General features: G+C 66.6%; 56 protein-coding genes (2 of these 56 only partly in view). 29 read left to right on the top strand and 27 right to left on the bottom strand.

Annotation, left to right across the window (positions count from 1 at the left end; all coding sequences use genetic code 11):
• The 4 genes in view from BZF59_RS03765 to BZF59_RS03780 are tightly spaced (at most 53 nt apart) and all read right to left on the bottom strand, a layout consistent with a single transcriptional unit that may run on beyond the window.
• A protein-coding gene (locus BZF59_RS03765; RefSeq protein WP_086606915.1) for a (2Fe-2S) ferredoxin domain-containing protein crosses the window boundary here: on the bottom strand, window positions 1-191 show its 5' portion. The gene continues 109 nt to the left of window position 1, outside the view; the window shows 191 of its 300 coding nt (coding positions 1-191); it begins with the start codon at window positions 189-191; its stop codon lies beyond the left edge, outside the window.
• 12 nt (window positions 192-203) lie between these two features.
• On the bottom strand, window positions 204-845 hold the full coding sequence (locus tag BZF59_RS03770) for a YoaK family protein (protein ID WP_086606916.1): 642 nt from the start codon (window positions 843-845) through the stop codon (window positions 204-206).
• Window positions 846-1364 (bottom strand): DUF1993 domain-containing protein, encoded by a 519-nt coding sequence (locus BZF59_RS03775; protein WP_086606917.1) that lies wholly within the window; start codon window positions 1362-1364, stop codon window positions 846-848.
• Window positions 1365-1417: 53 nt separating this feature from the next.
• Window positions 1418-3016 carry a cisplatin damage response ATP-dependent DNA ligase gene (locus BZF59_RS03780; protein ID WP_086606918.1) on the bottom strand — a complete coding sequence of 533 codons (1599 nt, stop codon included), beginning with the start codon at window positions 3014-3016 and terminating at the stop codon, window positions 1418-1420.
• 98 nt (window positions 3017-3114) lie between these two features.
• Between BZF59_RS03780 and BZF59_RS03785 the strand changes: the two genes are divergently transcribed.
• Window positions 3115-3426, top strand: coding sequence for a hypothetical protein (locus tag BZF59_RS03785; protein ID WP_086607071.1), 312 nt, complete (start codon window positions 3115-3117; stop codon window positions 3424-3426).
• 25 nt (window positions 3427-3451) lie between these two features.
• Here the strand turns inward: BZF59_RS03785 and BZF59_RS03790 are convergent, their stop codons facing one another.
• The 4 genes from BZF59_RS03790 to BZF59_RS03805 all read right to left on the bottom strand — a co-directional run bounded on the left by BZF59_RS03790 (window position 3452) and on the right by BZF59_RS03805 (window position 7738).
• The gene (locus tag BZF59_RS03790; protein WP_086606919.1) at window positions 3452-4486 is read right to left on the bottom strand and encodes a ligase-associated DNA damage response exonuclease; all 1035 of its coding nucleotides are present in this window, start codon (window positions 4484-4486) and stop codon (window positions 3452-3454) included.
• A gap of 39 nt (window positions 4487-4525) precedes the next feature.
• Window positions 4526-5044, bottom strand: a complete 519-nt coding sequence (locus BZF59_RS03795) for a hypothetical protein (protein ID WP_143738080.1) — start codon at window positions 5042-5044, stop codon at window positions 4526-4528.
• Complete coding sequence (gene clpA, locus BZF59_RS03800) at window positions 5044-7404, bottom strand: ATP-dependent Clp protease ATP-binding subunit ClpA (RefSeq protein ID WP_086606921.1); 2361 nt, start codon at window positions 7402-7404, stop codon at window positions 5044-5046. The genes BZF59_RS03795 and clpA overlap by 1 nt, the downstream gene beginning before the upstream one ends.
• Window positions 7405-7534: 130 nt before the next feature.
• Window positions 7535-7738, bottom strand: a complete 204-nt coding sequence (locus BZF59_RS03805; protein WP_086606922.1) for a DUF1192 domain-containing protein — start codon at window positions 7736-7738, stop codon at window positions 7535-7537.
• A 370-nt stretch (window positions 7739-8108) separates the two neighbouring features.
• On the opposite strand from BZF59_RS03805, the gene BZF59_RS03810 reads away from it, so the two are divergent.
• The 6 genes from BZF59_RS03810 to BZF59_RS03835 all read left to right on the top strand — a co-directional run bounded on the left by BZF59_RS03810 (window position 8109) and on the right by BZF59_RS03835 (window position 14914).
• Window positions 8109-9131 (top strand): NAD(P)H-quinone oxidoreductase, encoded by a 1023-nt coding sequence (locus BZF59_RS03810; protein WP_245806007.1) that lies wholly within the window; start codon window positions 8109-8111, stop codon window positions 9129-9131.
• A gap of 287 nt (window positions 9132-9418) precedes the next feature.
• A complete protein-coding gene (locus BZF59_RS03815) occupies window positions 9419-10069 on the top strand; it encodes a glutathione S-transferase family protein (protein WP_425429555.1) in 651 nt (216 codons plus the stop codon).
• 113 nt (window positions 10070-10182) lie between these two features.
• A complete protein-coding gene (locus BZF59_RS03820) occupies window positions 10183-11085 on the top strand; it encodes a UDP-2,3-diacylglucosamine diphosphatase (protein WP_143738081.1) in 903 nt (300 codons plus the stop codon).
• A gap of 5 nt (window positions 11086-11090) precedes the next feature.
• Entirely contained in the window at window positions 11091-12185 is a 1095-nt protein-coding gene (locus BZF59_RS03825) for a glycosyltransferase family 4 protein (RefSeq protein ID WP_245806008.1), read from the top strand.
• A 98-nt stretch (window positions 12186-12283) separates the two neighbouring features.
• A complete protein-coding gene (locus tag BZF59_RS03830) occupies window positions 12284-13021 on the top strand; it encodes a DUF1013 domain-containing protein (RefSeq protein WP_086606924.1) in 738 nt (245 codons plus the stop codon).
• Window positions 13022-13246: 225 nt separating this feature from the next.
• Window positions 13247-14914, top strand: a complete 1668-nt coding sequence (locus BZF59_RS03835) for an AMP-binding protein (RefSeq protein ID WP_086606925.1) — start codon at window positions 13247-13249, stop codon at window positions 14912-14914.
• 118 nt (window positions 14915-15032) lie between these two features.
• Here the strand turns inward: BZF59_RS03835 and BZF59_RS03840 are convergent, their stop codons facing one another.
• Both BZF59_RS03840 and BZF59_RS03845 read right to left on the bottom strand, forming a co-directional pair.
• Window positions 15033-15407, bottom strand: coding sequence for a bactofilin family protein (locus BZF59_RS03840; RefSeq protein ID WP_086606926.1), 375 nt, complete (start codon window positions 15405-15407; stop codon window positions 15033-15035).
• A 13-nt stretch (window positions 15408-15420) separates the two neighbouring features.
• Window positions 15421-16524, bottom strand: a complete 1104-nt coding sequence (locus BZF59_RS03845; protein WP_086607075.1) for a M23 family metallopeptidase — start codon at window positions 16522-16524, stop codon at window positions 15421-15423.
• Between the two features lie 328 nt (window positions 16525-16852).
• Here BZF59_RS03845 and BZF59_RS03850 point away from each other — a divergent pair, with 328 nt between their 5' ends.
• From BZF59_RS03850 to BZF59_RS03885, 8 genes are all read left to right on the top strand, one after another.
• The gene (locus tag BZF59_RS03850) at window positions 16853-18142 is read left to right on the top strand and encodes a glutamate-5-semialdehyde dehydrogenase (protein ID WP_086606927.1); all 1290 of its coding nucleotides are present in this window, start codon (window positions 16853-16855) and stop codon (window positions 18140-18142) included.
• 12 nt (window positions 18143-18154) lie between these two features.
• The gene (locus tag BZF59_RS03855) at window positions 18155-18850 is read left to right on the top strand and encodes a nicotinate-nucleotide adenylyltransferase (RefSeq protein ID WP_086606928.1); all 696 of its coding nucleotides are present in this window, start codon (window positions 18155-18157) and stop codon (window positions 18848-18850) included.
• Window positions 18851-19027: 177 nt separating this feature from the next.
• Window positions 19028-19381 carry a ribosome silencing factor gene (rsfS, locus tag BZF59_RS03860; protein WP_086607076.1) on the top strand — a complete coding sequence of 118 codons (354 nt, stop codon included), beginning with the start codon at window positions 19028-19030 and terminating at the stop codon, window positions 19379-19381.
• Window positions 19382-19555: 174 nt separating this feature from the next.
• Window positions 19556-19978 carry a 23S rRNA (pseudouridine(1915)-N(3))-methyltransferase RlmH gene (locus BZF59_RS03865; protein WP_086606929.1) on the top strand — a complete coding sequence of 141 codons (423 nt, stop codon included), beginning with the start codon at window positions 19556-19558 and terminating at the stop codon, window positions 19976-19978.
• Between the two features lie 7 nt (window positions 19979-19985).
• Window positions 19986-21218, top strand: coding sequence for a murein hydrolase activator EnvC family protein (locus tag BZF59_RS03870; RefSeq protein ID WP_086606930.1), 1233 nt, complete (start codon window positions 19986-19988; stop codon window positions 21216-21218).
• A 110-nt stretch (window positions 21219-21328) separates the two neighbouring features.
• Entirely contained in the window at window positions 21329-22693 is a 1365-nt protein-coding gene (locus tag BZF59_RS03875) for a S41 family peptidase (RefSeq protein WP_086606931.1), read from the top strand.
• Window positions 22694-22701: 8 nt separating this feature from the next.
• On the top strand, window positions 22702-23157 hold the full coding sequence (locus BZF59_RS03880; RefSeq protein ID WP_086606932.1) for a disulfide bond formation protein B: 456 nt from the start codon (window positions 22702-22704) through the stop codon (window positions 23155-23157).
• Window positions 23158-23213: 56 nt separating this feature from the next.
• Window positions 23214-23735 carry a demethoxyubiquinone hydroxylase family protein gene (locus BZF59_RS03885; RefSeq protein WP_086607077.1) on the top strand — a complete coding sequence of 174 codons (522 nt, stop codon included), beginning with the start codon at window positions 23214-23216 and terminating at the stop codon, window positions 23733-23735.
• 141 nt (window positions 23736-23876) lie between these two features.
• On the opposite strand, the gene BZF59_RS03890 is transcribed toward BZF59_RS03885, so the two are convergent.
• Window positions 23877-25166 carry a nucleotide sugar dehydrogenase gene (locus BZF59_RS03890; protein ID WP_086606933.1) on the bottom strand — a complete coding sequence of 430 codons (1290 nt, stop codon included), beginning with the start codon at window positions 25164-25166 and terminating at the stop codon, window positions 23877-23879.
• 160 nt (window positions 25167-25326) lie between these two features.
• Here BZF59_RS03890 and BZF59_RS03895 point away from each other — a divergent pair, with 160 nt between their 5' ends.
• Window positions 25327-25881 (top strand): hypothetical protein, encoded by a 555-nt coding sequence (locus BZF59_RS03895; RefSeq protein WP_086606934.1) that lies wholly within the window; start codon window positions 25327-25329, stop codon window positions 25879-25881.
• Between the two features lie 3 nt (window positions 25882-25884).
• Here BZF59_RS03895 and BZF59_RS03900 read toward each other — a convergent pair whose 3' ends face one another.
• The 5 genes from BZF59_RS03900 to BZF59_RS03920 all read right to left on the bottom strand — a co-directional run bounded on the left by BZF59_RS03900 (window position 25885) and on the right by BZF59_RS03920 (window position 30028).
• Window positions 25885-26898: an NAD-dependent epimerase gene (locus BZF59_RS03900; RefSeq protein WP_086606935.1), complete on the bottom strand. Its 1014-nt coding sequence runs from the start codon at window positions 26896-26898 to the stop codon at window positions 25885-25887.
• A 25-nt stretch (window positions 26899-26923) separates the two neighbouring features.
• Window positions 26924-27730, bottom strand: coding sequence for an enoyl-ACP reductase FabI (fabI, locus tag BZF59_RS03905; RefSeq protein WP_086606936.1), 807 nt, complete (start codon window positions 27728-27730; stop codon window positions 26924-26926).
• A complete protein-coding gene (locus BZF59_RS03910; protein WP_086606937.1) occupies window positions 27731-28615 on the bottom strand; it encodes a YihY/virulence factor BrkB family protein in 885 nt (294 codons plus the stop codon).
• A gap of 21 nt (window positions 28616-28636) precedes the next feature.
• Window positions 28637-29632, bottom strand: a complete 996-nt coding sequence (locus BZF59_RS03915; protein WP_086606938.1) for a DnaJ C-terminal domain-containing protein — start codon at window positions 29630-29632, stop codon at window positions 28637-28639.
• A 72-nt stretch (window positions 29633-29704) separates the two neighbouring features.
• Window positions 29705-30028 (bottom strand): hypothetical protein, encoded by a 324-nt coding sequence (locus tag BZF59_RS03920; RefSeq protein WP_143738082.1) that lies wholly within the window; start codon window positions 30026-30028, stop codon window positions 29705-29707.
• Window positions 30029-30147: 119 nt separating this feature from the next.
• Here BZF59_RS03920 and pdxH point away from each other — a divergent pair, with 119 nt between their 5' ends.
• Window positions 30148-30816 carry a pyridoxamine 5'-phosphate oxidase gene (gene pdxH, locus BZF59_RS03925; RefSeq protein ID WP_086606940.1) on the top strand — a complete coding sequence of 223 codons (669 nt, stop codon included), beginning with the start codon at window positions 30148-30150 and terminating at the stop codon, window positions 30814-30816.
• A 2-nt stretch (window positions 30817-30818) separates the two neighbouring features.
• Window positions 30819-31637: a PhzF family phenazine biosynthesis protein gene (locus BZF59_RS03930; RefSeq protein WP_086606941.1), complete on the top strand. Its 819-nt coding sequence runs from the start codon at window positions 30819-30821 to the stop codon at window positions 31635-31637.
• Between the two features lie 78 nt (window positions 31638-31715).
• Here BZF59_RS03930 and BZF59_RS03935 read toward each other — a convergent pair whose 3' ends face one another.
• Window positions 31716-32855 carry a serine hydrolase domain-containing protein gene (locus BZF59_RS03935; protein WP_086606942.1) on the bottom strand — a complete coding sequence of 380 codons (1140 nt, stop codon included), beginning with the start codon at window positions 32853-32855 and terminating at the stop codon, window positions 31716-31718.
• A 35-nt stretch (window positions 32856-32890) separates the two neighbouring features.
• Here BZF59_RS03935 and BZF59_RS03940 point away from each other — a divergent pair, with 35 nt between their 5' ends.
• Window positions 32891-33241, top strand: coding sequence for a hypothetical protein (locus BZF59_RS03940; protein ID WP_211277343.1), 351 nt, complete (start codon window positions 32891-32893; stop codon window positions 33239-33241).
• Here the strand turns inward: BZF59_RS03940 and mnmA are convergent.
• Window positions 33238-34422, bottom strand: coding sequence for a tRNA 2-thiouridine(34) synthase MnmA (mnmA, locus tag BZF59_RS03945; RefSeq protein WP_245806009.1), 1185 nt, complete (start codon window positions 34420-34422; stop codon window positions 33238-33240). The two genes, BZF59_RS03940 and mnmA, sit on opposite strands and share 4 nt — an antisense overlap.
• Window positions 34423-34565: 143 nt before the next feature.
• On the opposite strand from mnmA, the gene BZF59_RS03950 reads away from it, so the two are divergent.
• The 8 genes from BZF59_RS03950 (at window position 34566) to BZF59_RS03985 (ending at window position 43615) form a co-directional block, all read left to right on the top strand.
• On the top strand, window positions 34566-34958 hold the full coding sequence (locus BZF59_RS03950) for a hypothetical protein (protein ID WP_143738083.1): 393 nt from the start codon (window positions 34566-34568) through the stop codon (window positions 34956-34958).
• Complete coding sequence (gene sciP / locus BZF59_RS03955; protein ID WP_086606944.1) at window positions 34955-35254, top strand: CtrA inhibitor SciP; 300 nt, start codon at window positions 34955-34957, stop codon at window positions 35252-35254. Before BZF59_RS03950 ends, sciP begins: the two co-directional genes overlap by 4 nt.
• A gap of 133 nt (window positions 35255-35387) precedes the next feature.
• The gene (locus BZF59_RS03960) at window positions 35388-35654 is read left to right on the top strand and encodes a GlsB/YeaQ/YmgE family stress response membrane protein (protein WP_086606945.1); all 267 of its coding nucleotides are present in this window, start codon (window positions 35388-35390) and stop codon (window positions 35652-35654) included.
• A 191-nt stretch (window positions 35655-35845) separates the two neighbouring features.
• The gene (locus tag BZF59_RS03965) at window positions 35846-37036 is read left to right on the top strand and encodes an efflux RND transporter periplasmic adaptor subunit (RefSeq protein ID WP_086606946.1); all 1191 of its coding nucleotides are present in this window, start codon (window positions 35846-35848) and stop codon (window positions 37034-37036) included.
• 80 nt (window positions 37037-37116) lie between these two features.
• Entirely contained in the window at window positions 37117-40683 is a 3567-nt protein-coding gene (locus tag BZF59_RS03970; protein ID WP_086606947.1) for an efflux RND transporter permease subunit, read from the top strand.
• A 47-nt stretch (window positions 40684-40730) separates the two neighbouring features.
• Window positions 40731-42023 carry a DUF445 domain-containing protein gene (locus tag BZF59_RS03975; RefSeq protein WP_086606948.1) on the top strand — a complete coding sequence of 431 codons (1293 nt, stop codon included), beginning with the start codon at window positions 40731-40733 and terminating at the stop codon, window positions 42021-42023.
• Between the two features lie 101 nt (window positions 42024-42124).
• A complete protein-coding gene (locus tag BZF59_RS03980) occupies window positions 42125-43141 on the top strand; it encodes a hypothetical protein (RefSeq protein ID WP_086606949.1) in 1017 nt (338 codons plus the stop codon).
• A 9-nt stretch (window positions 43142-43150) separates the two neighbouring features.
• On the top strand, window positions 43151-43615 hold the full coding sequence (locus BZF59_RS03985; protein ID WP_086606950.1) for a hypothetical protein: 465 nt from the start codon (window positions 43151-43153) through the stop codon (window positions 43613-43615).
• Between the two features lie 9 nt (window positions 43616-43624).
• Here the strand turns inward: BZF59_RS03985 and BZF59_RS03990 are convergent, their stop codons facing one another.
• From BZF59_RS03990 to sucC, 5 genes are all read right to left on the bottom strand, one after another.
• Window positions 43625-44518 carry an energy transducer TonB gene (locus tag BZF59_RS03990; protein WP_143738084.1) on the bottom strand — a complete coding sequence of 298 codons (894 nt, stop codon included), beginning with the start codon at window positions 44516-44518 and terminating at the stop codon, window positions 43625-43627.
• Window positions 44519-44587: 69 nt separating this feature from the next.
• Complete coding sequence (locus BZF59_RS03995; RefSeq protein WP_086606952.1) at window positions 44588-45514, bottom strand: energy transducer TonB; 927 nt, start codon at window positions 45512-45514, stop codon at window positions 44588-44590.
• 72 nt (window positions 45515-45586) lie between these two features.
• A complete protein-coding gene (locus BZF59_RS04000) occupies window positions 45587-46516 on the bottom strand; it encodes an electron transfer flavoprotein subunit alpha/FixB family protein (RefSeq protein ID WP_086606953.1) in 930 nt (309 codons plus the stop codon).
• A 30-nt stretch (window positions 46517-46546) separates the two neighbouring features.
• Window positions 46547-47293 carry an electron transfer flavoprotein subunit beta/FixA family protein gene (locus tag BZF59_RS04005; protein ID WP_086606954.1) on the bottom strand — a complete coding sequence of 249 codons (747 nt, stop codon included), beginning with the start codon at window positions 47291-47293 and terminating at the stop codon, window positions 46547-46549.
• A 157-nt stretch (window positions 47294-47450) separates the two neighbouring features.
• A complete protein-coding gene (gene sucC / locus BZF59_RS04010; protein ID WP_086606955.1) occupies window positions 47451-48650 on the bottom strand; it encodes an ADP-forming succinate--CoA ligase subunit beta in 1200 nt (399 codons plus the stop codon).
• A 114-nt stretch (window positions 48651-48764) separates the two neighbouring features.
• Here sucC and BZF59_RS04015 point away from each other — a divergent pair, with 114 nt between their 5' ends.
• Window positions 48765-49541 carry a 3'(2'),5'-bisphosphate nucleotidase CysQ gene (locus tag BZF59_RS04015; protein ID WP_086606956.1) on the top strand — a complete coding sequence of 259 codons (777 nt, stop codon included), beginning with the start codon at window positions 48765-48767 and terminating at the stop codon, window positions 49539-49541.
• Between the two features lie 54 nt (window positions 49542-49595).
• Here the strand turns inward: BZF59_RS04015 and BZF59_RS04020 are convergent, their stop codons facing one another.
• On the bottom strand, window positions 49596-50294 hold the full coding sequence (locus BZF59_RS04020; RefSeq protein ID WP_086606957.1) for a YiaD family glycine zipper/OmpA-like lipoprotein: 699 nt from the start codon (window positions 50292-50294) through the stop codon (window positions 49596-49598).
• Between the two features lie 192 nt (window positions 50295-50486).
• Here BZF59_RS04020 and BZF59_RS04025 point away from each other — a divergent pair, with 192 nt between their 5' ends.
• Window positions 50487-51797 (top strand): hemolysin family protein, encoded by a 1311-nt coding sequence (locus BZF59_RS04025; protein ID WP_086607080.1) that lies wholly within the window; start codon window positions 50487-50489, stop codon window positions 51795-51797.
• Between the two features lie 260 nt (window positions 51798-52057).
• Here BZF59_RS04025 and BZF59_RS04030 read toward each other — a convergent pair whose 3' ends face one another.
• The 3 genes in view from BZF59_RS04030 to ileS are tightly spaced (each overlapping or abutting the next) and all read right to left on the bottom strand, a layout consistent with a single transcriptional unit that may run on beyond the window.
• Window positions 52058-52471 (bottom strand): DUF3035 domain-containing protein, encoded by a 414-nt coding sequence (locus tag BZF59_RS04030; RefSeq protein ID WP_086606958.1) that lies wholly within the window; start codon window positions 52469-52471, stop codon window positions 52058-52060.
• Window positions 52464-53003, bottom strand: a complete 540-nt coding sequence (gene lspA / locus BZF59_RS04035) for a signal peptidase II (RefSeq protein ID WP_086606959.1) — start codon at window positions 53001-53003, stop codon at window positions 52464-52466. Before lspA ends, BZF59_RS04030 begins: the two co-directional genes overlap by 8 nt.
• Window positions 53000-55333, bottom strand: the 3' portion of a protein-coding gene (gene ileS / locus BZF59_RS04040) for an isoleucine--tRNA ligase (protein WP_086606960.1). The gene runs 609 nt beyond the window's last position; only the last 2334 of its 2943 coding nucleotides appear in the window; its start codon lies off the right edge, out of view; its stop codon occupies window positions 53000-53002. The genes lspA and ileS overlap by 4 nt, the downstream gene beginning before the upstream one ends.

Below are 55333 nucleotides of genomic sequence, written 5' to 3' on the forward strand. Positions count from 1 at the left end.
TCGAGGCAGGGCACCTCGATCACGCCCACCTTGGCCTTGCGGGTCTTGCCCGCGCCAAGCTCAGCGCGCAGCGCCTTGGCGAGCGGCTTGTCATCAGGGCCGAAGCCGAGGTCTTTCTTGGTGAGCTTCTTCGAGCATTTCTTGCACACCAGCACGGCGTGCGACCAGTTGGCGCGGATTTTGGTCTTCATGCGAGGGACAAGTCACTCGGGCGCGGTTTTGATCCATGCGGCGGCAATCCAGAGCAGCCCCGCAAGCCCGGCCGCTGCCGCCGCGCCCGCCACAGGCCGATGCAGCGCCAGCGCGCCGCCCGCCGCTGCGCCCGCTGCGAGCGCGCTCCACAGCCAGCCATAGCCGCGGGTCGATTCAAGCGGCTGCCCGGCGAGGCGCGCCGCGATCCCCTGGCCGAAGCGCACCAGCGCGCCGGTCATGTAGGTCACGCCGACCGTCACTTCGCCCGCTTTGGTGAAGACGTTGTTGGCAAGACCCATCGCCAGCGCCGAGAGGGCGAGAAAGGGCAGCGGCCAGCCTGCCGCCAGCAGCGCAGTGCCGCTCGCCAGCAACAGCGCGACCCCGCCGAGCAGCACCGGCTTGCGCCGCGCCTCGACCCTCCGCCCGATCAGCGCGCCCGCGATCACCCCCGCCAGAAAGCAGGCGATCAGCCCCAGCGGGGCGAGCGCCAGCGCGGGGCGCTCGGCCAGCTCCACTCCCATGCGCGTGGTGTTGCCCGACATGAAGGAGGTGAAATAGCCACCCGCCACCACGAACCCGGTTGCATCCACCAACCCCGCCAGCGCGGCCAGCCCGAGGGCGAGGCGTTGGCGCGCGGGGTCGTAGCGGTGCATCTAGGCGGCTGGCGTGGGCTGTTTCATGTAGCGCATCATGTAGCCGACATAATCGATCTTGCCGATAGCCAGCCCCTCGGCGCGCAGGATCGCGTAGGCGGCCATCAGGTGGAAATAGAACTGCGGCGTCGCCCAGTCGCGGCAGTATTCGTGGGCCTGCATGGCAAAGGTCATGCCGTTGGGGAGGGCGAACTCGACCGTCTCGCCGCTTGCGGGCCAGCTGGCGGGATCGGTGTTCGCGACCATGTCCTGCGCGGCCTTGATCCGCGTGTGCGCCTCGGCGAAGGTGGTAATGTCGCTGTCGTCGGCGGCGATCTCGAGATTTCCGAGCCGCTTCAGCGCGGTCATCACCTGATCGAGCGTGAAGCGGATCTGGGTGGCGAGCGGGAACATGTCCTCGGCCAGCCGTGCGCCGAGCAGCGCCTCGCCCTTTTCGTGGCCCTCGGCCTTTGTGACGAGGTGGTCGAGCGTGCCGAGCATATTGGCATATGTGGCAAGCGCGGCGGTGGCGTAGGACATGGTCTCTCTCCCGTTGCTATTTGCAACCTACTTGCGCCACGCGAGAGCCTTCGTCAATCCTTCACCAGCGCCCGCAAACTCTCCACCCGATCAGCCTCATGCGCGGGCTTGTCCCAGCGGATGCGGTGGATGCGGGGGAAGCGCATGGCGAGGCCGCTCTTGTGGCGTTTGCTGGCGTGGACCGAATCGAAGGCGACCTCGAACACCAGTTCGCGCTTCACCTCGCGCACCGGGCCGAAGCGGTTGAGGGTGTTCTGCCGCACGAATTTGTCGAGCTTCTTCAACTCCGCATCGGTAAAGCCCGAATAGGCCTTGCCCACCGGCAGCAATTCCGCGCCGGCATCGGGGTCGCCGTCCCAGCAGCCGAAGGTGTAATCCGAATAGAAGCTAGACCGCTTGCCGCTGCCGCGCTGGGCATACATCACCACGCAGTCGATCAGCAGTGGATCGCGTTTCCACTTGAACCAGTGGCCGACCCGGCGACCGGCGACATAGGGACTGTCGCGGTGCTTGAGCATCAGCCCCTCGATCGCCTCGTCGCGGGCGGTGTCGCGGATTGCGGAGAGCGCGGCGAAATCAGGGGCCTCGACCAGCTGGGAGAGATCGAAATGGCTCTCCGGCAGGCGCGGCATCAGCCCTTCCAAAGTTGCGCGGCGCGACTTCCAGGGGCGCTCGCGCCAGTCGGTGCCGTCGAGCAGCAGCACGTCGTAGAGCCGCACGAAGGCGGGATAATCGCGCAGCATCGGTTTGGAGACGGTCTTGCGCCCGAGCCGCTGCTGGAGCGCATTGAAACTCGCCGCGCCGCCCGCTTCACCGCCTTGCGTGACCCCGCGCACCAGCAATTCGCCATCGAGCACCGCGTCGATCGGAAGAAGGTCCAGCAATTCGGGGAAGGTCGCCGAAATATCGTCGCCCGAGCGCGAATAGACCCGTGTCTCGCCCCCGGCCCTGACCAGCTGCACCCGGATACCGTCCCATTTCCACTCGGCGGCATAGTCGGCGAGGTCGACCACGCCGTCTTCGAGCGGGTGGGCGAGCATGAAGGGGCGGAAGCGCGGCACGCCCGCCAGATTGGGCGGGTCGCCGCCCTCCGCCGCCCATTGGAACAGCTCGGGATAGGGGGCGGCGAGCGCGTGCCAATATTCCTCGACCTCCTCGACCGGCACCTCGAAGGCTATCGCGAAAGCCGTCTTGGCGAGCCGCGCCGATACGCCCACTCGCATCCCGCCGGTGGCGAGCTTGATCAGCGCATAACGGCCCTTGGCGTCCATCCGGCTGAGCAGCGCGGGCAGTTCTTTCGGCGCAGTGGCGCGGGTGAGCGCTGCGAGACGATCCACCACTTCGGCCAGCGACAGCGCAGGCTGGGGAGCGGCATCCTCGGGTTCCGGCCAGAGCAGGCTCGCGGTCTCGGCCGTGTCACCGACGAAATCGCGGCTGAGCGCCCACAGCACCGGATCGACCCGCTCCATCATCAGAATGCGGATGGTCGAGGATTTCACCGCCGGAAAGTCCAGCCCGCCCGTCAGCGCGGCCATCGCCCAGCCGCGATCGGGATCGGGGCTGCTGCGCAGATAGGCCGCGATCAGCGCCAGCTTGCGGTTGCGGCTGGTGGTGTAGACCAGCGCATCGAGCAGGGAGGCGAATTCCTCCATCAGCGCGCGCTCAACCGTTCATTGCACCGACATGCGAATCGTCTAGAGGACGCCCTTGCCGCGTGGCCTGCGCGCGCCATCACAAGGACATCCGTTCGATGAAGTTTGCTCCGCTTGCCGCTTTCGGTCTGGCTCTTGCCGCTGTGACCGCTCCCGCTGTCGTGACCGCGCAGGATGCGCCCGCGCCGGCACCCGCTACGACGTTCTCGGTCGACACCCCGGTCGAAGTGCTGGTGGCCGACGCCCGCGCCAAGGCGGTGCTCGACAAGTATCTGCCCGGCATCGACCAGCACCCCGCCTATGATCAGTTCAGCGCGCTGAGCCTGCGCACCCTCGCGCCGTTCTCGCAGGGGATGATCACCGAAGAGCTGCTGACCAAGATCGACGCCGATCTGACCGCGATCAAGTAAGGTCCGGGTGGCGAGGGCGGGGGTGCTAGTCATCCTCGTCCTCGTATCCCACCAGCGCCAGCGCGCGGGCGCGGCGCTGGCTGAGTGCGCACCAGCGCAGCAGCGCTTCCTCGCGCCCGTGGGTGATCCAGGTTTCGGCCGGGTTCACTTCCTTGATGGTGCGGGTGAGTTCGTTCCAGTCGGCATGGTCGGAGATGACCAGCGGCAGCTCCACCCCGCGCTGGCGTGCGCGGGCGCGCACCCGCATCCAGCCGCTCGCCATCGCAGTGATCGGATCGGGCAGGCGGCGGCTCCAGCGGTCGTTCAGCGCCGAGGGCGGCGCGACCACGATGGCGCCGCACATCGCCTCTTTCGAGGGTGCATCGGTCACCAGCCGCAGATCGCCCAGCGCGACGCCGTGTTCTTCGTAGAGCCGGCACATCGCTTCCATCGCCCCGTGGAGCCAGATCGTGTCGCTGTGCCCCGCCGCGCGCAGCTCCGCGATCACCCGCTGCGCCTTGCCCAGCGCATAGGCGCCTACCAGCACACAGGTATCGGGATTGTCGGCGCGCGCCTCCAGCAGCTTGCCGATCTCCTCGCCGATCGGGGGGTGGGTGAAGACCGGCAGGCCGAAGGTCGCCTCGGTGATGAAGATGTCGCAAGGCGTGACTTCGAAGGGCGCGCAGGTCGGATCGGGTGCGCGCTTGTAATCGCCGGTGATGACGACGCGCTCGCCCGCGTGTTCAAGCAGGATCTGCGCTGAGCCGAGCACATGGCCCGCCGGGATATAGGTCGCATCGACCCCGCCCGGCAGCCGGATCGTCTCGCCATATTCGACCGGCACCGCCTTGTGCAGAACGGTTCCGGAATCGTCGGAAGCCCCCGTGCGATAGCGCAGTTCCATGATCGCCAGTGTCGCCGGGGTGGCGATGGTCTCGCCATGTCCGCCGCGCGCGTGATCGGCATGGCCATGCGTCACCAGCGCCCGCGGCACGGGGCGCGAGGGATCAACCCAGATATCGGCGGGGACGATGTGAATGCCCCACGGCTCGGGACGGATCCAGGAGAAGGGGGCGGCCATGACAGGAGCAACCCGCAAGGTCGCGTCAGTGTTCCAGAACTACTTGCGCTTGACCGGGTCGAGCCAGCCCCAGCAGTCCTCGTCGCGCAGGAAACGTTGGTCGGTCAGCACGCCATCGACCATGAGATAGGGCGCAGGACGGCACGTCAGCGCGTCGCCCGCGTTTTTGAACATCACGACGAAACCATATTCCTTTTCGGGATAGGCGGCGGGGTCGCTCGGCTTGCCCATGCAGTCGGCCCCGGCGGTCGAGGCCAGCGGGGTGAGGCGAAGCCAGCGATCGTCGCTACTGTCCTTCTCGGTGCGCCATGAGAGGGTAACGCGCTGTTCGCCGCTCTGCACCCAGCCGGTGCCGTCCGCGTCGAAATGCCAGACCTCGGTGCATTCGGACTTGCCGTCCGGCCCCTTCTTGCGCGCCGCGAAGTTCCAGGTGCCGATCTCGGCGAGATGAACCGCCATCGCCTCGGCCGACAGATCGGCGGGCTGCGCGAAAACGGGAGCGGCGGGAGTGCCCATCAGCACCCCCGCCGCCGCCATTGCTGCAATGCAGGCGCGCATCAGCCCTCGTCGGCTTCCGGCGCGGGCTTCTTGGCGGCCGGAGCTTTCTTTACAGGGGCCTTCTTCTTGGCGACCTTCACCTTGGGCGGTGCCGGGGTCATTTCGAAGGCGGGCTTGCCGTCCTTCACCGTGACATGGACCTCGCCGCCGTCGGCCAGCTTGCCGAACAGCAGTTCCTCGGCGAGCGGCTGCTTGATCTTTTCCTGGATCAACCGGCTCATCGGGCGGGCACCATAGAGCTTGTCGTAGCCCTTGTCCGCCAGCCATGCACGGGCATCGCTGTCGAACTGGATGTGAACGTTCTGTTCGGCCAGCTGAAGCTCCAGCTGGAGGATGAACTTGTCGACCACGCGCGCCACGGTGCTCTTGCCGAGATAGGCGAAGGGCACGATCGCATCGAGACGGTTGCGGAATTCGGGGGTGAACATCTTCTTCACCGCTTCGTCGCCCGCATCCTGCTTGCTGACATCGCCGAAGCCGATCCCCTGCCGCGCCATGTCGGCCGCGCCCGCATTGGTCGTCATGATCAGCACCACGTTGCGGAAATCGACTGTCTTGCCGTGGTGATCGGTGAGACGCCCGTTATCCATCACCTGCAACAGGATGTTGAACAGGTCGGGGTGGGCCTTCTCGATCTCGTCGAGCAGCAGCACGCAATGCGGGTTCTGATCGACCGCATCGGTCAGCAGACCGCCCTGATCGTAACCGACATAGCCCGGAGGCGCGCCGATCAACCGGCTGACCGAGTGCCGCTCCATATATTCCGACATGTCGAAGCGCTTGAGCTCGATCCCCATGATCGTGGCAAGCTGGCGGGCGACTTCGGTCTTGCCGACGCCGGTGGGGCCGCTGAACAGGAAGCTCCCGATCGGCTTGTCCGGATCGCGCAGGCCTGCACGGCTCAGCTTCATGGCGGTGGCGAGACGTGTGATCGCCTCGTCCTGCCCGAAGACGACGTGCTTCAGATCGCGTTCGAGGTTTTCGAGCGCCTTCTTGTCATCCTTGCTGACCGACTTGGGCGGGATGCGCGCCATCGTCGCGATGACCATTTCGATCTCGCGCGCGGTGATGGTCTTCTTGCGGCGGCTGGGCGGCACCAGCATCTGCATCGCGCCGACTTCGTCGATCACGTCGATCGCCTTGTCGGGCAGCTTGCGGTCATTGATGTAGCGCGCCGACAGCTCGACCGCGGTCTTGATCGCATCGGGCGTGTACTTGACCTTGTGGTGATCCTCGAACGCGGTGCGCAGACCTTTGAGGATCTTGATCGTGTCCTCGATTGTCGGCTCGTTCACGTCGATCTTCTGGAACCGGCGCAGCAGTGCGCGATCCTTTTCGAAGTGGTTGCGGAATTCCTTGTAGGTGGTCGATCCGATGCAGCGGATCGCGCCGCTCGACAGGGCGGGCTTGAGCAGGTTCGAGGCATCCATCGCCCCGCCGCTGGTTGCGCCCGCGCCGATCACGGTGTGGATCTCGTCGATGAAAAGCACTGCGTTCGGCATCGCCTCAAGCTCGGTCACGACCTGCTTCAGCCGCTCTTCGAAATCGCCGCGATAGCGCGTGCCTGCCAGCAGTGCGCCCATGTCGAGCGAGTAGATCACCGCTTCGTTCAGCACTTCGGGCACATCGCCCTCGACGATCTTGCGCGCCAGCCCTTCGGCAATCGCGGTTTTCCCGACGCCGGGATCGCCGACATAGAGCGGGTTGTTCTTGGACCGGCGGCATAGGATCTGGATCGTCCGGTCAACCTCCGGCCCGCGCCCGATCAGCGGGTCGATCTTGCCGCTTTCGGCCTTGGTGTTGAGGTTGACGGTGAACTGGTCGAGCGCGGTTTCCTTTTTGTTGCCGCTGTCCTTGGCCTGCTGCGCGGGCTCTTCCGCCTTGTCGGTTCCCTGCGGGGTCTTGGGCTCGATCTGGCGGCCACCCTTGCCGATGCCGTGGCTGATATAGCTCACCGCATCCAGCCGGCTCATGTCCTGCTGCTGGAGGAAATAGACCGCGTAGGAATCGCGCTCGGAAAACAGCGCGACCAGCACATTCGCGCCGGTGACGGTGTCCTTGCCGCTCGACTGCACATGCAGGATCGCGCGCTGGATCACCCGCTGGAAGCCCGCGGTCGGCTGCGGATCGGCGCCGTCCTCGGTCTTGAGGCTCTGATATTCCTGATCGAGATATTGCTTCACCACCTCACCCAATTCGGCAAGGTCGACCCCGCAGGCAGCCATCACCTGGGCTGCGTCTTCATCGTCGATCAGCGCCAGCAGCAGGTGTTCGAGCGTGGCATATTCGTGCCGCCGTTCGGACGCATTGCCGAGCGCATTGTGCAGCGTGCGTTCGAGGTTCTGGGCGAAGCTGGGCATGGGAGAGGCCTCTATCTGCGGGTGGGCGCTCGTGGCGAGAGAGCGGGGGGAGCCATTTTCCGACAATATGGGATGCGCGTAGGGAATTGCGAATCCGCTAAACCAATTACGCAAGAGCTACGGTGTCGGATCATCCGCCGCCCTTCCCGAACAGCGCGTCGGCCGCAGCGCGGTGCGCCGCAGCCTTGTCGCGATGTGCGCTCACCCGCGCGATCTCGGCCTCGAGCATTGCGATACGCTCGTCCAGCTCGGCCTGCGAATAGGGGCCGAGGTCTTCCCCAGCGAGACGGGAAGCCGCATCTCCGCTGGGGCGAGGGCGATCGGGCTCTTCCATTGGCATGCAGCATCAGGGGGAAGCGGCTTGCTGTCAATCCGAGAGACGGTTATTCGCGCAACACCGATGGTTAATTGGGGTCTAGAGCACTTTCCGATCAATCCGGGTCACCCTGACGGAGCCTGTTTTGGCCCAGCGCAAGGAACGACGAGTGAGCCATGCTTAAGCATAGTGAACGAGGAGAGACGCCGCGCTGGGCCAAAACAGGCCCGCTCCTTCGGAGTCGCGTCAGGAAGTCCGCTGGCTTCGTCGCGGCACTTGCAGGGGCAACCAGCCCCTGCTGCGCGCCACTCCTGTCCAGCGGACTTCCTGACGCGATCAGGGCGACCCGGATTGATCGGAAAGTGCTCAAAAGGGGGGCAACGCGGTGATGGTGGTGAGCAACGGGGCGGATTTGCCTGAGACGATGCAGGCGATTGGCTTCGATGCCCCCGGCGGGCCCGATGTGCTGCGGACCATGACCGCGCCCCTGCCGCGTCTGCGCCCCGATGATGTGCTGATCCGCGTCGCCTATGCCGGGGTCAACCGCCCTGATTGCTTGCAGCGCGCCGGCGCCTATCCGCCGCCGCCGGGCGCCTCGCCGCTGCTGGGGCTGGAGGTGTCGGGCGAAATCGTTGCCGTCGGCACCGAAGTCCCGCGCGAGATGATCGGGCAATATGTCGCCGCGCTCACGCCGGGCGGTGGCTATGCCGAATATTGCGCGGCGCATTGGCAGCATTGCCTGCCGGTGCCCGAAGGTATGATGCTGTCCGAAGCCGCCGCGATCCCCGAAACCCTTTTCACCGTGTGGCACAACCTGTTCGAGCGCGGCCTCGCGCGCGATGGGGAGAGCGTGCTGATCCACGGCGGCACCAGCGGCATCGGGACGATGGCGATCATGCTCGGCAAGGCCTTCGGGCTGCAGGTGATCGTCACCTGCGGCGACACCGCCAAATGCGCCGCCGCGACCCGGATCGGCGCCGACCTCGCGATCAATTACCGCGAGCAGGACTTTGTCGAGGCGGTGCTCGCGCATACCGAAGGCAAGGGCGTCAACGTGGTGCTCGACATGGTCTCGGGCGATTATGTCGCGCGCAACATGAGATGCCTTGCCGAGGATGGCCGCCATGTCACGATCGCGGTGCTGGGCGGTGCCAAGGCCGACCTCAACATGGCGGTGGTGATGATGAAGCGCCTGACCCTTACCGGATCGACCCTGCGCCCGCGCACCGACAGTTTCAAGGCCGCGCTCGCCGACGAGATTGCCGACAATGCCTGGCCGCTGTTCTGCGACGGCGAATTGTCGCCGGTGATGGACATGACCTTCCCCCTCGCAGACGCCGCCGCCGCCCATGCGCGGATGGAGAACGGCGACCACATCGGCAAGATCGTGCTGGAGGTTGCAGGCCAATGACCTATCCCGTGCTGCGCATTTCGGGCGATTACGCTTTCGTCGAGGTTCGCAAGGGACGCGGGGCGATGCGATGGCGCGACATGACGCCAATCCATCGCGGCCCGGCGACCGCAGGAAAGGAATGGAAGGGCGGAGAGGGCGACAAGCTCGCCGCCTGCCACTGCCTCTGGCCGAGCGACCCCAATTCCACCCTGTCGCAGCCCTATGAGCAATCCTCGTGGGAGGGGCTGGGAACCGGGCAGCCCAAGCTGCTGGTGTTCCCCACCACCTTGTCCGGGTTCATCGCGTTGCAGGACGAGGCGGGGAGCGGGGAGGACGCGCTGACCCTCCACGAAGATCCCCGCAGCGGGAATTGCTACAAGATCAAGCTCACCGCCGCGCTGCTCGGCCTGCCGCTGGCGACCCGCGCCTATGACATCATGCAGGGCGAGACGCGCACGCCCGAGTTTCTCGCCACAGTCAACGCCAACGGGCGCATCCCGGTGTTGCAGATCGGCGAGGGGGAGCAGGCGCGCTTCCTGCCTGAAAGCAACGCCGCCTGCTGGTATCTCGCCCACGGCTCGGCGCTGATCCCGGAGGAACGCTTTGCGCAGGCGGACATGCTGCGCTGGATGTTCTTCGAGCAGTACAACCACGAACCCAACGTCGCCACCCTGCGCTTCTGGCTGCGTTTCGTGGGCGAGGCGAACCTGTCGGAGCAGCAGCGCGCGCAGATGATGGCCAAGCGCATGGCGGGCTGCGCCGCGCTGGAGCTGATGGACAAGCATCTGGCGAGCAACGCCTTTTTCTGCGGCGACACCCCGACGCTCGCCGACATCGCGCTGTTCGCCTACACCCATGTCGCCGAGGAGGGCGGCTTTGGTCTGGGCAACTATCCGCATATCCGGAGCTGGATCGCGCGGGTTCAGGCGCTGCCCGGTTTCGTCCCGATGAGCTGAGCTGGGCCTGACTTGTCATTGAAAACATGACGCGGAACCGTCACGCCCCTGCGATTCGGGTGTAACATTCGGCTGGCAAAGGATTTCCGAGAGACCAAGCTCAGGAAATCCCGATGACCGGCGCCGACCTCACCGATCTGATCCACGACAACATCGCCAGCTTCCCCGTGTCCGCGCCGCGCACGCCCGAGCCGGAAGGGAGGGAGCGGCGGTCGTTCCGCACGATCTGGATCAGCGACGTCCATCTCGGCACCAAGGGCTGCAACGCCGATCTGCTGATCGACTTCCTCGACCACACCGACAGCGAGACGATGTATCTGGTGGGCGACATCATCGACGGCTGGCGGCTGAAGAAGAAGTTCTACTGGCCGTCGGCACACAACGATATCGTCTGGCGTATCATGAAGCGCGCGCGGCGGGGCACGCGGGTGGTCTATATCCCGGGCAACCACGACGAGATGTTCCGGCAGTTCACCGGGCTCAATTTCGGCGGGATCGAAATTCGCCGGGCCGCCTTCCACGATACCGCCGATGGCCGCCGGCTGATGGTGCTGCACGGCGACGAGTTCGATGCCGTCATGCTGTCGCACCGCTGGCTCGCCTTCGTGGGGGACCATGCCTACCACTTCATGATGAAGTGCAATATCGCGGTGAACACCGTGCGCCGCTGGCTGGGCAAGCCCTACTGGTCGCTCTCCAAGGCGGCCAAGCACAAGGTCAAGAACGCGGTGGAGTTCATCGGCAAGTACGAGGAAGTCGTCGCCCGTGCGGCCGGAGAGCGCGGGGTGGACGGGGTGGTGTGCGGGCACATTCACACCGCCGAATTCCGCGCGTTCCAGCACAATGGCCGGAACATCGAATACTGGAACGATGGCGACTGGGTCGAAGGCTGCAACGCGCTGGTCGAACACCACGACGGGCGCATGGAGATCCTCCACTGGGCCGACGAGATCAAGCGCCGCGAGGCAGAGGCGGCCAGCACCGCTGCCGCTACCGAAGCGCGCGAGGCGGCGTGAATCGGTTGACCTCCATTCCCATCGAGGATTGCACCGCCGCGCCTTCGCCCATCCCGGCCCGGATCGCGATCGTTACCGATGCCTGGCACCCCCAGACCAACGGCGTTGTGCGCACGCTCTCGACCACCTGCGATGTGCTGCGCGGCTGGGGGCATGAGGTCACGGTCATCTCGCCCGAAGGCTACCCCTCGATCCCCGCGCCGACCTATCCCGAGATTCGCCTCGCGCTCACCTTGCCGGGCGCGGTCGGGCGGCGGCTGGCCCGGATCGCGCCCGATGCGGTGCATATCGCCACCGAAGGCCCGCTGGGCTTCGCCGCCCGCGCCTATTGCCTGCGCCGCCGCGTGCCCTTCACCACCGCCTATCACACCCAGTTCCCGGACTATATCGCGCGCCGCACCGGCCTGCCTGCGAGCGTCTTCTGGCCCTATATCCGCTGGTTCCACCGACCCGCGCAGACGATCATGGTGGCGACCGAGACGATCTGCGCCACCTTGCGCGAACAGGGCCTGACCCGGCTGACCCACTGGAGCCGGGGCGTCGATCTGTCGTGCTTTTCCCCGCAGGCCCCGCGCCCGGCCGAATATGCCGGGATCGCAGGGCCGATCCTGCTCTATGTCGGGAGGGTGGCGGTCGAGAAGAACATCGAAGCCTTCCTCGCCTGTCCCTATCCCGGCACCAAGGTGGTGGTGGGTGACGGCCCGGCCGTCGCGGGGCTCAAGGAGAAGTTTCCGCAAGCGCTGTTTCTCGGCAAGCGCACGGGCGAGGCGCTGGCGGGGTGCTATGCCCATGCCGATGTCTTCGTTTTCCCCAGCCGCACCGACACTTTCGGGCTGGTGATGATCGAGGCGCTGGCCTGCGGCACCCCGGTCGCCGCCTTCCCGGTGCCGGGGCCGATCGACATTATTACCGAAAGCGTCGGCGCGCTGTCCGAGGATCTTGCCCGCGCGATCGACGCCGCGCGCTATTGCGACCGCGCCGCCTGCGCCGCCTATGCCGCAGGCTATTCCTGGGAGGCGGCGAGCCGGCAATTCCTCGCCGGGCTAGCGGCGCTGGGCGAAGACGAGGCCGTTTCGTTGCAGACGCTGCCGGTCTTCTGAATCCATTTCTTGCCGTTCCGCGCCGTTTCGCCTATCTGATACTCCAAGGCGGCCGCTCCGAAAGGGGCGGCCCTTTCATTTTCAACGGAGATTTCCTCATGGCGACCAAGGATCAGCCCAAGCCGCTGATGCCGCATGCCACCGCGACCTGGCTGGTGGACAACACCGCGCTGTCTTTCGAACAGATCGCCGAGTTCTGCGGCCTCCACATCCTCGAAGTGCAGGCGATGGCCGATGATCTTGCGGGCAGCAAGTACACCGGTCGCGATCCCGTGCACTCGGGCGAGCTGACCCAGGCCGAAATCGAGAAGGGGCAGGACGATTCGTCCTACTCGCTCAAGATGCACAAGGCTCCGGTCGAGGTGACCCGCACCAAGGGCCCGCGTTACACTCCCGTGTCGAAGCGTCAGGACAAGCCCGATGGCATCGCCTGGATTCTGCGCAACCACCCCGAGGTGTCGGACGCGCAGATCGGCAAGCTGATCGGCACCACCCGCAACACCATCGGCGCGATCCGTGACCGTTCGCACTGGAACATCCAGAACATCACGCCGAAGGATCCGGTGACGCTGGGCCTGTGCTCGCAGCGCGAGCTCGACGCGATGGTCGCCAAGGCCGCCAAGCGTGCCGGCGTGACCGAGGACGCCGAAGCCCCGGTCAAGTCCGAGCGCAATGATCGCGAACGGCTGATCGAGGAACTGCGCGCCGAGCGTGACGACAAGGTCAAGGCCGCCGGCGAAGCCGCGCAGGAAGCCGAGGCCGAAGCCTGGCTCGCCCGCAAGCGCGAAGCCGAGGCCGAGGAAAAGAAGATCGACCCTGAGAGCGGGTTTATCTGATTTTTTTAGTGCGTGCCCGCCTCCGCGGGCACATCCTCGGTGCTGTTCCTTCGCTTCGCTACGGGCAACTGCGGCTCGCGCGCGTGCGCTCGCGGCCCGTCCGCTGGCGGGCCGAGCAGGCCCTTCTTCCGCTTACCTTTCGTCCAGCCCGGGGCGGGGCAGAATCTAGCCAAAATCCCGCAGTTTCGCTTGTGCCCGGCATGATTGTCGGCCACAATTACTGACATGACTGTCAGTAGTGTCGCTCCCGCCTATCACCATCCCGTCCCGCTCGAAACGGTCTTCGCACCGGCAACGCTACCCGCGCTGCTGGAACGCACGCGCGCCGCGAATCCGCAGGCGTCGTTCCTGCATTTCCTCGGGCGCACCTACAGCTATGCCGAGATCCACAAGCAGGCGGTAGCCTTCGCCGCCGGGCTTCAGGCGCTGGGCATCGCCAAGGGCGACCGCGTCGGCCTGTTCCTTCCCAATGTCCCGATCTACGCCGCCGCCTATTACGGCGCGATGATGGCGGGCGCGGTGGTGGTGAACTTCTCGCCGCTCTATTCGGTCGAGGAGCTGAGCTGGCAGGTCGGCGACAGCGGCACGCGGTTGCTGGTGACGCTCGACGTTCCCGAACTCTACACAACCGCGGAGAAAGTGCTGGACGGATCGGCGCTGGAAACGCTGGTGGTGGGCCGGCTTGCCGATCAACTGCCGTGGGTGAAGGGCGTCGCGCTGAAGCTGCTGAAGCGCAAGCAGATCGCCGATGTTGCCTATGGGCCGAGCGTCAAGAGCTGGGCCGCGATGACCCCGGCGGGCACGCCGCGCGCGGTTGACATCACCCCCGCCGATCTCGCCCTGCTGCAATATACCGGCGGCACCACCGGGCGGCCCAAGGGCGCGATGCTGGGGCATGACCAGCTCTCGGTGAACGCGCAGCAGGTCGCCGCGCTCAATCCCTTCGGCGATCCGGCGGGCGAGTGCTTCATGGGCGCGCTGCCGTTCTTCCACGTCTTCGCCAACACCGCGCTGCTCAATCACGCGATGGTCACAGGTGCCTCGATCGCGATGGTGCCGCGGTTCGAGACCAAGCAGGTGCTGGCAACGATCCAGAAATACCGCTGCACCGGCTTTCCCGGCGTGCCGACGATGTTTCAGGCGATGCTCGACCACCCCGATCTCGCCAAGACCGACCTTTCCAGCCTCAAGGTCTGCATCTCCGGCGGCGCGCCGATGCCGGGGCCGGTGCACGAAAAGTTCGAGACCGTCACCGGCGTGCGCATCTGCGAGGGCTATGGCCTTACCGAAAGCTCGGGCGTGGTCTCGGCCAACCCCTATGACGGGGTGCGCAAGCGCGGCACGATCGGCCAGCTGGTGCCGGGGACCGAGGTGATCCTGCTCGACAAGGAAGACCCGGCGAAGCTCGCGCCCGAGGGCGAGCCGGGGGAGCTTGCCGTCCATGGCCCGCAGGTGATGCGCGGTTACTGGAACCACCCCGAGGCCGATGAGGACTGCTTCGTCACCCACGGCGGCAAGCGCTACCTGCGCACCGGCGATGTCGCGCGGATCGACGCGGACGGCTTCCTCGAGATCGTCGACCGCATCAAGGACATGATCGCCGTCGGTGGCTTCAAGGTCTTCCCGAGCGTGGTCGAGGACGTGATCCTCGAACATCCCGCGGTGAAGGAGGCGCTGGTGATCGGCGTGCCGGAAGAATACCGCGGCGAGGTTCCCCGCGCCTATGTCACCCTCAACGAAGGCGCGACCGAAACCGGCGAGGAGCTGGCGAACTGGCTCAACGCCCGCATCGGCAAACACGAGCGGGTCGACATGGTGGTGGTGCGCGAAAGCCTGCCCAAGACGATGATCGGCAAGCTCGACCGCAAGACGCTCAGGGCCGAGGTGCTTTAGTCAGCATCCGGTTCGCCCTGAGCTTGTCGAAGGGCCGTCCTTCTCTGCTCGACCCGAACGTGCCGACAAAAGTGCGGTGCTTCGACAGGCTCAGCACGAACGGAGATAAGGTGGAGCCCTACTCCGCCGCTGCGATGCTCGAAGGCACCGCCTGCACCGGCTTGACCGCTTGCCTCGCGTTGGGCGCGAAACGGCCATCGACCTGCGCGCCCTGCTCGATCGTCAGCGCATCGTAATGCACGTCGCCTTCGATCCGGGCACTCTTGAGGATCACCAGCTCGCGCGCAGTGATCGAGCCGTTGACGGTTCCCGCCATGCGCGCGCTTTCAGCGGTGATCGCGCCGCGGATCTCGCTCTTCTCGCCCTGCACGAGGCTCGCACAGGTGATGTCGCCTTCGACCGTGCCGTCGATATGCAGGTCGGCGGTGGCGGAGATGTTGCCGGTGATCACCACATCCGCGCCGATTACCGAAAAGGTCGAACCCGATGCCATGCTGCTGCTCCTGTTAACGGCCCGTGGCGGCGGCGCGGACGGGGCCTGCCCGGCGGGCTCGGACTTCCTTGAGAACATTGGGGGCAGCCTCCAGAAAGGGACGCGGATTGACCGCGCGATCATTGATGCGGACTTCGAAATGCAGGTGCGGGCCGGTGGAGCGCCCGGTCGAGCCGAGCCCCGCGATGGTCGCACCTGCGGCGACCTGCTGGCCGACCTTCACATCGAAGCGCGAAAGGTGCGCGTAACGGGTCAACATTCCGTTGCCGTGGGTGATCTCGACCACATTGCCGTAGCCCGACTTGCGCCCGACGAAGCTGACGCGGCCATCGGCGGCGGCGAAGACGGGGGAGCCCATCGGACCCTTGAAGTCGATCCCGGCATGCATCGCGCCGCTGCCGTTGAAGGGGTCGCGGCGGTAGCCGAAGCCCGAGGTGATGCTCTCGACACTGGCGGGCACGACCTGCGGAATGCCATTGAGCGCGCGTTCCAGCACGGCCATCCGGGTGAGGCTGAGGCCGAGGCGTTCGAAGCGCGGGTCGATCGAATCGCCGCCGGTGAAGGCTTCGAAGGGACCACCCATCGCCTGCTGCGCTTCGCGGCTGAGCAGTTTGGGATCAAGATTGAGCTTGCGCATCGCGGCTTCGGCGCGGCGCGCGCGGCCATCGGCGAAGCGGGTGAGGCGTTCCACCAGCGCAAGCTGGCGCGCCTCGATCTCGGCCAGACCGCGCGCTTCGGGCATCAGCGCGCTGACCTTCTTGATCGTTTCTCCGGCGGCGGTGGTCGAATCACTCACCGTGCCGCTGGCCGCACCTTCGGCGACCAGATCTTCGGGCAGCATCCGCGCCATTTCCTCGAGGAATTCCTGCCGCGCTTGCAGATCGTCAACCACCTTGTCGACATTGCCGGCATAGGCCTTGATCCGCTGATCGGCGCTGGCGACTTCAGCGCGTTTTTCGGCGAAGGAGGCAAGGTCGGCCTCGGCACGATACTGGCCCCAGGCCATCACCGCGAGCGCGACCAGCCACAGCACCAGCGCCGCGACCGCCGCACCGGCGACGCGCATCTGGAGCTTGCCCGAAATCTTGATGAAACGCACCTGACCATCGGCACGCATGAAGAACTCGCGGTCTGGGAACCAACGGCGCAGCCGGTCGCCCCAGCGAAGTGCGGTATTGCTAAGTGACAAGTGCGGCCCCGATTTATGTTCTGAATGCCCGTGCAAGGCCGCTATCAGGCGATTCGGGCGGGGTCGAATCCGCAGACCCGCAGGGGGGGCGAATCGAAAGGGAATCGCGACAAAGTGCACTTTCCCACAGCGCGCCCCTTCATATGTGGTTTGCCGGGTGGACGAATCGCGCATCGACTCGGTGGAGGGGACTCGGCGAATCCCCAGCGGGGGCGCGGGCCTGACAGGCGGGCCCCAGGATGCTAGAGGGGCGGGCATGACTCAAACCTCAGCCTCTGTTCGCCCTTCCGAAACCCTTGATCCCGAAGCGCTGGTGAACGGCCTTGCCCGCGCCGCGCGCGCCGCGCAGCGTCAGCTCGCCGCGATGCCGAGCGCCGACCGCGCCGCCGCGCTCCACCGCGCTGCCGAGGCGCTGCGTGCCGCCACCCCGGCGGTGCTCGCCGCCAATGCCGAGGATGTCGCCGCCGGCGAAGCGCGCGGGCTCTCGGGCGCGATGCTCGACCGGCTGCGGCTCGACGAAGCACGGCTTGCCGGGATCGCCGATGCGGTCGCCGCGGTCGCCGATCTGCCCGATCCGGTCGGGCAGGTGATCGATTCGAGCACGCCGCCCAATGGGCTGAAGCTCAGCCGCGTCCGCGTGCCGATCGGCACCATCGGGATCATCTACGAAAGCCGTCCCAACGTTACCGCCGATGCCGCTGCGCTGTGCGTGCGCGCGGGCAACGCGGCGCTGCTGCGCGGGGGAAGCGAGGCGGTGCATTCCAACCGCGCGATCCACGCCGCGCTGGTCGAAGGACTCGTCGAAGGCGGCGTCCCTGCGGATGCGGTGCAGCTGCTGCCGACGCAGGACCGCGCGGCGGTGGGCGCGATGCTGACTGCGGCGGGCCTGATCGACATGATCGTGCCGCGCGGGGGCAAGAGCCTCGTCGCAAGGGTGCAGGCCGATGCGCGCGTGCCGGTGCTCGCCCATCTCGACGGGATCAACCACACCTATATCCACGCCGCCGCCGACCCGGCGATGGCAGAGGCCATTGCATTGAACGCCAAGCTGCGCCGCACCGGCATCTGCGGGGCGATGGAGACGCTGCTGATCGACGCGGCATTCCCCAAGGCGGGCGCGTTGGTCGCCGCGCTGATCGACAAGGGCTGCGAGGTGCGCGGCGACAAGCGCATCGCCGCGCTCGATTCGCGGGTTATCCCGGCCAGCGCGAATGACTGGGACACCGAATATCTCGACGCGATTCTCTCGGTGGCGATGGTCGATGATCTCGATGCCGCGCTGGCGCATATTGCGCGCCATTCCTCGGCCCATACCGATGCCATCGTCACCGCCGACGATGCTGCCGCCGAACGCTTCCTGACGGAAGTCGACAGCGCCATCGTGATGCACAACGCCTCCTCGCAATTTGCCGACGGGGGCGAGTTCGGCCTCGGCGCGGAGATCGGGATCGCCACCGGTCGGCTCCACGCGCGCGGCCCGGTCGCGCTGGAGGGGCTGACGACCTACAAGTGGCAGGTGCGCGGGACGGGCCAGACCCGGCCCTGAGGCCAAACGCGCGTGGGCACGCCTGTCCTCACCGGGCTCCTCGGCGGGAGCTTCAACCCCGCGCATGGCGGGCACCGGCGAATCACGCTGTTCGCGGCTGAGGCGCTGGGGCTGGACGAGACCTGGTGGCTGGTCTCGCCCGGCAATCCGTTAAAGCCCAGGGCAGGCATGGCGCCGCTCACGGCGCGGCTGCTATCGGCCCGAAAGCAGGCGCGGCGCGCGCGGATCGTTCCCACTGCGATCGAGCAGAGACTCGGCACGCGCTACACCGTGGACACGCTCGCCGCGCTCACCCAGCGCTATCCCAAACGGCGCTTCGTGTGGCTGATGGGGAGCGACAATCTCGCCCAGTTGCACCGCTGGAAGGACTGGCGGCGGATCGCCCGGACAATGCCGATTGCGGTGATCGCCCGCCCCGGCTATGATGGTGAAGCCATGACGAGCCCCGCCATGGCCTGGCTCAGACGCTATCACGTGCCTGCCGCCAGCTTTCGGAAACGGGGGCAATGGAGCGCACCGGCCCTGGTGTTATTGCGTTTCGATCCGGATTACCGCTCGGCCACGGCCATCCGCCGTGCCAATGCCGGGTGGGCCGAGGCTTTGCTTGGACAAGGTGGGCTCGGAGACGGATCGAAAGGCGCGCATGAACCACCCCCGGTGCGTGATCGGCTGACATTCCGCATGATCCGGCCCGAGCAGCAGGCATGAGGCGCGCCCGACGCGCCTCGGCCCGCCCGCTGGCTGACCTGCCGGTTGCCCGCCCTCAACCCTGCCTCGAACTCTGGAGATACCCGATTGCCAACCACCGAAGCCTTGATCCTGGGCCTGCCGCAGGGCGCCGCTCAAGCTGCATCCCAAGCGGCCGCCTCCGTGGCGCGCGCTGACATGAGCGGCGCAAGCCTGCACCAGCTGGTAATGGACCAGCTCGACGACGATCAGGCGCAGGACATCGTCACCATCCCGCTCGAGGGCAAAAGCTCGATCGCCGATCACATGGTGATCGCCAGCGGACGCTCGACCCGGCAGGTGGCTTCGATGGCGCAGAAACTCGCCGAGAAAATCAAGCAGGCCGGGTTCGGCCATGCCCGGATCGAAGGCCTTCCGGCTGCCGACTGGGTGCTGATCGACGCGGGCGATGTGGTGGTGCACCTGTTCCGTCCCGAAGTGCGCAGTTTCTACAACCTTGAACGGATGTGGAGCTTCGAGGGGTCGGAAACGTCGATGCTGGGGCGTAACTGATTTGTTTTGCGCTCGCCCATCCGGGCGAGCGTCCTCGGTGCGTATTTATGTTCCGCAGCCCATCCGGGCTGCGAAATCCTCGCTCATGCGACCTGAAGGTCGCGTCGCTGCGGGCGGCCGGTCGGCCTTGCGGGCCTGCGGCCCGTTCCTGTCCGTGTAATCGGGGTCCGAGCCATCCTTCTTCACATCATCGCGCGGGGAAAAATCGGGCGTTCGCCGGAGGGCGAGCTGGTGGAGCGCTATGCCAAGCGCCTGACCTGGCCGGTGAAGCTCACCGAATGGCCCGATACCGGCGCGGGCAAGGTGGCCGATGCGCTCACCCCCTGCCGCACCGTGCTGCTCGACGAGCGCGGCAAGGCGATGTCATCGGAGAGCTTCGCCGCCCTGCTGGGCCAGTGGCGCGATGATGGCGTGCGCGAGACGCGCTTCATGATCGGCGCGGCGGATGGCCATTCGGATGCCGAGCGCGCCTCTGCCGACCTCCTCCTCGCCTTTGGCCCTGCCACTTGGCCGCACATGCTGGCGCGCGCGATGCTGATGGAGCAGCTCTACCGCGCCACCACGATCCTTGCAGGCCACCCCTATCATCGGGCATGACGTCACCATGCGCGGGCGATTGATCCTGATTTGCGTAGCAACGCTCGGTGTCGCCACGGCGCTGGCGCTGGCCATGCCCGACAGCCGCGCCGCGCCCTCGGTCGCCCTGCTCGAAGCCGATGACGCCGAGGCGGCGCTCAAGCGTGCAACCCGCGAAAGCCAGCTGGCCGAAACCCGCGCCGCGCGGCTCAGCGCCGAGGCCGAGGCCGCCACGGAAGCCGCCACCCGCACCGCCAGCGAGGCTGCTGCGCTCGCCGCGCGCATCCAGCAATCCGAGGCAGATATCGAAATCGCCCGTGCGCGGCTCACCATCGCCCGCCAGCAGCGCGCCGCTGTGACCGCGCGCCTTGCCGCAAAGCGCGTGCCCACCGCGCGCCTTGCCGCCGCGCTGCAGACGGTCGCACGCCGTCCGCTGGCGCTGTCGGCGCTGCAACCGGGCTCGCTCAAGGATGTGGTGCATGTGCGTGCGGTGCTCGACGGCGCGGTGCCGCAGATCGCCGCGCGCACGGCGGGGCTCAAGGCCGAGCTTGACCGGGGCCGCGCGCTCGAGGCGCAGGCCGCCGCCGCAGTCGAGCAAATGCGCGGCAGCGAGGCTGCACTGCGCCAGCGCCGCGCACAGCTCGCCGCGCTCGAACAGCAGCAGCGCATCGCCTCGCGCACCGCACGCGGCGCGGCCTTGCGTGAGGCCGAGCGCGCGCTGGCGCTGGCCGAGGAAGCGCGCGATCTCGATGGGCTGGTGGACAAGCTGGGCGAAGTCGCGGCACTGCGGCAGGAGCTTGCCGCGCTGCCCGGCCCGGTGCTGCGCCCCGAAAACCTCGCCGCCGCGCTGCCGCCGGAAGCCGCACCCGCGCCCTCTTCCGCCGCCAGCAGCCCGCCGCCGCGCGATTTCCAGCTGCCGGTGCAGGGGCGCACGCTCGCCGGTTTCGGATCGAAGCGCGCGAGCGGCCTTGCCGCCACCGGACTCACGCTGGCACCTGCCAAGGATGCGCAGGTCGTCGCCCCGGCGCGCGGGCGAGTCGCCTTTGCCGGGGCCTATCGCGGTTTCGGGCGAATCGTCATCATCGAGCATGACGGCGGCTGGACCAGCCTCGTCACCGGGCTCGCCATGGTCGAGGTCGCGGTGGGCGATTCCGTCATCGGCGGCAGCCCGCTAGGCCGCGCAACCGGCGGCACGGAGCCGGTGACGATCGAGCTGCGGCAGGATGGAAAGCCGGTCAACCCCTTGCAATATCTGCGATAATTACCACGTCGCGGGCGCTCTGTCCCCCTCCGGATCACCCCCGCAGCGTTGATCTGGCGTTCAGCAAGCCAAGCCTATACACTCTCCCGCCGAAGGAGCATCCCGCACCCATGAACATCGCCGCACTCCTGCGCAGCGCAGCCCTTGTCACTGCCGTAGCGCTGATCCCTGCCACCACCGCCACCATGGCCCAAGTCGATGGCCGCGCCGGGCCCGAATTCGCCAAGCTCTTCGCCGTCTTCCAGCGTGTGAAATCGAGCTATGTCGAACCGGTCGAGGACGACGTGCTGATCCGCGGCGCGATCGACGGGATGCTGGCCGCGCTCGATCCGCATTCGGCCTATCTCGATGGCGGCGATCTCCAGCGGCTGGAGACGATGATCGACGGGCAATATTCGGGCCTCGGCCTGTCGGTTGTGATGGAGGACGGCGCGGTCAAGGTGATCTCGCCGTTCCGCGGCAGCCCCGCCGAAAGCGCCGGGATCAAGGCGGGCGATTTCATCACGCATCTCGATGGCAAGCTGATCGTCGACACCAAGCTCGATGACGCGGTGGCCCAGATGCGCGGGCCCAAGGGCACTTCGATCCAGCTGACGATCTTCCGTCCGGGCCGCGAGGAGCCGCTCGAAGTCAACGTGACGCGCGGCGTGATCGAGCTCGAGCCGGTCACCTCCGAACTGGCCGAGGGCAATATCGCGCTCATCACCGTCAATGAATTCTCCGCCCAGGTCGGCGCGGATGTCTACAAGGCGTGGGCCGATCTCAAGAAGAAGGCCCCCGGCGGGCGCATCAACGGGCTGGTGCTTGACCTGCGCAACAATCCGGGCGGGAGCCTCGATGAATCTGTGGCGCTCAGCGACCTGTTCCTGAGCTCGGGCCGGATCGTCAGCCAGCGCGGCCGCGCGCGGGGCGAAACAGTGCTTTACGATGCCGAAAGCGTCTATCGCGGCGACATGGCCGAAGGCGTGCCGATGATCGTGCTGATCAACGCCGGTTCGGCCTCGGCCTCCGAGATCGTCGCGGGCGCGCTGCAGGATCACCGCCGCGCGCTGATCATGGGCGAGCGCAGCTTCGGCAAGGGCTCAGTCCAGTCGCTGCTGCCGCTGGGCACCGATGCCGCGCTGAAGCTGACCACCGCGCGCTATTTCACCCCGGCGGGCAAATCGGTGCAGGAAGGCGGGATCCGCCCCGACATCACCGTGCCGCAGATCTCCGACCCCGATTATGCGCTGCGCCAGAAATATCAGACCCGCGAGAGCGATCTGCGCGGGCATCTGATCAACGAGCTGGCGATCAAGGACGAGGAGATGGAATCGGACAAGATCGCCGATCCGCGCTTCCAGCTCACCGCAGCGCAGCTTGAAGAGCGCGGGGTCAAGGACTTCCAGCTCAATTACGCGATGGATACGCTGCGCCGCACCACCAAGAGCACGGTTGCGCTGCGGCCTGCGCCCAAGCCTTCCGCGAAGCCCTGAGCCGCAGCATGACCGACAATCTGGGGAAGGCCCGCTGGCTCGCGGTGCTGGTGCCTGCGGCGTTGCTGGGCGGGGCTTACCTGTCGCAATATGGCTTTGGCCTCAATCCTTGCGAGATGTGCTGGTGGCAGCGCTACCCGCATTTCGCCGCGCTGGCGTTGGGACTGGCGGCCTTCAAACTGAAGCCGCCGCAGGTGTGGACTGCATTGGCGGGCCTCGCGATCCTGACCTCGGGGCTGATCGGTGGCTTTCATGCCGGGGTCGAATATGGCTGGTGGGAGGGCATCACCGCTTGCTCCGCACCGCCCTCTGGCACCGACCTGTTCAACTTCGACGCCGCAACGGTGATTCGCTGCGATGTCGCCCCGTGGACGTTGTTCGGGATCAGCCTTGCGGGGTTCAATTTCCTGATTTCGAGCCTTTCGGGTGCGGCCATTGTGGCGCTCGCTGCGTATCGTAAGTAAGAGAACGCGCATCGCGCCCGCGATGTGACACCAAGAATTGCGCGAAGGAGCCGATGATGGACCGCCAAGCCCTCCACCGCATGATCCGGGTCGATCAGGCCGGGGAATTCGGCGCGACCCGCATCTATGAAGGCCAGTTGGCCGTCATGGGCGACCGCGGCCCCCATTCCGCCGAGATCCGCCACATGGCCGCGCAAGAGGCCGAGCACCGCGCCAAGTTCGACGCGCTGCTCGCCAAGCGCGGCGTGCGGCCGACGGCGCTGCACCCCTTCTGGTCGGCGGCGGGTTATGTGCTGGGCGCGGGCACCGCGCTGCTCGGCCCGGAAGCCGCGATGGCCTGCACCGCCGCGGTCGAGACCGAGATCGACAAGCACTATTCCGACCAGCTTGAAGAGCTTGAAGCGAGCGGGGCCGATCCCGAGCTCGCGGAAATGATCACCGCCTTCCGCGAAGATGAGCGCGAGCACCGCGACGCAGCGCTCGCCAACGGCGCCGAGCGCGCACCGGCCTATCCGCTCCTAGCGGGCGCGATCCGGCTGGGGTGCAGGATTGCGATCAAGGTGAGTGAGAGGATTTAGGAGAAGGCTCGCGGGGAGGCGCTGACCCGGTCGCGAAGCGACCGCAAGGCCGACCGGCCGCCCGCAGGTGCTCCGGCGCGCAGCGACGGAAACGCACCGAGGACGCACCCGCGGAGGCGGGTGCGCAAACAAAAAACCCTTCTATAAACTCCAGTAGATCAGCTCTTCGGGCAACCCGTCGCGATCCAGCGCGCTCTTGACGTCCACCAGCACGCCGCCCTTGCGAACCCGTGCCACCAGAGCGGCAGGGTCGGCGAGGTAGGCCGCGTGGTTCACCGCCAGCACCAGCGCATCGAGATCGGCCAGCGCCGCGTCGGGGCTCAGCGTGATGCCGTATTCTTGGCGCGCCGCCGCCGGATCGGCGAGCGGATCGCTCACCAGCGCGTCGATCCCGTATTCGCGCAGTTCGGCGAGGATATCGGGGACCTTGGAATTGCGGATGTCGGGCACGTCCTGCTTGAAGGTCAGCCCCATCACGCCCACCCGCGCCCGGCAGGGGGAGACCCCGTTCGCAATCAGGAGCTTCACCACCTTCTGCGCGATCGCCTGCCCCATCGCATCGTTGATCCGCCGCCCGGCGAGGATCACTTCGGGCCGGTAGCCGAGCTTTTCCGCTGCCGCCGTGAGGTAGAAGGGGTCGACCCCGATGCAGTGCCCGCCCACAAGGCCGGGGGTGAAGGGCAGGAAGTTCCACTTGGTCCCCGCAGCCGCCAGCACGTCGCGCGTGGCGAGGCCCATGCGGTCGAAGATCAGCGCGATTTCGTTCATCAGCGCGATGTTGAGATCGCGCTGGGTGTTCTCGATCACCTTGGCGGCCTCAGCCACCTTGATCGAGGGGGCTTCGTGCAGCCCCGCATCGACCACCGCGCCATAGACTTCGCGCATCCGGGCGAGCGCCGCAGGGCTGTCGGCGGCGATGATCTTGGTGATGGTCTCGAGCCGGTGGAAGGTGTCGCCCGGATTGATGCGTTCGGGGCTGTAGCCGAGCGCGAAGTCCGCGCCTTGCGCGAGGCCCGATGCCGCAGCCAGCCACGGCCCGCAGATGTCCTCGGTCACGCCGGGGAACACGGTCGATTCGAACACCACCAGCGCGCCCTTCTGCAAGTGCGGGCCGATGGTTTCGCAGGCACGTTGCAGCGGGGTGAGGTCGGGGCGGCGCTCTTCGGTGATCGGGGTCGGCACGGTGACGATGATGAGGCTCGCTCCCGCCAGCACCGCCGGGTCATCGCTGACGGCAAGCCCGCATGACGCCAGCCGTGCATCGTCGATCTCGCGGGTGCTGTCGCGCCCGGCGCGCAGTTCGGCGATGCGCCGCGCGGCGATGTCGAAGCCGGTCACAGCCACGCCCCGCGGCCCCAGCCGCTCGGCCAGCGCCACGGCGACCGGCAGGCCGACATAGCCAAGCCCCACGACTGCGATATTCCCGTCCATGATCCGAGCGCCTACCTGCAAACCTTTCAAGATTTCGCTAAGTCGGGGGGTGGAGGGCTTTTCAGGCCGGGTTCAGGCCCCGCGCACTAGACAAGCGGCCTGCACCGGGGGCATGGCTTGGCCTTGCGACCCTGCGCGACCACACAAGGATCCTTGCGCCATGAAGCTTCTCACCGCCCCTCTCGCACTCGCCGGCCTTGCCGTCGCCGCTGCCGCCAGCCCGGCCGCCGCGCAGAGCGCCGACGAGAAGATCAACATGGTGATCGCCTATAACGAGAGCGAATGCCCCGTCGCCCAGCCCGGCGAAGTGGTGGTGTGCGAAATCCTGGTCGAGGAGGAGCGCTATCGCATCCCCTCCAACCTGCGCTATTCCGACAATCCGGCGAACCAGTCGCTCGCGCGGCAGGTCGACCAGATCAAATATGTCGGCGATTTCGGCGCGATGAGCTGTTCGCCTGCGGGCGCGGGGGGCTTCACCGGCTGCACCCAGAAATTCATCGAAGCCGCCTACAAGGACCGCGCCGAGGAAGACGGCGTCCGCTTCGGCAAGCTGATCGAGGAAGCGCGGGCCGAGCGGCTCTCCACCATCGACGCCGATGCCGCCGCCGAGCAGGAGCGGGTCGAGATGATCGAGCGCGAATATATGGAGCGGCTGGAGCGCGAACGGCAGGCCGAGCTGCCCAGCGAAAGCCAGCTGCCCCCTCCGCCGAAGTAAGCCTCAGACCCGATAATAATCCCGATACCACGCCACGAACCGCGCGACGCCTTCGCGGAAGGGGGTCTGCGGGGCGTAGCCGGTGAGCGATTTCAGCAGGCTCGCATCGGCCCAGGTCGCGGGCACATCGCCCTGCTGCATCGGCATGAAATTCTTCACCGCCTCACGCCCGCACTCGGCCTCGATCGCCTCGACGAAATCCATCAGCCGCACCTTGTCGCCATTGCCGATATTGACCACGCGGTAGGGCGCGACGGGGGAGAGGCTGTCTCCGTCCGCGATATCCTCCGCTGTCTCGGGCCGCACCGGCGCAGCGTCGATCAGCAGGCGGATGCCGCGCACCAGATCGCTGACGTAGGTGAAATCGCGGTACATCTCGCCGTCGTTGTAGATATCGATCGGCGTGCCTTCGAGCACACCCTTGGTGAACTTGAACAGCGCCATGTCGGGCCGCCCCCAGGGCCCGTAGACCGTGAAGAAGCGGAACATCGTGGTCGGCAGGTTCCAGAGGTGCGCGTAGGAATGCGCCATCGCCTCGTTCGCCTTCTTGGTCGCGGCGTAGAGCGTGAGCGGGGTGTCGACCTTCTGCAACTCGTCGAAGGGCATCTCTTCGTTCGCGCCATAGACCGATGAGGTCGAGGCCATCAGCAGGTGCTCCACGCCCAGTTCGCGCGCGCATTCCATCACGTTGAAGGTGCCCACCAGATTGGCATCGATATAGGCGCGCGGGTTTTCGAGGCTGTAGCGCACCCCCGCCTGCGCGGCGAGGTGGACGATCACGTCCGGCTGCTCCGCCAGCGCGAGCGCGTGGAGCGTGTCGAAATCCTCAAGCATCCCCTCGGTGCAGGTGAAGTGCGGGTGTTGCAGCAGCATCTGGTGCCGCCGCTGCTTGATGCGCACGTCGTAATAGTCCGTCATGCCGTCATAGCCGACGACGCGGAAACCCTCTTCCAGTAGCAGTTGCGAGAGGTGGAAGCCGATGAACCCGGCCGAGCCGGTGACGAGAACGGTGCGCATGGCCGCGCTCCTTACGCCGAAGCGCTTAAGAAAGAGCGATATCGGGCGCGTCTTCCTGCTTCATGCCGACCACATGGTAGCCCGCATCGACATGATGCGTCTCCCCGGTGACTCCGGATGACAACTCGGACAGCAGATAGAGCCCCGCGCCGCCGACATCGTCGATCGTGACATTGCGGCGCAGCGGCGCGTTGTATTCGTTCCACTTGAGGATGTAGCGGAAATCGCCGATCCCGCTCGCAGCCAGCGTCTTGATCGGCCCGGCGCTGATCGCGTTGACCCGGATATTGCGCGGGCCGAGATCATTGGCGAGATACTTCACGCTCGTCTCCAGCGCCGCCTTGGCGACGCCCATGACGTTGTAATGCGGCACGACCTTTTCGGCGCCATAATAGCTCAGCGTCAGAATCGCGCCGCCGCTTTCGGGCATCATCGCGCTGGCACGCTGGGCGATGGCCACCAGCGAATAGGCCGAGATGTTCATCGTCATCAGGAAGTTGTCGAGACTGGTGTCGACATAGAGCCCGCGCAGCTCGTTCTTGTCGGAAAAGCCGATCGCGTGGACCACGAAGTCGAGGCTGTCCCAGCGCGCCTTCAGGGCGGCGAAGGCGGCATCGAGCGATTCCATGCTGGAAACGTCGCATTCGAAGGTGAAGTCGCTCCCGAGCTGCGCCGCGAGCGGAATTACGCGCTTGCCCAGCGCCTCGCCCTGATAGGAGAAGGCCAGCTCAGCCCCATGCTCGGCGAGCTTCTTCGCAATGCCCCAGGCCAGCGACTTGTCGTTGGCGAGCCCCATGATGAGGCCGCGCTTGCCTGCCATCAGTCCGTCCATCTACGCATTCTCCTTGGGCGGGTCCGCCCGTTCGCCCGCTTCGTGAGCCAGCGCCGCATTCAGTTCCGCGCCAATAACGAGGCCGAGGCCGACGAGCCAGAAAAACAGCAGCGTCACCATCGGTCCCGCCAGACTGCCATAGGTCAGGTCATAGGTGAAGAACCGCCGCAGCACCACCGGCAGCGCGGCGGCGACGACGATCCACCAGCCCGCCACGAACAGCGCACCGGGCCATATCAGCGCGCCGTCCTTGCGCCAGGGCAGCGGGGTGAGAGTCTTGAACAGCACGAACAGCGACAGCCCCAGCCCCAGCGCGGGCACCACGCGCGACAGGCTGAGCGTCGCGATCGCCTCGACCAGCTGAGGGAAGGCGGCGCCGATCACTTCCTGCGCGGTGCCGATCGCGACCTGCGAAAACAGCGACAGCATCAGCAGCACCACCGCCGCCAGGATCAGCCCGATCGACCCCAGCCGATAGCGCCAGAACGCCCCCGGCGGGGACGCGCCATAGGCACGGCGCATGATATCGCGGATAGTCTCGATCAGGCTCGACACGGTCCACAGCCCCACGCCTGCGCCCAGCCACAACAGCCAGCCCGAACGGGCAAAGATCACGTTCTCGGCCACCGGCACGATCACCTTGGCGACCGAATCGGGCATGGCCTGCGCGACCGAGAGGATCATCGCTGCGGCATTGTCGCGCCCGCCGATCAGATCGAACAGCGCCGCGCCGAGGATGAAGAACGGGAAGATCGCCAGCATCGACAGATAGGCCAGGTTGCCGGCGTGGATGAACCCGTCGTTGAAGGTGCCCTCCGCCACCCGTCGCACCACCGCCCAGACGCGGGCCAGCGAGAAGGAGGAGGGAAAGGGGATATCTGTCATGCGCCCGGCGCTGCCCGGCCGCTACAGGCCGAATTTCTCGCGCGGGCGGGCCGGGTCGATCCAGCCTTCAAGCCGGGTTTCGAGCGCGGCGAGATCGGCGGGGAGCTGGATCTCGATATTCACCAGCTGATCGCCGCGTTCGGGCTTGCCGTCGATGGTCTTGCCGTTCTTGCGCGTCCAGCCCTTGCCGCCCAGCCGCAGCACCGTGCCGCTCGAGGTGCCGGGCTTGATCGTCAGCATCACCGCGCCGTCCACCGTCGGGCATTTGACCTTGGCCCCGCGCACCGCCTCATCGAGCGTGACGGGCAAGTCCATGCGGATATTGTCGCCTTCGCGCCGGAAGAAGGGATGGGTGCCCACTTCGACCATCACGATCCCGTCGCCATGTCCGCCCGCGCCCGGATGGCCCTTGTCCTTGAGGCGCATCATCGTGCCGTCCTCGACCCCGGCGGGGAGCTTCAGGTTGATCGCCTTGCCATCGGCCAGCGTGATGCGCTGATCGCGCCCGGCGGCGGCATCGACGAAGGGCACGGCGAGGCGGTACTGGATATCCGCGCCGCGCTTGGGCGGAGGCGGGGGCGGCTGCCGCCCGAAGCCGCGCCGCGCTGCGCCCGCTTGCGCGTTCTTGCGTCCGCCGAACAGGCCTTCGAACAGATCGCCCAGATCGACATCGTCCGCGCCGAACCCGGCGAAGTCGGCGGGATTCGGCCCCGGGCCACCACCTGCTCCGGCACCATAGGTGCCGCCGCGGCCATAGCCGGGCCGCCCGCCCATTCCGGCGAAAGGGTTGGCCGGATTGCCCTCTCCATCGATCTCGCCCCGGTCGAACTGCGCGCGCTTGGCCTTGTCGCTCAGCAGATCATAGGCGCGGGTGGCGTCGGAGAACTTCTCCGCCGCCTTGGGATTGTCGGTGTTGCGATCGGGGTGCAGCTCCTTGGCGAGCTTGCGATAGGCGCTCTTGATGTCCGCTTCCGACGCGGTGCGGGGGACACCCAGAATGCTGTAAGGATCGCGCATGGCGTATTAGCTAGGTGAGACAGCGCGGCTGCGCAAGGTTGCGCTGGGGGCAAGTCACGGCGGCGCGCGGTTTCAGGACAGGCGGTGACCGTGGCGCGCGCGATCCCGCATGCCGAGCAGGCGGCCGATGGTGTAGGCGATATAGGGGATCGGAACGAGGATCGCGCCGCCGATCAGGAAGAAGATAACTTCGTCCTTCATCCCGTACCACACCCACCGGCCCACCGCCTGCGCACCCATGATGATGGCAAGGAATCTGGCTGCGCGGTTGGCATCGTCCCAGATCCACAGGTGATCCTTCCAGCCACGCCACCCCATTTGCCACACCTTCCATCCGCAATAGACAAGGCCCGCCAGCATGAGGGCAAGACCGAGAAGGGCATACCAAAGGTTCATGCCCCGATTGTAACCGGCTGCTATCGCATCGACAAGTGACCCCGGCCCCGCGCGGATTGCGCCTTTCCGGCAGGCCCGCGCGTAGCTATGGCCGCAGCCAATCCGAGGAGCCTTTGCCGATGTCCGATACGACCCCGCTCGACGATGCCCAGCTCGCCGATTCGGTGATCCCCGAGGGCGCCGATCCCTTCGACCTGTTCGAAAAGTGGTTCGCCGCCGCACAGGTGGGGGAGATCAACGATCCCAATGCGATGGCGCTCGCCACGGCGACGGCCGATGCCGCGCCTGCGGTGCGGATGGTGCTGCTGAAGGGCCACGGCAAGGACGAGAACCCCGAAGGCATGGGGGGCGGCGGCTTCACCTTCTTCACCAATGCCGAAAGCCGCAAGGGCGAGCACATTCGCGCCAACATGCAGGCAGCATTGCTGTTCCACTGGAAGAGCCTGCGTCGCCAGATCCGCATCGAAGGTCCGCTGATCGAAGTCAGCCCCGAACGCGCCGACGCCTATTTCCACTCGCGCCCCTACAAGAGCCAGGTCGGCAGCGCCGCCAGCGATCAGTCGCGCCCCTTGCCCGAGCGCCAGACCTATCTCGACCGGGTGCAGGAATTGTGGGCCGCACACGAGGCGGAAGGCAAGGTGCCGCGCCCGCCGCACTGGACCGGCTTCACGCTCTCCCCGCGCCGGATCGAGTTCTGGATCGACCGCGACAACCGCCTCCACGACCGCCGCGAATTCCTGCGTGACAGCGCGGATGCGGCGTGGTCCGACACGCTCTTGTACCCGTGAGGATGACCATGCAGATTCCCTATTGGCACGTCGATGCCTTCGCCGCCCGGCCCTTCGGCGGCAATCAGGCGGCGGTGATGGTGCTCGATGAATGGCTGCCTGACGATGTGCTGGTGGCGATTGCGGCGGAGAATCTCTTCGCCGAAACCGCCTTCGTGGTGCGCGATGCGACCGGCCCAGAAAACGGAGGGGCTGACTGGGAGCTGCGCTGGTGCACGCCGACCGAGGAAGTGCGGCTGTGCGGGCACGCGACGCTGGCCAGCGGGCACGTGCTGCTGCAGCGCGACGGGGGAGAGCGGGTCACGTTCCGAACCCGGCAATCGGGGATCCTCGAGGTGCGCGCGGTTGGCGATGCCTATGAAGTGGGGCTTCCCTGCATTCCGACGCAGCCGGGCGAATGGGCTGAAGCGGCGGCCCTGCTGGGCGGCGCGCCGCTGGAGGTGTGGCGCAATCCGCTGGGTTACGATCTGTTCCTCTATGCCGATGAAGCAGCGATTCGCACGCTCGATCCCGATCTGCGAGGGCTGGCAATGCTGGGGAACAACCTGTTCGTCTGCACCGCTCCGGGCGAACGCACGGATGTGGTGAGCCGTGTTTTCGTGCCCGGCGGGGGCGTGGACGAAGACCCGGTGACCGGCGCGGCCCATGCGACGCTCGTGCCGTTCTGGACGCAGCGGCTGGGCCGCGACCACTTTACCGCGCATCAGGCCAGCGCCCGCGGCGGCGACCTTGCGTGCCGAAAGGAAGGCGCTGGAGACGACGCGCGCGCGTGGCTCGGCGGGTCGTGCGTGACGGTGGTGGAGGGAACATTCCACCTGTGATCCCCCGCGCAGGCGGGGGTCTCAGGCGAAGGCGCACAATGGCACGAGGCCCCCGCCTGCGCGGGGGAGCACAGCGTCCTACCTCTCCGGATAAAGCTCCAGCACATCCGCCGCTTGCTGCAACATCGGCGGGCGTTCGGCCGAGTCGGAGTGGCCCAGCCGCACCAGCGTCACCCGCTGGCTGGGGGAGACCAACACATATTGCCCCATGTGGCCGATCAGGCTGAACAGGTTCTGCGGCGCGCGGTCGGGGAACAGGGGTTGATCCTCGCCTTGCGCCAGCGCGCGGTTGAGCCAGATCTGGAAGCCGTAATTCGCGCGCGCGGGGCTGGGCGTCACCATCGCTTCGACCCAGCGGACGGGGACGAGTTGCTCGCCCCCAGGCGCGCGGCCCTTCAGCCGCAGGAACTCGCCGAATTTCGCCCAGTCGCGCGCGGTGGCGTGCATGAGGCTGCCGCCGATCAGCGTGCCGCTTGCGTCGAATTCGGGCACCATGCTCGCCATCCCCAGCGGGCCGAACAGGCGCACCTGCAGATAGTCCGCCACCGCCTTGCGCCGCGCCTCGGGCTTGTCGCTGGTCGTGAGCGCCCGCGCCGCAATGTCGGCGAGGATCACGGTGGTGTTGCTCGAATATTCGAACTGCTTGCCCGGTTCGGCCTCGAGCGGCTGTTCCTCCGCCCACTTGGCCATGTCGTCGCGTCCGTCGAGGAACAGCATCCGCACCTCGGCGCTCTCGTAGGGCGGATCGCCCGCCTCGGTGTGCCTGAGCCCGCTGCGCATCTGGAGCAGGTGGCGCAGGGTAATCTCCGCGCGCGGATCGCCGGGGCGCTGCCACAGGGGCACCGGCGCGGGCGCATCGAGCGCAAGCTTGCCGTCGGCGATCAGCATCCCGATCAGCACCGCGCTGACGGTCTTGGCCATCGACCAGCTGACGAAGCGCGTGTCCTTGTCATAGCCTTCGCCATAGCGCTCGGCGGCGAGCTTGCCGTTCGCCATCACCACCACCGCGCGCGTTTCACCGAGGCCGGGGAGGGTGAAGAGATCGTCGATCTGGCGGGCAAGCTGGTCGCGCGGCGCGCCCGCATCCTCGGTGACGGCGGCGAGCGCGGCTTCGGTCAGCGGGGCTTCAGCCGGCGGCGGGGAGCCACAGGCGGCGAGCAACAGCAGGACTGGCGCGGGCAGGATCGCGCGATTAAGGACGGCGGCTGGCAGGGTCATCGCGCCCTCAATTCCCGATGGACGAAGGCTTGGCAATGGCGAAATCACCCCGCTCCCCCGCGAAGGGCCGCACGCGCTGGGGCCTGTGGCTGCTGGCGATCATCGCGCTGGTCGCGGGCGGCGCGGTGTGGGCCTTCCGCGCGCCGATCACGGGCTATGGCAGCACCGCCGCAGCCTATTCGGCGCGGGTGGCGTGTTCATGCCGCTTCGTCGCGGGCCGCAGCCTCAAGGATTGCACCAAGGACAAGCTCGCAGGGATGGAGGCCGTCACTTTGCGCGACGATCCCGAGGCGAAAAGCGTCACCGCCCGCTTCCCGCTGGTGGCCGAGGCGACCGCGACCTACCGCGAGGGCTACGGCTGCGTGCTGGAGCCCTACGAAAGTTAAGCTTCCACTTTTTCGGTCGAATCGATCCAGCCGCCGCCGATCACGCGCTCGCCCGCATAGATCACCGCCGCCTGTCCGGGGGCAACGCCGAATTCGGGGGTGGCAAAGCGGATCGTCACCGCTGCGCCGCCGCCCAGATCGCCTTCCAGCGTTACCGGCACCGGCTTTGCCAGGCTGCGCACCTTGACGGTCAGCGGCGCATCGGGGAGGGGGCCGATACGGTTGGTCTCGGTGATCCGCGCCGCGTGGACCGCCAGCATCCGCTTGGGCCCGATCCGCACTTCGCGTGAGGCCGCGTCGAGGCCGATCACATAGAGCGGCTCTGGCTGGCCGCCGATTTCGAGGCCCTTGCGCTGGCCGACGGTGAAATGGACGATGCCCTTGTGCTCACCCAGCACCGCGCCGGTCGCCGCATGGACGATCGCGCCCGGCGCCGCGCCTTCGGGCCGCACCTTGGTCACGATCTTCGCGTAATTGCCGTCGGGCACGAAGCAGATGTCCTGCGAATCGGGCTTGGCCGCGTTGCGCAAGCCCGCCGCCTCGGCCAGCGCGCGCACCTGCGGCTTGGGCATCCCGCCCAAGGGAAAGCGCAGATATTCGAGCTGCGCTTCGGTGGTGCCGTACAAAAAGTAAGACTGATCGCGCGCCGGATCGAAGGCGCGGTGCAGCTCGACCCCGTCCGCGCCCATGACGCGGCGGACATAGTGCCCGGTGGCGAGGCAGTCCGCCCCCAGCTCGCGCGCCATGCGGAACAGGTCGGTGAATTTGGGCCCCATGTTGCAGCGGATGCAGGGTACCGGGGTGCGCCCGGCGAGATATTCGTCGGCGAACTGTTCGACCACATCCTCGCGAAAGGCGCTTTCATGGTCGAAGACGTAGTGCGCAATGCCCAGCCGGTCGGCCACGGCGCGCGCATCGCGGATGTCGTCGCCCGCGCAGCACGCGCCCTTGCGGCCCGTCGCCGCGCCGTAATCGTAAAGCTGGAGCGTGATGCCGATCACCTCCGCGCCGCTGGCATGGGCAAGCGCGGCGACCACCGAGGAATCGACCCCGCCGCTCATCGCGACGACGATGCGGCAGTCGCTTGCGGCACGCGGAAGATCGAACAGCGCGGCGGCGTCGTCCCTATCGAGGGGTGGGGCGGCCATCAGGCCGGTGTCGAGGAGAGCGGGGGTTTCCATGGGCGGCGCGGCCTATAGCGCCTCCGCCCGTGCTTCGCCAGCTTCGCCCCTGCAAGCGTGAAGCCGCCGCCCGGACTAATCCTAAGCCGAGGTAAATTGCAGGTTTACCGGATTTTGACGCACAGGCGGTATCAGGACGGATGATGTTCGAGAAAGCCAGGACTTTCAACGCCTCCGCCGGCCCTGCGCCGGGCGACGAGCGACTCGCCACCCGCCCGACGCGGCGTCCGGGCGAGGCGCTGCGTGCGCTCGAGTGGAGCGAGCTGACCTCGCGCCTCAACGCCGCGCGTGATCTCAGGCTGCTGCTGCGCACCGAATCGCAGGCCCCGATCGAAGCGGTTGCCGCCAGCTTCGGCGACGCGGCAGCGAGTTACTTCGCGCTTCTCGACGATAGCGAACAGGGCGTTAACCCTGATGCTTTAGGGCAATCTAAAGTGTTGGGTGCCACACCTCGGGCCAGCAATGCGAACCGCGCCGACACGGCGACAGGCGAAAACGCCGATCCGTGCCGGGGCGATGCGAGAGACAGACGATGATTGAAAACCAGGACATCCGCCCCGCCCAGGTGATCGGCCCGCTCGGCGAGCCGCTGACGCTGGCCGACCTGCCTTCTCCCACCACCAAACGGTGGGTGGTGCGGCGCAAGGCCGAGGTGGTGGCTGCGGTCAGCGGCGGTCTGCTGACGCTCGATGAGGCGCTGGCGCGTTACAGCCTGACGCTGGAGGAATTCGCTTCGTGGCAGCGCGCGGTTGACCGTTCGGGCATGCACGGGCTGCGCGTCACCAAGATCCAGCATTACCGCGACCTCTACGAGCGCCAGCTCAAGTACTGACGGCGCTTTTCCGTTCACCCCACGTCCGGCCCGCCTCGCCCGTAAAGCGTTGCGGGCCGTCGGCGTTTCGCGGCAACCGTGGTGAAGCCGCCCGGCGCAACTGCGCAGCCGGGCGACAACGGAGACTAGGGAAATGGGATGGATTATCGCTTTGATCGTCGGCGGGATCGCCGGCTGGCTCGCCAGTCTGATCATGAAGCGCGATGCCTCGATGGGGATCGTGCTCAACATCGTGGTCGGCTGTGTCGGCTCGGTCATCGGCAATCTGATTGCCGGGCCATTGCTGGGGATCAGCGGCAGCGTGCAGGAATTCTCGTTCAGAGGGTTGCTGGTTGCAGTGCTTGGCGCGGCCGTGCTGCTGGGGATCGTCAACCTGATCCAGCGCGGCAAGGTGCGGTAAGCCGGACAAACCTGCCCTTCCCGCGGGAACCGATGGCCTGTGCCTTTCGTCTAGGCTGAAAGTCATCGGTCGATGCGCGCATTGCCCTGCAACGTGTGGCAATCTATCAGGCGTTGCACTTGGTGACTTATGCGAATAATACACTTGGGCCGGGGTCGCAGCGCGGCTCTGGCCCAGGTCAGGGAACGGCGATGAACTACGAAACGACCATCACGGCAGAAGCCGCCGACGGGGTGAGAACCGAATATGCCGGTGCGCGCACGCTTGCCGCGCCTGCCATCCCGCGCTGGCTGATCCTCGGCGGGCTGGGCGTGTTCGGGCTGCTGCTGGCGATCGCCGCATGGTTCGCGCTGGTCGGCGGAGAGCCGGTGGCGGTCGATGACGACAATGCCCAGGCCCCCTCTGTCACCGTGGTTTCCCCGGGCAAGACGATGGTCGCCGGGCTGATCGAAGCGCCCGGCACGCTCGCCGCACGCCGCCCCATGCCGGTGGGCGTGGTCGGCGAAGGCGGGCAGGTGCTGCGCGTCACCGTGGATGCGGGCGACTGGGTGCAGCAAGGGCAGGTGCTGGCGGTGATCGACCGTTCGGTGCAGGTCCAGCAGGCCGAAGCGCAATCCGCCCAGATCGAAGTCGCCCGCGCCGATGCCAATCTGGCGCAGGCGAACCTCGACCGCGCGCTCCAACTGGTCGAGCGCGGGTTCATCTCCAAGGCCGATGTCGACCGCCTGACCGCAACCCGCGATGCCGCCGCCGCGCGCGTCAGGGTGGCGCAGGCGCAGCTCGGCGAACAGCGCGCGCGCAACGCACGGCTCAATATCTACGCCCCGGCCTCAGGCTATGTGCTGGCCCGCAATGTCGAGCCCGGGCAGACGGTGGGCGCAGGCTCCCCGACGCTGTTCACCATCGCCAGCGGGGGCGAGTTGGAAATGCTCGCGCAGGTGTCCGAAGAACAGCTCGCCAAGCTCTCGGTGGGCACTTCGGCGACCATTGTGCCGACCGGTTCGGGCAAGGAATTTTCGGGGCAGGTCTGGCAGGTTTCTCCGGTGATCGATCAGACCTCCCGGCAGGGCACCGCGCGCATCGCGCTCAGCTTCGCGCCCGAACTGCGGCCCGGCGGCTTTGCCACCGCGCGGCTGAACAGCGGCAGCTTCTCGGCCACGGTGCTGCCCGAAAGCGCGGTGCTGGCCGACAGCGAGGGCAGCTTCGTCTATGTCGTGGGACCGGACAACAAGGCCGTGCGCCGCGCGGTGAAGACCGGCGCGGTCACCCCCGATGGCCTCGCGATTACAGAGGGCCTCAATGGCAGCGAGCGCGTGGTGCTGCGTGCCGGAGGGTTCCTCAACCCCGGCGAGACCGTCAACCCGCAACCGCTCAAGAAGTAAAAGGCGTCCATTCCCCGCGCGCTGCGGCGCGTAACTGACGGGGCAAGCAGCAAGACCGGCGCGCAACAGGCAGGAATAACATGGCTCTCAAGGACATCTCGGCCTGGTCGATCCGCAATCCGGTGATTCCGCTGGTGGCCTTCACTATCCTGCTGATCGCGGGGATCGTCAGCTTCCTGCGGATGGATGTGACCAACAACCCCGACGTCGAATTCCCGGCGGTGATGGTCAACATCTCCCAGCCCGGTGCCTCGCCGACCGAGATCGAGAACCAGATCACCCAGCGCGTTGAAGCCTCGCTGCGGTCGATCGCTGGGGTCAATTCGCTGCAGTCGACCGCGCGTGAGGGCAGTTCGCAGACCTTCGTCGAATTCGAGATCGGCACCAACCTGATCGAGGCGGTCAGCGAAGTCGAGACCGCGATCAACGACGTGCGCGGGAGCCTGCCCGACGGCATCCTCGAACCGCAGGTGCGCAAGGTCAACGTGGTGGGCGAGCCGATCGGCTATGTCGCGGTGGAGGCCGACGACATGACGGTGGAACAGCTCAGCTGGTTCATCGACGACACCGTTGCCAAGCGCCTGCTCAAGATCAACGGCATGGCCGAGGTCAACCGCTTCGGCGGGGTCGACCGGCAGATCGAGGTGATCCTCGATCCGGCCAAGATGCAGGCCTTCGGAGTCACCGCCTCGCAGATCAACGCGGTGCTGCGCCAGGGCAATCTCGATGCCGCAGGCGGCCTCGCCGAGATCGGCGGCACGCGGCAATCGCTGCGGGTGCTCGGCAATTCGGACACCGCCTATCAGCTGTCCCAGACCCAGCTGCAATTGGGCGGTGGCCGCACGGTGCGCCTTGCCGACATCGCCAAAGTGCGTGACGGCTTTTCCGAGCGCACCTCGATCAGCGAAGTGAACGGCCAGGAAGTCGTCAACTTCGCCATGAGCCGCGCGCGCGGGGCGTCGGACCTGACGGTCTATGACGCCGCGCTGGAGGAGATGGACAAGATCGAGGCCGAAAATCCCGGCGTGAAGTTCATCAAGCTTTCCACCAGCACGACCTACACCCGCGGCCAGTACAAGTCCTCGATGTGGGCGCTGGTCGAAGGCGCGGTGCTGGCCGTGGTGGTGGTGTTCATCTTCCTGCGCGACTGGCGGGCGACTTTTATAAGCGCGGTGGCGATTCCGCTGTCGGCGATCCCGACCTTCTTCTTCATGGATTACCTCGGGTTCAACCTCAACTTCCTGTCGCTGCTGGCGCTTGCGCTGGTGGCAGGCGTGCTGGTCGACGATGCGATCGTGGAGATCGAGAACATCGTCAGACACATGCGCATGGGCAAGACCGCCTATCAGGCGAGTATCGACGCCGCCGACGAAATCGGCCTGCCGGTGGTCGCCACCAGCTTCTGCATCGTCGCGGTGTTCCTCCCCGTGGGCCTGATGCCGGGCGTGTCGGGGCAGTTCTTCCAGAATTTCGGGATCACCGTGGTTATCGCGGTGCTGATGAGCCTCGCGGTCGCACGTATGCTGACCCCGCTGATGGCGGCCTATTTCCTCAAGGCCAAGGGCCACGCCGAACATGGCGGCGGCCCGGCGCTTGACCTCTACATGCGCGTGCTCAGCTGGACGCTCGACACCGGGCGCATGGCCGTGCGCCGCGCCGGGATCACCGGCCCGCGCCACCGCGTCTTTTATGTCGTGGGGATGCTGCTGGTGGTGCTGGTGCTGCTGATCGTCCCCGCGCTCACCATGTTCGAACTGGCGAGCGGAGCGGTCTCCGGCGCGATCGCCGAAGGCGCCGGCGTCGCTCCGCCGTGGAAGGGCCTGCTGGGGCTCGACGTGCACAAGCAGATTGCCGCTGCGGTCGAATCCGACACCAACGCCGCCGCCAACTGGCTGGTCGCCAAGCTGTTCGAAGTGGTGCTGGTGCTGCTGGTCTCGCTGCTGTCGTTCCTCGCCGCGTTCGTGACGTTCAAGGCGATCGAAGCGCCCTCGGGCGGGGATAGCCGCGTTGCGCAAAGCCTGCGCTGGATGACCGCGCGGTTCTACGATCACCGCATCTGGATGGTGGGGATCGGCTGGTTCTCGTTCCTCGTCACGATCCTGCTGTTCGGCCAGATTCCCGGCCAGTTCCAGCCGACCATCGATGACGAAAACAGCCGCGTCGAGATCGAGATGGTGCCCGGCACCACGCTCGCCCAGACCAAGCGGGTGGTCAATTCGGTCGCCGCGCGGCTGCGCGAGGAGCCCGAGGTCGAGCGCCTGCTCGAACGCATCCGGCTGGGCGAGACTTCGTCGATCTTCGTCAAGCTGCGCGAGGATCGCGCGCGCAGTTCGATCGAGTTCGAGCGCGAGCTGGCGCCCGACCTCGCCAAGATCCCCGATGCGCGCGTGCGGTTCCAGTCGCAATCGGGCGGGTTCGGCTCGGGCCGCGACATGACGGTGATGCTGGCGGGCAGCGATCCGGTGCTGCTCGATCAGACCGCGACCCGGCTGGTCGAGGAGATGAAGGGTTTGAAATCGCTGGTCGCCCCGCGCATCAGCGCCGATCTCAACCGCCCGGAAATCATCATCACCCCGCGTGACCAGATCGCCGCCGAGCTGGGCATCACCACCGCCGCCCTGTCGCAGACGATCCGCATCGCGACGCTGGGCGAGATCGAGCAGAACGCCGCGCGCTTCTCGCTGTCGGACCGCCAGATTCCGATCGTGGTGCGCTTGTCGGAAGCGGCGCGCACCGATTTCCGTACGATCGAGAACATCCCGGTGCCGCTGCCGAGTGGCGGTTCGGTGCCGCTGAGCCGAGTGGCCGACATCACCTTCGGCTCCGGCCCGACCGCGATCCAGCGCTACAACCAGAACCGCCGCGTGCTGGTGGGTGCCGATCTCGCCGCAGGCGTGCTCAAGGGCGAGGCGCAGGCCCAGATCGACGCGCTGCCGGTGCTGCAAGCCCTGCCAGTCGGCGTGATCCGCGACGTGGTGGGCGAGGAGGAATGGCAAGCCGAGCTGATCACCAACCTGATCATCGCGATCTTCGCCGGGTTCGGCCTCGTGTTCTCGGTGCTGGTGCTGCTCTACAAGCGGCTGATGAGCCCGCTGGTCAACATGACCTCGCTGTTGCTCGCGCCGCTGGGGGGCATTCTGCTGATCTGGCTGCTGGGCCAGCCCAATTCGATGCCGGTCTATATCGGGATTCTGCTCCTGCTGGGGATCGTGTCGAAGAACTCGATCCTGCTGATCGACTTCGCGATCGAGGAGATGAACAAGGGCGTGGGCAAGCTCGATGCGATCCTCGATGCCGGGCACAAGCGTGCCCAGCCGATCGTGATGACCACCGTGGCGATGACCGCAGGGATGGTGCCGGTGGCGCTGTCGCTCTCGGGCGACGGGGCCTGGCGTCAGCCGATGGGGATCGTGGTGATTGGCGGGCTGGTGCTCTCCACCCTGCTGACGCTGCTGATCGTGCCCGCGGGCTTCAGTCTGGCGGACGGGCTGGAGAAGCGCGTCGGCCCGTGGCTGCGCGCCAAGATGCTGACCTACAAGCCGGGCGACGAGCACGGCCAGCAGGAGACCGCGCCCGGCCCCGCCTTCCCCAGCCCCACCTTCCCCGGCCTCGGCAAGCCCGCATCGGGCCATGAGCCTGCCGAGTGACAGTGAGGGCGTGACGAACGGCCTCTTTGCGGGCTAAGGCCAATGTAATGGCGAAGCGTTCCTCCGTGCCCCTGACCTTTGGCGGCCAGCCGCTGACCGTCGACCGCGCGCGCCGGATGCGGATCGCCGCGACCGCGATGCTCGCCGCGATGGCGGTGATCTTCATCGCCACTCACGGCCTTGCCATGACCGGGCATCCCGCGTGGGGCTACGTCAACGCCTTTGCTGAGGCCGCAATGGTCGGCGGGCTGGCGGACTGGTTTGCGGTCACCGCGCTGTTCCGCCACCCGCTCGGCCTGCCGATCCCGCACACCGCGATCATCCCCGAGAACAAGGACCGCATTGCCGACACGATGGCGGCCTTCCTGCGCGAGAATTTTCTTACCCCGGCCGTCGTCGCGCGGCGCATGTCGGGGATGAACATCGCCAAGGCGGCGGGCGAGTTTCTGGCGGCCTCACCCGAACGTGGCGGCCCCGACGAACGCTCGCGGCTCACTTCGGGCGCGGCGGAATTGCTGGCCGAGGTGCTCGAAAGCCTCGACCCCGACCGGCTCGGCACGCAGGTGCGTTCCGGCCTTGCGGGCCAGCTCGCCAAGCTCGACATCGCCCCGCTCGCAGGCCGGATGATCGAGACCACGATGGCCGACAAGCGCCACCAGCCGCTGATCGACGGTTTCGTGCGCTGGGCGGGCCTCACCATTGAGGACAACGAGGACACGCTGCGCGACATCATCCACCAGCGCGTAGCGGGTGTGCTGCGCTGGGCGGGGATCGACAAGACCATCTCCTCCAGCGTGCTCGATGGCCTCTACAAGCTGCTCGCCGAGGTGCTGGTGAACCCCGATCACCCCCTGCGCGGCAAGATCGAGGAGGGCCTCGCCAAGCTGGGGCAGGACTTGCAGCACGATCCCGAAACCCGCACCAAGGTCGAGGACATGAAGCGCGACCTGATCGCCAACCCGGCGGTGGCGGTGTGGTGGACGGGGGTGTGGGAACGCATCCGCCGCTCGCTCATCACCCGCGCGCGCGATCCCGAAAGCGGGATGGGAGAGGAAATGCGCAACATGCTCGCCGAACTGGGGCTGGCGCTCCAGCAGGACGAGCGGTTGCAGCTCCAGATCAACCGTTTCGCGCGCCGCACGATGGTCGGCGTCGCGACCCGCTACGGCGACCAGATCGTGCGGCTGGTGTCGGAAACGGTGCGGCGCTGGGACGCGCAGACCATCACCGACCGGGTCGAGGGTGCGGTCGGCCGCGACCTCCAGTTCATCCGCATCAACGGCACGCTGGTGGGCGGGCTGGTCGGCATGACGCTGCACTTCATCGTCAGCTTCCTGTGAGCCTGCCCACCGCGCGACCCTGAGCGAGGCGCGGCTTTGCGCGTTCTGGAATCCCCGAACTTGTGATATTGCAGCCCCCTGTCCGAATTGCAGGGGGTGGCATGGCCGACGATCAGGAACTCTACGTCCTCGACGAAGCGTCGATGGTGCGGCTGTGGCTGACCGCGAAGGTCGACAGCGGCGCCATGACCCAAGCGCGGGCGACGCAGTTCTGGAACACCTACACGCGCGACGGTTCGCGCTATCTCGCGACCTATTTTGCCACCGTGGGCGATGTGGCGACGCTGACCAAGCTCGCCAATGATCTCGGCTCACCGCTCGGCAAGGTCGCCTACAAGTCCTATGCCGGCAAGATGCACGTCATCTTCAAGGGCCGCCCGGGCCTGCGCAAGATCCTGACAGGGACGCGTTACGGCGTGACCAATGCCAAGGTCGTCAGCCTCGGCATCGGCGAAAAGGGCGTGCGGCAGGCGGTGCGCAAAGGCGGCATCCTGTCGATCATCCTCATCACCGTGTGGAACGTCGCCGATTTCGTGCTGAGCGACAATGTCACCTTGGGCCAGTTCATCGGGCAGCTGTCGACCGATATCGCCAAGATCGGCGCCTCGACCGCGATCGGCGCGCTGGCCGGGGCGGCGGCGGTCGGCACGGCAGTCGGTGCCTTTGCCCTCGGCCCGCTGATCGTGGCCGTGGCGGTCGGCATCGGCGTGTCGCTGGCGCTCGACTACCTCGACAACAAATATGGCTGGACGCGCAAGCTTCAGGCGTTCCTCGACGAAAAGATCGCCAGGATAAACGCCCGGCTGCGCCAAATCCGCAGCGATGCCGAACTGTTCGCCCTCCGCAGCGCGGCGCAGGTGCTCGACGAGCTGGTCGATCTGGCTGCCGAAAGCGCGCGCCGCCGCTTCCTGCGCGAGATCGACAAGTACTTCCCGCGCGTGCCGAACTGGCCGAACACGCCCAGCCTTCCGCGCCGCCGCACCCCGCCCAACGTCCCGCGCCTGCCGAGTCTGCCCAGCCTTCCGAGTCTTCCGAGCCTCCCCAGCTTGCCCAGCTTGCCCAGCCTCCCGCGCCTGCCCAGTCTTCCAAGCCTGCCGCGCATCCCCCGGATATGGTAGCCGATCGGGATGGGCACAGGCTCTGGTGACGGCAGCGTGCAGGGCTCTGGTCGGGTGCTGGGCTGGGGGCTCGGCCTATTCGGCGCGGCGCTGCTGGTTCTCTCCGCCACCCATATTTACGGCTTTGTCGATGCAATCGTGAGCCGCGCGCCGATTATCGTGTGGGATGAGACCGGCTGGGTTGCGCTGCCCAGCGCCCTTTCTCTGCTGGCGCTGGCGTCGGCCCTTTATGTCGGGCGTGGTCGGGGGCAGGATATCGACGGGCCGCGCGGTGATGCGGTCAAACGCCTGCTGGCAATCGCCGCCTGCCTCCTGCCCTTCGCGATCGTGCTCCCCTTCAGCGCGCACTGGCTGTTCGCGCGCCATCTGGAGACGCAAGGGTACAACGAATGCGTCGACGGAGTGTGGGTTGCGGTGGGCCGGGTGCCGGACGTTCCCGAAACCCCGGCCGCGTGCCGCAACCTCTCCTTCTAGCGCAAGGGCCTATCGCCCCATCTGATAGACAATGCTCTCCGCAAAGAAGGAGCGCATCGGCTGGCCCGCCGCGTCCAGCGCGGGCTCGAACTGCGCATTCGCCATCGCCCGGCAGGCGGGGCTGTCGAGCCGGTCGGTTTCGGTCGCCTTGAGGATCACGCAATCCTCCACCTTGCCTTCGGGGCTGACGATCACGCGCATCCGCATGATCCCCTGCTCGCCCGTCCGCGCGGCCTCGCGCGGGTAGGTCGCGACGATCCGGCGCACCACGCCGTCGCGGTTGGTCCATTGCGGCATCCGGGTGGCGGTGCGCTGCGCTTCGGCGTCGAGCCCCCAGCTGCCGACCAGATCGAGCGCGCAGGCATCGAGCGCTTCGAACGCCTGGTCGAGCGGGCCGGTCATCAGCCGATATTCGTCCCCGCGCTGCTTGAGCCCGACGAACTGCGCCTTGCGCGCGCCCTCCTTGTCGAGCAGCGGCAGGGTCAGGTCTTCGGTTGCATCGGCGGCGGCCTCCTCAGCATCGTCGCGCAGCGCGGCCCCGATATTGATCTGCGAATAGATCACCGCATCGCCATAGCCTTCGACCGCCCCGGCGAAGGGTTCGGTGCGGCGCGGTTCCTGCCCTTCGGCAAAGGCAAGGTCGGTGCGCGCGCGGCTGGCGAACCGCTTGAACGACGGCCCGGCCACCGTCATGCCCACGCGCTGGCCCGGCCAATATTGCTCGAGGAACAAGACATGCTTTGCATCCCCCTCGCCAAACAGCCGGGCAAGGCGGCACTTGGTCTCGCCGTAATCGAGGTTCCAGCGGCTGCTGGGGGTGATCTCCACCACCTTGGCCTGGGCGGGCATGGCGGCAAGCACTGCGGGCAGAGCGAGACCGATGGTGAGAAGCGATATGCGCACGGGCGACCCTTTCGATAGGGTCACAGAATGCGTTAGGTTTCTTGCAATTTCAAGTCATTGCATATTTGACTATTTGTTCAGTCGATAGGTGATCCGTGTCGAAAAGAATCCGGCCACCGGATTTCCCGCCGCATCGGTTGCCGGTTCGAAAACCGCATGGCGAAGCAATTGCAGGCAGGCGGTGTCATTGAACGAGGCGGGGCCATCGAAAGCGGTCACTTCGCAGAAGGTCGGCTTGCCATCTTTGTTCACCGTCAGGCGCACGGCCACAGTGCCCTGCTGCTCTGCGCGCAACAGGTGCGAGGGATAGTTGGCCGCGATTTTCTGTGACCAAAGTGCTTCGTCCTTCGTTCTGACCCCCGTTCCAGTGCCGTCTCCATTGCCGACGCGCGCAAGCCGCTCGCGCAGCTTGGTGGTGCATCCCAGCAGATCGACCATCATTGGTAGAAAGCCATCAAGTTCGAGAGTGATCGGGTCGATAATGGCCCCTGCCATTTCGAGACTGGTGATCGCCTCGTAACGTTGCCTCATCGTCGCTTCGGAGGCCTGACCGGTGAGCGCTGCATCGGCAAAATCCACCGTCTCCTCGCCTGACGGCTTCTGGCTGGTCGCCGCTTCTGCCGTGTCGGGTAGCAGCGAGACCGGCTGCACCCCGAACAGCCCGAGCACCGGACGGCCCTTGCTCGATGTGGCAGTGATGAAATTGCGCTCGACCGGCTCACCCGGCGCGAAGCCGACTCGGACGAAAGCCCCATAGGGATTGCGCACCGCCCGACCGATCAGGGTCAGGTTGACGCCCGGCCCCGGGCCGCCCTTGTCGATCCACAGCGTCAACTCGTCCTCACCCGAACCGTAGGTGCGGATCATTCGGCACTTGTCGTCATACTCGCGCAGGTCCCAGTCCGAACGGGGCTTGAGCTTGATGGGTTCGGCTGATGCCGCAATCGGACAAACGGCGCTGGCCGTGGCAGCGATGACGATAAAGGCGCGAAGCATACGAAAAACCCCTGAGAGGCTCTTAGCCTGACAGGGGTTTCTCAAAATTTCAAGTCATTGAAGAATCGCGCCTTACAGCGCGTTCGTCAGCTCCGGCACCGCGGTGTAGAGATCGGCGACGAGGCCGATATCCGCCACCTGAAAGATCGGGGCGTCCTCGTCCTTGTTGATGGCGATGATGACCTTCGAATCCTTCATGCCCGCAAGGTGCTGGATCGCGCCCGAGATGCCGATGGCGAAGTAGACTTCCGGGGCGACGATCTTGCCGGTCTGGCCGACCTGATAGTCGTTGGGCACATAGCCCGCGTCGACCGCCGCGCGGCTCGCGCCGATGGCGGCGCCGAGCTTGTCGGCGAGCGGCGTGATGGTGCTCTCGAAGGTTTCCGCATCCTTCAGCGCGCGGCCGCCCGAAACGATGACCTTGGCGCTGGTCAGTTCGGGACGCTCGCTCTTGGCGATTTCCGAGCTCACGAAGCTGGAGGTGCCTGCATCACCGGGGCCGGTCACGGCTTCGATGGTGCCCGAACCGCCTTCGGTCGCGGCCTTTTCGAAGGCGGTGCCGCGGACGGTGATGACCAGCTTGTCATCGGTCGATTCGACCGTGGCGATGGCGTTGCCGGCGTAGATCGGGCGGGTGAAGGTCTTGGGGCCTTCGACCGACAGGATCTCGCTGACCTGCATCACGTCGAGATGCGCGGCGACACGCGGGGCGACGTTCTTGCCCTGCGTGGTGGCGGGCGCGAGGAAGGCGTCGTGATCGGCCATCAGCGCGGCGGCGAGCGGGGCGACGTTTTCGGCAAGGCCGTTGGCATAGGCTGCATCATCCGCGACGTGGACCTTGCCCACGCCTGCGATCTTGGCGGCGGCTTCAGCGACCGAACCGCAATTGTGGCCCGCGACCAGCAGATGCACTTCGCCCAGCTTGCCCGCAGCGGTGACCACCGCGAGCGTCGCGTCGGCCACCTTGGTGTTGTCATGTTCGACGAGAACCAGAGTCTTCATGGGAATAACCTCTCAAATACCGTGGCGGGCTCAGGCGATGCCGAGCGCCTTGACCTTCTCGACCAGCGCGGCGACGTCGGCGACCTTTTCGCCTGCCTGACGCACCGGCGGCTCGGCGACCTTGATGGTCTTGAGGCGCGGGGTCAGGTCGACGCCGTAATCGGCAGCGGTCTTGGTCGCGAGGGGCTTCTGCTTCGCCTTCATGATGTTGGGCAGCGAGGCATAGCGCGGCTCGTTCAGGCGCAGGTCGGTGGTGACGATCGCGGGGGTCGCAAGCTTGACGGTCTGTAGACCGCCATCGACTTCGCGCTTCACGGTGACGCTGTCGCCATCGACTTCGACGGTGTTGGCGAAGGTGCCCTGCGGACGGCCCATGAGCGCGGCGAGCATCTGGCCGGTCTGGTTCGAATCGTCGCTGATCGACTGCTTGCCGAGGATCACAAGGCCGGGCTGCTCCTCATCGGCAATCGCCTTGAGGATTTTGGCGACGGCAAGGGGTTCAACCTCTTCGTCGGTTTCGATCAGGATCGCACGGTCAGCACCCATGGCGAGCGCGGTGCGCAGCGTTTCCTGCGCCTTGGCCGGGCCGATGCTGACGGCGACGATCTCGGTCGCCGCGCCCTTTTCCTTGAGGCGAATGGCTTCCTCGACCGCGATCTCGTCGAACGGGTTCATGCTCATCTTGACGTTGGCAAGGTCAACGCCCGTGCCGTCGGCCTTGACCCGCGGCTTAACGTTGTAATCGATCACCCGCTTGACGGGGACGAGGATCTTCATGGGATTTGTCCTTCCTCTCAAAGAATCACGTGGGCCTGACAGCCCTTGGCCGCCCGCCTAGCTTGCGTTTACGTAAACGTCAAGTGAGGCAGGATGGCGGTAGGTCCGGGCGAGACAGCTACGCGGCCAGCCTCGCCCGGGATGTTCTGGGCGTGCCTCAGGCCGCCTTCTTCACTTCCGCGACGATCTTCTGCGCGGCATCGCCAAGGTTGTCGGCGCTGACGATGGCGAGGCCCGAATTCTCGAGGATCGCCTTGCCTTCCGCGACATTGGTGCCTTCCAGACGCACCACCAGCGGAACCTGCAGGTTCACGTCCTTCGCAGCTTGCACGATGCCGTTGGCGATCACGTCGCACTTCATGATCCCGCCGAAGATGTTGACGAGGATGCCCTCGACCGCCGGGTCCTTGAGGATGATCTTGAACGCCGCGGTCACCTTCTCGGTGGTGGCGCCGCCGCCCACGTCGAGGAAGTTGGCCGGGAAGGCACCGTTCAGCTTGATGATGTCCATCGTCGCCATCGCAAGGCCTGCGCCGTTGACCATGCAGCCGATGTTCCCATCGAGCTTGATGTAGGCGAGGTCATATTCGCTGGCTTCGACTTCCGCCGGGTCTTCCTCGGTCTCGTCGCGCAGGGCTTCGATATCCTTGTGGCGATAGAGGGCGTTGCCGTCGAAGCTCATCTTGGCGTCGAGCACCAGCAGCTTGCCGTCTTCGCTTTCGACCAGCGGGTTGATTTCGAGCATCTCGCAATCGGTGGCGAGGAAGGCGTCGTAGAGCTGCTTGGCGAGCTTCTGCGCCTGCTTGTTGAGATCGCCCTTGAGCTTGAGCGCGAAGGCCACCGCGCGGCCATGGTGCGGCTGGAAGCCCTGTGCGGGATCGACGCTGAAGGTGGTGATGAGTTCGGGCGTGTCATGCGCCACGGTCTCGATGTCCATCCCGCCCTCGGTCGAAACGACGAAGGCGACGCGGCCGGTGGCACGGTCGACCAGCAGCGAGAGGTAGTATTCCTTGGCAATGTCCACGCCGTCGGTGATGTAGAGGCGGTTGACCTGCTTGCCCGCATCCCCCGTCTGGATGGTGACCAGCGTGTTGCCGAGCATTTCCTTGGCGTGGGCTTCCACTTCCTCAAGGCTCTTGGCGAGGCGCACGCCGCCCTTGGCGTCGGGGCCCAGCTCTTTGAACTTGCCCTTGCCGCGGCCGCCCGCGTGGATCTGCGCCTTCACGACATAGAGCGGCCCGGGCAGCTTCTTGGCGGCTTCGACCGCTTCTTCGACGCTGAGCGCGGCATGGCCTGCGGGGACCGCGATCCCGTGCTGGGCGAGCAGTTCCTTGGCCTGATATTCATGAACGTTCATTGCGTATCGATCCCTTCAATGCGTATCCTGGGGAGAGGTTCGTCCACGCGGGGCCTAAGCACGGATCGCCCCTCTTGAAAAGTGCCTGCGGCACGGCCAACACGACAGGCTCTCATGATTGACAGGCACCACCTTCTGGCCATCGTCCGCGAGGCGGGCAGGATCGCCGTATCGCGCTGGCCGGGGGCGGGCCATGCCCTGCACAGCTGGGACAAGACCCCCGGCAACCCGGTGAGCGAGGCCGATCTGGAGGTCGACCGGTTCCTGCGGCGCGAGCTGGGTCGCTTGCTGCCGTCCGCCGCATGGCTATCGGAGGAGACCGCCGACGACAAGGCGCGCACGGCGAGCGGCCTCATCTGGCTGGTCGACCCGATCGACGGCACCCGCGATTTCGTGCGCGGTCGCCCCGGCTGGGCGGTCTCGGTCGCGCTGGTGAGCGCTGGGAGGCCGCTGATCGGGATGCTCGCCGCCCCGGCGCGGGCCGAGGAATGGGTCGCGGTCGCAGGGCAGGGGGCGACGCGCAACGGCGTGCCGCTCCGAGCGAGCCAGCGAACGGAATTCAGCGGCGCGCGCGTCCCCACTCACAGCCTGCCGCGCGACGACAGCGATCTGGTCGCGGTCGATCAGCCCAATTCGATTGCATTGCGGATCGCGATGGTCGCCGCCGACGAGGCTGATCTCGTCGCCACTTTGCGCTGGGGCTACGAATGGGACATTGCCGCCGCCACGCTGATCGCGCGCGAGGCCGGGGCCGAGGTGAGCGACGCCTTCGGCCAGCCGCTCGCCTACAACAAGCATGATCCGAGGGATTTCGGCGTGCTGGTGTGCTCGCCCGCGATCCACGCTGCAGCGGTCGCGCGACTGGCCGAGCGGGCTGCTGCGCTGCGCTGAAACGCAAAACGGGCCGCCCTTCCGGGCAGCCCGTCCTGTGTGACGATTAGAAAATCAATTCCCGCGCGCGGCGTTCACGTCATCCTGGCTGACCGGGATGATCTTGATTTCCACGCGGCGGTTGAGCGGTTCGTTGATGTTGTCGCCGGTCTTGACGCGCAGATAGTCATACTGCTCGCCGAAGCCTTGCGTGGCGATGCGCGAACGGGCGACGCCGCGCGCGGCCAGATAATCAGCCACGGCCTGCGCGCGCTGCTGCGAAAGCTGCTGGTTGAGCGCGTTCGAGCCGGTGGTGTCGGTGAAGCCGTAAACATCGATCAGGCTGTTGGGATAGCGGATCAGCGAATCGGCGACGCTGTCGAGCGTCGCGCGGAAGGCCGGATTGATCGCTGCCGAGCCGGTGGCGAAGGTCACGCCGTCGGGCAGGCGCACCAGGATCGCGTCCTGATCGCCGACTTCTTCGACATCGACGCCGCTGCCGGCGGTCTGTTCCTTCAGTTCCTTGATCTGGTCGTCATACTGCTTGCCCAGCACTGCGCCGGCCGAGCCGCCTATCCCTGCGCCGATGATGCGCCCGGTGTCGCCACCGATCGCGCCGCCGAGCAGATAGCCGAGCGTGCCGCCCAGACCCGTGCCGATCGCCGTGCGCGAGATCTTCTTCTCGCCGGTGTTCGGATCGGTAACACAGGCAGCGGTCGTGCCGAGCAGTGCGAGCGCCGCAGTGCCCGACATCAGAATGCGTGAAATAGTCATAGATATCTCCCTTCGTCCTCTCGCTCTCCATCTCACGAAGCCGGTGCGGCGACAAGATGATGACGCGACGTGTGGCGGCGATGGCGGGTCTCGCCTTCACCGTTCCTGAACGCAAAGCCGGGCTGTGGTCTTTATGTTCCATCCTCGCGGGACTGGATGGCAAGGCGGTGCGATTGTGCTAGCGGAATGGCCATGGCCCCCTTTCCTGTCGCCGATTTGCTGATCATTCTCGTGCTTGTCGTGATCAATGGCGTCTTCGCCATGTCCGAGCTTGCCATCGTCAGCGCCAAGACCAGCGCGCTGGAAGCCAAGGCCGAGGCGGGCTCTGTCAGCGCGCGCATTGCCATCCAGCTGGCGGCCGATCCGGGCAAGTTCCTGTCGACCGTGCAGATCGGCATCACCCTGATCGGGATCGTCGCCGGGGCCTATTCGGGCGCGTCGCTGGGCGGCCCGGTGGGGGAGCGGCTCGAATGGCTGGGCCTTCCGGGCGAATATGCCGACGAGACCGGCTTTGCGGTGGTGATCGCCATCACGACCTATCTCAGCCTCATCATCGGCGAGCTGGTGCCCAAGCAGCTGGCCCTGCGCGCGGCGGTGCCGGTGTCGCTGGTGATGGCGCGACCGATGGCCTTCATCGCCAAGGCCGCCGCGCCGCTGGTGTGGCTGCTCGATTCAAGCTCGGGGGCGATCATCCGCCTGTTCGGCATCCGCCGCGGGGGTGAAGACAGCGTCACCGCCGAAGAACTGCAGATGATCTTTGCCGAGGCGACCCGCTCGGGCGTGATCGAGGCCGAACAGCGCCAGATCCTCACCGGCGTGGTGCGGCTGGCCGAACGCCCGGTGCGCGAGATGATGACCCCGCGCACCGAAGTCGACTGGATCGAGGCCGATGCCGACCTTGCCGACATCCGCGAGACGATCGAGGACAGCTCGCACTCGCTGCTGCCGGTCGCCGAAGGCTCGCCCGATGCGATCCTCGGCGTGGTCAAGGTGCGCGATGTGCTCGCTGCGCTGGTTGCCGGGCAGGCGGTGTCGATCCGGGCGATGATGCGCAAGGTCGAAGTGGTGCCGGATCAGCTCGATGCGATGGACGCGCTGCGGGTGCTCCAGCAGGCCGAGGTGGCGATGGCGGTGGTGCACGACGAATACGGGCACTTCGAAGGGATCGTGACCCCGGTCGACCTGCTCACCGCGATCGTCGGCACCTTCGCCAGCGACAGCGACGGCGGCGACCTGCCCGCGGTGGTCGAGCGCGAGGACGGCTCGCTGCTGGTCTCGGGCTCGCTCTCAGCCGATGCGCTGGCCGACCGGCTGGGGCTGGATTACAGCGAGGACCGCGAGTTCGGCACGGCGGCGGGCTATGCCCTGTCGGTGCTCAAGAAGCTGCCGCACGAGGGCGAACATTTCCACGATCAGGGCTGGCGCTTCGAAGTGGTCGACATGGACGGCCGCCGGATCGACAAGCTGCTGGTGAGCCGGGTGCGCGAAGAAGGGGCTTCTTGATTGACCCTCAGACGCCGGGCGGCGGACATTCGTCCGCCTTGGCTTTCGCGGCATAAGCCGCGGCGGCCATGCAGGTGTGCTACGCACGTCTGCGCCTTCGGCTTCGACTCCGGCCTTGCGGTCGCTTTGCGACCGTATTTTGAAGCCCGATCGGTTTGCAATCGGTCGCGCAGCGACCGCAAGCGCGACTGCGCGCCCGCAGCGACGCGGCCTTCAGGCCGCATGAGCGAGGAAATCGCCCGCCGGATGGCGGGCGAAAATCAGGAAGGTATAACCGTCTGCGCGGCCTGACCGTCGCCTTCGGGCGCGGCGATGATGTCGCGGGTGACGCTGCCCTTGGCGACCGTGTTGGTGCCGGTGTCGCCCACCTGCGAGCGGATGCTCGGCGCAGCGGCTCCGGCGCGGTCGAGCATGCTCGTTTCCACCTTGCTGCGCGGCGCGGGGCCGCCGAACAGGGCTTCGAGCGCCTGTTCCGAGGCGGTGCCTTCGCTCGGACGCGGGGCGCCGGGGGCGGGCGGGGTCAGAGTGAAGTCGGGCGGCACCACCAGCGGGGCCTGGCGCTGCACCGCGAACTCGTCCGGGCGTTCGCGGTTGAACACCCCGCCGCCGCCGCCACAGGCTGCCAGCATCGCCGAAGCGGCGGCCAGCAGGATCACGGGTGCAAATCTACGCATTGTGAGTCTCTCCGCGGGGGCTTTCCCCCGTATCAGTGTCTTCCTTGTCGCGCACCAGCAGGCTGCGGGCAAGGATGATTACGACGCCCACGGTAATCGCGGCGTCGGCGAGGTTGAAGATCAGGAAGGGGCGGAAGGTGCCGATATGGAAATCGGCATAGTCGATGACATAGCCCAGCACATAGCGATCGCGGATGTTCCCCAGCGCCCCGCCGAGGATCAGCGCAAGGCCCGCGATGTCCGCCAGCCGCTTTTCGCGCATCATCCACACCAGCACCACGCCAGCGACCACGATGGTGCCCAGCACCAGCAGCCAGCGGGTCTCCATGTTGTGGGCTTGCAGCATCCCCAGCGAAACGCCGCGGTTTTCGGCATAAGTGAGGTCGAAGAAGGGTAGCAGGTCGATTGTGTCGCCCAGCCGCCGCAGCGCGAGCGGGCCGGTGACATACCACTTCACCAGCTGATCGAGCCCTGCGACCACCAGCGCGATGGCAAGACCGATCAGGCGATTGCGGGTGAACAGGCCGCTCATGAACCGACAACCGCATCGCAACGCCCACACAACGCGCCGTCCTCGGCGACGTCGGGCAGCAGCCGCCAGCAGCGGCCGCATTTGTGATAGTGGGACTTGGTGACGGTCACCCCGTCGCCTTGCCCGCGGGTGACTGTCGCGGTGATGAACAGTTCAGCCAGAGCCGCGTCGCTGACGCCTTCGGGCACCGCGGCGGCGGGGACGGTGACTTCGGCTTCGAGGCTGGAGCGGATCGTCTTGTCGCGCCGCAGCGGCTCGATCGCTTCGTTGACGGAATCGCGCAGGGCCCTGAGCGCGTCCCACTTGGCGCGTTCGACCACCACGCCCGGCACGCTCGGCCATTCGAGCAGGTGGACCGAGCCGCGCTGGCCCTCGTCATCCTCCTCGCCATCCTCGGGATAGCGCGAGAGCCACACTTCCTCGGCGGTGAACACCAGCACCGGCGCGGCGTAGCGCACCAGCGCGTGGAACAGCAGGTCGAGCACGGTGCGATAGGCGTTGCGGGTGACGCTGTCCGGCCCGTCGCAATAGAGCGCGTCCTTGCGGATATCGAAGAAGAAGGCCGACAGATCCTCGTTGCAGAAATCGACCAGCAGGCGCGTGTAAAGGTTGAAGTCGTAAGCCTCCGCCGCCGTCCGCAATTTGCCGTCCAGTTCGGACAGCAGCGCGAGGATATAGACTTCCAGCTCCGGCAGCGCGCCGCCATCGCTCATGTCGCCCACGAACCCGTCGAGCGCGCCGAGCAGGTAGCGGAAGGTGTTGCGCAGCTTGCGATACTGGTCGCCAACACCTTTGAGGATTTCATCGCCGATGCGGTGATCCTCGGTGAAGTCGACGCTGAGCGCCCACAGCCGGATGATGTCCGCGCCGTAGGTCTCCATCACCTTCAAGGGATCGACCGTGTTGCCGAGGCTCTTCGACATCTTCTTGCCCTTGGCATCCATGGTGAAGCCGTGGGTGAGAACCTGATCGTAAGGCGCGCGGCCGCGGGTGACGCAGCTTTCCAGCAGCGAGGACTGGAACCAGCCACGATGCTGGTCGGAGCCTTCTAGGTAGAGGTTGGCGGGCCATTGCAGGTCCGGCCAGCGCCCGCTCTCAAGGGTGAAGGCATGGGTGCAGCCGCTGTCGAACCACACGTCGAGAATGTCGGTGACCATCTCGAAATCGTCGGGGTTGTGGTCCGGGCCGAGGAAGGCCGCCTTGTTGGCGCTGTTCCACGCGTCCATGCCGTCCGCGTTCACCGCCGCAACGATCCGGGCGTTGACGGCGGGGTCTTGCAGGTAGGAGCCATCCGGCCGCACGAACAGCGTGATCGGCACGCCCCATGCGCGCTGGCGCGAAAGCACCCAGTCGGGCCGCCCTTCGACCATCGCGCCGATGCGGTTGCGGCCCTTTTCGGGGATGAATTTTACCCGCGCGATTTCGGCGCTCGCAATCTCTCTCAACGTCATGCCAGCGGAAGCTGGCACCTCGGGCGTATGGTCACTGCCGCCCGAGGCCCCAGCTTTCGCTGGGGTGACGGAAGTGGGCTTGTCCATCGGCACGAACCACTGCGGGGTGCAGCGGAAGATCACCTTGGCCTTGGAGCGCCACGAATGCGGGTAGGAGTGGGCGTAGTCCGCGCTCGCGGCAAGCAGCGCGCCTGCTTCGCGCAGGTCCGAGCAGATCGGGCCATCGGGCGCGTTGAACTTGGGGTTGATGACGCTCATGCGCCGCTCGTCCGCGCCGCCGAGCCAGCCCCAGTCGTCGCGATAGCGCCCGTCGTTCATCACCGCGAAGACGGGGTTGATCCCGTTCGCCTTGCACAGCTCGAAGTCGTCCTCGCCGTGGTCGGGCGCCATGTGGACGAGGCCGGTGCCGCTGTCGGTGGTGACGAAGTCGCCGGGCAGCAGCGGGCGAGGTGCCGCGTAGAACCCGCCGAGATGGTGCATCGGGTGGCGGGCGAGGGTGCCGGCGAGGTCGGAGCCTTTGCCTTCCCATATGCGCTCGAAAATTTGATGCGGTTCGCCGCTATCCGTGAGGAAACCGATCCGGTCGCCGAATTGGATCATCAAATTCTTGGCGACGAGGAAAGATCGTCCCGTGGAACTTGGTCCATTCTCAGGCAGGATCGTCTCGCGAACGAGCACATACTCAACCTCCGGCCCATAGGCTAAAGCCTGGTTCACCGGGATCGTCCAGGGGGTCGTCGTCCAGATCACCGCGTGGGCGCCGACCAGTTCGGGGATCGGGCTCTCGACAATCTCGAAGGCCACGTCGATCTGGGTCGAGGTGATGTCCTCGTATTCGACCTCCGCCTCGGCCAGCGCGGTCTGTTCGACCGGGGACCA

Source organism: Erythrobacter donghaensis, from assembly GCF_002155425.1.
In the GTDB taxonomy this organism is placed as follows: Bacteria; Pseudomonadota; Alphaproteobacteria; order Sphingomonadales; family Sphingomonadaceae; genus Erythrobacter; species Erythrobacter donghaensis.

Coding starts and splice junctions, on each gene's coding strand:
- BZF59_RS03770 (WP_086606916.1), bottom strand. CDS start 845: ATGCACCGCTACGACCCCGCGCGCCAACGCCTCGCCCTCGGGCTGGCC.
- BZF59_RS03775 (WP_086606917.1), bottom strand. CDS start 1,364: ATGTCCTACGCCACCGCCGCGCTTGCCACATATGCCAATATGCTCGGC.
- BZF59_RS03780 (WP_086606918.1), bottom strand. CDS start 3,016: ATGGAGGAATTCGCCTCCCTGCTCGATGCGCTGGTCTACACCACCAGC.
- BZF59_RS03785 (WP_086607071.1), top strand. CDS start 3,115: ATGAAGTTTGCTCCGCTTGCCGCTTTCGGTCTGGCTCTTGCCGCTGTG.
- BZF59_RS03790 (WP_086606919.1), bottom strand. CDS start 4,486: ATGGCCGCCCCCTTCTCCTGGATCCGTCCCGAGCCGTGGGGCATTCAC.
- BZF59_RS03795 (WP_143738080.1), bottom strand. CDS start 5,044: ATGCGCGCCTGCATTGCAGCAATGGCGGCGGCGGGGGTGCTGATGGGC.
- clpA (WP_086606921.1), bottom strand. CDS start 7,404: ATGCCCAGCTTCGCCCAGAACCTCGAACGCACGCTGCACAATGCGCTC.
- BZF59_RS03805 (WP_086606922.1), bottom strand. CDS start 7,738: ATGGAAGAGCCCGATCGCCCTCGCCCCAGCGGAGATGCGGCTTCCCGT.
- BZF59_RS03810 (WP_245806007.1), top strand. CDS start 8,109: ATGGTGGTGAGCAACGGGGCGGATTTGCCTGAGACGATGCAGGCGATT.
- BZF59_RS03820 (WP_143738081.1), top strand. CDS start 10,183: ATGACCGGCGCCGACCTCACCGATCTGATCCACGACAACATCGCCAGC.
- BZF59_RS03830 (WP_086606924.1), top strand. CDS start 12,284: ATGGCGACCAAGGATCAGCCCAAGCCGCTGATGCCGCATGCCACCGCG.
- BZF59_RS03835 (WP_086606925.1), top strand. CDS start 13,247: ATGACTGTCAGTAGTGTCGCTCCCGCCTATCACCATCCCGTCCCGCTC.
- BZF59_RS03840 (WP_086606926.1), bottom strand. CDS start 15,407: ATGGCATCGGGTTCGACCTTTTCGGTAATCGGCGCGGATGTGGTGATC.
- BZF59_RS03845 (WP_086607075.1), bottom strand. CDS start 16,524: ATGCGTGCCGATGGTCAGGTGCGTTTCATCAAGATTTCGGGCAAGCTC.
- BZF59_RS03850 (WP_086606927.1), top strand. CDS start 16,853: ATGACTCAAACCTCAGCCTCTGTTCGCCCTTCCGAAACCCTTGATCCC.
- rsfS (WP_086607076.1), top strand. CDS start 19,028: ATGAGCGGCGCAAGCCTGCACCAGCTGGTAATGGACCAGCTCGACGAC.
- BZF59_RS03870 (WP_086606930.1), top strand. CDS start 19,986: ATGCGCGGGCGATTGATCCTGATTTGCGTAGCAACGCTCGGTGTCGCC.
- BZF59_RS03875 (WP_086606931.1), top strand. CDS start 21,329: ATGAACATCGCCGCACTCCTGCGCAGCGCAGCCCTTGTCACTGCCGTA.
- BZF59_RS03880 (WP_086606932.1), top strand. CDS start 22,702: ATGACCGACAATCTGGGGAAGGCCCGCTGGCTCGCGGTGCTGGTGCCT.
- BZF59_RS03885 (WP_086607077.1), top strand. CDS start 23,214: ATGGACCGCCAAGCCCTCCACCGCATGATCCGGGTCGATCAGGCCGGG.
- BZF59_RS03890 (WP_086606933.1), bottom strand. CDS start 25,166: ATGGACGGGAATATCGCAGTCGTGGGGCTTGGCTATGTCGGCCTGCCG.
- BZF59_RS03895 (WP_086606934.1), top strand. CDS start 25,327: ATGAAGCTTCTCACCGCCCCTCTCGCACTCGCCGGCCTTGCCGTCGCC.
- BZF59_RS03900 (WP_086606935.1), bottom strand. CDS start 26,898: ATGCGCACCGTTCTCGTCACCGGCTCGGCCGGGTTCATCGGCTTCCAC.
- fabI (WP_086606936.1), bottom strand. CDS start 27,730: ATGGACGGACTGATGGCAGGCAAGCGCGGCCTCATCATGGGGCTCGCC.
- BZF59_RS03910 (WP_086606937.1), bottom strand. CDS start 28,615: ATGACAGATATCCCCTTTCCCTCCTCCTTCTCGCTGGCCCGCGTCTGG.
- BZF59_RS03915 (WP_086606938.1), bottom strand. CDS start 29,632: ATGCGCGATCCTTACAGCATTCTGGGTGTCCCCCGCACCGCGTCGGAA.
- BZF59_RS03920 (WP_143738082.1), bottom strand. CDS start 30,028: ATGAACCTTTGGTATGCCCTTCTCGGTCTTGCCCTCATGCTGGCGGGC.
- pdxH (WP_086606940.1), top strand. CDS start 30,148: ATGTCCGATACGACCCCGCTCGACGATGCCCAGCTCGCCGATTCGGTG.
- BZF59_RS03930 (WP_086606941.1), top strand. CDS start 30,819: ATGACCATGCAGATTCCCTATTGGCACGTCGATGCCTTCGCCGCCCGG.
- BZF59_RS03935 (WP_086606942.1), bottom strand. CDS start 32,855: ATGACCCTGCCAGCCGCCGTCCTTAATCGCGCGATCCTGCCCGCGCCA.
- BZF59_RS03940 (WP_211277343.1), top strand. CDS start 32,891: ATGGCGAAATCACCCCGCTCCCCCGCGAAGGGCCGCACGCGCTGGGGC.
- mnmA (WP_245806009.1), bottom strand. CDS start 34,422: ATGGAAACCCCCGCTCTCCTCGACACCGGCCTGATGGCCGCCCCACCC.
- BZF59_RS03950 (WP_143738083.1), top strand. CDS start 34,566: ATGTTCGAGAAAGCCAGGACTTTCAACGCCTCCGCCGGCCCTGCGCCG.
- sciP (WP_086606944.1), top strand. CDS start 34,955: ATGATTGAAAACCAGGACATCCGCCCCGCCCAGGTGATCGGCCCGCTC.
- BZF59_RS03960 (WP_086606945.1), top strand. CDS start 35,388: ATGGGATGGATTATCGCTTTGATCGTCGGCGGGATCGCCGGCTGGCTC.
- BZF59_RS03965 (WP_086606946.1), top strand. CDS start 35,846: ATGAACTACGAAACGACCATCACGGCAGAAGCCGCCGACGGGGTGAGA.
- BZF59_RS03970 (WP_086606947.1), top strand. CDS start 37,117: ATGGCTCTCAAGGACATCTCGGCCTGGTCGATCCGCAATCCGGTGATT.
- BZF59_RS03975 (WP_086606948.1), top strand. CDS start 40,731: ATGGCGAAGCGTTCCTCCGTGCCCCTGACCTTTGGCGGCCAGCCGCTG.
- BZF59_RS03980 (WP_086606949.1), top strand. CDS start 42,125: ATGGCCGACGATCAGGAACTCTACGTCCTCGACGAAGCGTCGATGGTG.
- BZF59_RS03985 (WP_086606950.1), top strand. CDS start 43,151: ATGGGCACAGGCTCTGGTGACGGCAGCGTGCAGGGCTCTGGTCGGGTG.
- BZF59_RS03995 (WP_086606952.1), bottom strand. CDS start 45,514: ATGCTTCGCGCCTTTATCGTCATCGCTGCCACGGCCAGCGCCGTTTGT.
- BZF59_RS04000 (WP_086606953.1), bottom strand. CDS start 46,516: ATGAAGACTCTGGTTCTCGTCGAACATGACAACACCAAGGTGGCCGAC.
- BZF59_RS04005 (WP_086606954.1), bottom strand. CDS start 47,293: ATGAAGATCCTCGTCCCCGTCAAGCGGGTGATCGATTACAACGTTAAG.
- sucC (WP_086606955.1), bottom strand. CDS start 48,650: ATGAACGTTCATGAATATCAGGCCAAGGAACTGCTCGCCCAGCACGGG.
- BZF59_RS04015 (WP_086606956.1), top strand. CDS start 48,765: ATGATTGACAGGCACCACCTTCTGGCCATCGTCCGCGAGGCGGGCAGG.
- BZF59_RS04020 (WP_086606957.1), bottom strand. CDS start 50,294: ATGACTATTTCACGCATTCTGATGTCGGGCACTGCGGCGCTCGCACTG.
- BZF59_RS04025 (WP_086607080.1), top strand. CDS start 50,487: ATGGCCCCCTTTCCTGTCGCCGATTTGCTGATCATTCTCGTGCTTGTC.
- BZF59_RS04030 (WP_086606958.1), bottom strand. CDS start 52,471: ATGCGTAGATTTGCACCCGTGATCCTGCTGGCCGCCGCTTCGGCGATG.
- lspA (WP_086606959.1), bottom strand. CDS start 53,003: ATGAGCGGCCTGTTCACCCGCAATCGCCTGATCGGTCTTGCCATCGCG.